Source organism: Paraburkholderia solitsugae (assembly GCF_013177695.1).
Classification (GTDB): domain Bacteria; phylum Pseudomonadota; class Gammaproteobacteria; order Burkholderiales; family Burkholderiaceae; genus Paraburkholderia; species Paraburkholderia solitsugae.
Map to the genome: position 1 here is coordinate 1 of NZ_WOEY01000096.1, position 56,927 is coordinate 56,927.

The 56,927-nt window shown below is 62.0% G+C and carries 51 protein-coding genes and 1 pseudogene (1 of these 52 running past the window's edge); 23 read left to right on the forward strand and 29 right to left on the reverse strand.

The window, feature by feature from the left end; genetic code table 11:
- A partial coding sequence (locus GNZ12_RS24790; RefSeq protein WP_235993871.1) for a helix-turn-helix domain-containing protein occupies positions 1–179 on the reverse strand: 179 nt, incomplete at its 3' end.
- Positions 180–386: 207 nt separating this feature from the next.
- Here GNZ12_RS24790 and GNZ12_RS24795 point away from each other — a divergent pair.
- Positions 387–1,463, forward strand: coding sequence for a Rieske 2Fe-2S domain-containing protein (locus GNZ12_RS24795; protein ID WP_172314633.1), 1,077 nt, complete (start codon positions 387–389; stop codon positions 1,461–1,463).
- A 154-nt stretch (positions 1,464–1,617) separates the two neighbouring features.
- On the opposite strand, the gene GNZ12_RS24800 is transcribed toward GNZ12_RS24795, so the two are convergent.
- The 7 genes from GNZ12_RS24800 to GNZ12_RS24830 all read right to left on the reverse strand — a co-directional run bounded on the left by GNZ12_RS24800 (position 1,618) and on the right by GNZ12_RS24830 (position 10,511).
- Positions 1,618–2,490, reverse strand: coding sequence for a tyrosine-protein phosphatase (locus GNZ12_RS24800; protein WP_235993870.1), 873 nt, complete (start codon positions 2,488–2,490; stop codon positions 1,618–1,620).
- 1,082 nt (positions 2,491–3,572) lie between these two features.
- Positions 3,573–4,604, reverse strand: a complete 1,032-nt coding sequence (gene dmpG, locus GNZ12_RS24805) for a 4-hydroxy-2-oxovalerate aldolase (protein ID WP_172314748.1) — start codon at positions 4,602–4,604, stop codon at positions 3,573–3,575.
- A 10-nt stretch (positions 4,605–4,614) separates the two neighbouring features.
- The gene (locus GNZ12_RS24810; RefSeq protein WP_172314635.1) at positions 4,615–5,514 is read right to left on the reverse strand and encodes an acetaldehyde dehydrogenase (acetylating); all 900 of its coding nucleotides are present in this window, start codon (positions 5,512–5,514) and stop codon (positions 4,615–4,617) included.
- Positions 5,515–5,548: 34 nt separating this feature from the next.
- Complete coding sequence (gene dmpE / locus GNZ12_RS24815; protein ID WP_172314637.1) at positions 5,549–6,331, reverse strand: 2-oxopent-4-enoate hydratase; 783 nt, start codon at positions 6,329–6,331, stop codon at positions 5,549–5,551.
- A gap of 84 nt (positions 6,332–6,415) precedes the next feature.
- Complete coding sequence (locus GNZ12_RS24820; protein WP_172314639.1) at positions 6,416–7,807, reverse strand: DUF1329 domain-containing protein; 1,392 nt, start codon at positions 7,805–7,807, stop codon at positions 6,416–6,418.
- 87 nt (positions 7,808–7,894) lie between these two features.
- Positions 7,895–9,484, reverse strand: a complete 1,590-nt coding sequence (locus GNZ12_RS24825; protein WP_172314641.1) for a DUF1302 domain-containing protein — start codon at positions 9,482–9,484, stop codon at positions 7,895–7,897.
- 130 nt (positions 9,485–9,614) lie between these two features.
- Positions 9,615–10,511: an SDR family oxidoreductase gene (locus tag GNZ12_RS24830; RefSeq protein ID WP_172314643.1), complete on the reverse strand. Its 897-nt coding sequence runs from the start codon at positions 10,509–10,511 to the stop codon at positions 9,615–9,617.
- A gap of 174 nt (positions 10,512–10,685) precedes the next feature.
- Here GNZ12_RS24830 and GNZ12_RS24835 point away from each other — a divergent pair, with 174 nt between their 5' ends.
- The 4 genes from GNZ12_RS24835 (at position 10,686) to GNZ12_RS24850 (ending at position 13,409) form a co-directional block, all read left to right on the forward strand.
- On the forward strand, positions 10,686–11,579 hold the full coding sequence (locus GNZ12_RS24835; protein ID WP_172314645.1) for an alpha/beta fold hydrolase: 894 nt from the start codon (positions 10,686–10,688) through the stop codon (positions 11,577–11,579).
- A 104-nt stretch (positions 11,580–11,683) separates the two neighbouring features.
- Positions 11,684–12,469, forward strand: a complete 786-nt coding sequence (locus GNZ12_RS24840; RefSeq protein WP_172314647.1) for an SDR family NAD(P)-dependent oxidoreductase — start codon at positions 11,684–11,686, stop codon at positions 12,467–12,469.
- Positions 12,470–12,477: 8 nt separating this feature from the next.
- Positions 12,478–12,870 carry a nuclear transport factor 2 family protein gene (locus tag GNZ12_RS24845; RefSeq protein WP_074288247.1) on the forward strand — a complete coding sequence of 131 codons (393 nt, stop codon included), beginning with the start codon at positions 12,478–12,480 and terminating at the stop codon, positions 12,868–12,870.
- A gap of 17 nt (positions 12,871–12,887) precedes the next feature.
- Complete coding sequence (locus GNZ12_RS24850; protein ID WP_172314649.1) at positions 12,888–13,409, forward strand: acyltransferase; 522 nt, start codon at positions 12,888–12,890, stop codon at positions 13,407–13,409.
- A 101-nt stretch (positions 13,410–13,510) separates the two neighbouring features.
- Here the strand turns inward: GNZ12_RS24850 and GNZ12_RS24855 are convergent, their stop codons facing one another.
- A complete protein-coding gene (locus GNZ12_RS24855; protein WP_172314651.1) occupies positions 13,511–14,512 on the reverse strand; it encodes a helix-turn-helix transcriptional regulator in 1,002 nt (333 codons plus the stop codon).
- Positions 14,513–14,696: 184 nt separating this feature from the next.
- On the opposite strand from GNZ12_RS24855, the gene GNZ12_RS24860 reads away from it, so the two are divergent.
- The gene (locus GNZ12_RS24860; RefSeq protein WP_172314653.1) at positions 14,697–15,608 is read left to right on the forward strand and encodes an AraC family transcriptional regulator; all 912 of its coding nucleotides are present in this window, start codon (positions 14,697–14,699) and stop codon (positions 15,606–15,608) included.
- Positions 15,609–16,268: 660 nt separating this feature from the next.
- Positions 16,269–16,694 carry a DUF3830 family protein gene (locus GNZ12_RS24865; RefSeq protein WP_172314655.1) on the forward strand — a complete coding sequence of 142 codons (426 nt, stop codon included), beginning with the start codon at positions 16,269–16,271 and terminating at the stop codon, positions 16,692–16,694.
- A gap of 151 nt (positions 16,695–16,845) precedes the next feature.
- Here the strand turns inward: GNZ12_RS24865 and GNZ12_RS24870 are convergent, their stop codons facing one another.
- The 3 genes and pseudogenes from GNZ12_RS24870 to shiA form a co-directional block, all read right to left on the reverse strand.
- Positions 16,846–16,974, reverse strand: coding sequence for an MFS transporter small subunit (locus GNZ12_RS24870; RefSeq protein WP_172314657.1), 129 nt, complete (start codon positions 16,972–16,974; stop codon positions 16,846–16,848).
- Between the two features lie 10 nt (positions 16,975–16,984).
- Positions 16,985–17,407 (reverse strand): annotated as a pseudogene (locus GNZ12_RS24875) (MFS transporter); the annotation flags it as partial.
- Positions 17,408–17,475: 68 nt separating this feature from the next.
- A complete protein-coding gene (gene shiA, locus GNZ12_RS24880; protein ID WP_172314659.1) occupies positions 17,476–18,804 on the reverse strand; it encodes a shikimate transporter in 1,329 nt (442 codons plus the stop codon).
- Positions 18,805–19,175: 371 nt separating this feature from the next.
- Between shiA and GNZ12_RS24885 the strand changes: the two genes are divergently transcribed.
- The 6 genes from GNZ12_RS24885 to GNZ12_RS24910 all read left to right on the forward strand — a co-directional run bounded on the left by GNZ12_RS24885 (position 19,176) and on the right by GNZ12_RS24910 (position 24,921).
- Positions 19,176–19,400 (forward strand): hypothetical protein, encoded by a 225-nt coding sequence (locus tag GNZ12_RS24885; RefSeq protein ID WP_074288239.1) that lies wholly within the window; start codon positions 19,176–19,178, stop codon positions 19,398–19,400.
- Positions 19,378–20,097, forward strand: coding sequence for a GntR family transcriptional regulator (locus tag GNZ12_RS24890; protein WP_172314660.1), 720 nt, complete (start codon positions 19,378–19,380; stop codon positions 20,095–20,097). The genes GNZ12_RS24885 and GNZ12_RS24890 overlap by 23 nt, the downstream gene beginning before the upstream one ends.
- A gap of 325 nt (positions 20,098–20,422) precedes the next feature.
- Positions 20,423–22,186, forward strand: coding sequence for a thiamine pyrophosphate-binding protein (locus tag GNZ12_RS24895; protein ID WP_172314662.1), 1,764 nt, complete (start codon positions 20,423–20,425; stop codon positions 22,184–22,186).
- Between the two features lie 29 nt (positions 22,187–22,215).
- A complete protein-coding gene (frc, locus tag GNZ12_RS24900) occupies positions 22,216–23,463 on the forward strand; it encodes a formyl-CoA transferase (RefSeq protein WP_172314664.1) in 1,248 nt (415 codons plus the stop codon).
- Positions 23,464–23,494: 31 nt separating this feature from the next.
- Positions 23,495–24,280 carry a fumarylacetoacetate hydrolase family protein gene (locus GNZ12_RS24905; protein WP_172314666.1) on the forward strand — a complete coding sequence of 262 codons (786 nt, stop codon included), beginning with the start codon at positions 23,495–23,497 and terminating at the stop codon, positions 24,278–24,280.
- Positions 24,277–24,921 carry an NAD(P)(+) transhydrogenase (Re/Si-specific) subunit beta gene (locus GNZ12_RS24910; protein WP_172314668.1) on the forward strand — a complete coding sequence of 215 codons (645 nt, stop codon included), beginning with the start codon at positions 24,277–24,279 and terminating at the stop codon, positions 24,919–24,921. Before GNZ12_RS24905 ends, GNZ12_RS24910 begins: the two co-directional genes overlap by 4 nt.
- 116 nt (positions 24,922–25,037) lie before the next feature.
- Here the strand turns inward: GNZ12_RS24910 and GNZ12_RS24915 are convergent, their stop codons facing one another.
- Positions 25,038–25,985, reverse strand: coding sequence for a LysR family transcriptional regulator (locus GNZ12_RS24915; protein WP_172314670.1), 948 nt, complete (start codon positions 25,983–25,985; stop codon positions 25,038–25,040).
- A 373-nt stretch (positions 25,986–26,358) separates the two neighbouring features.
- Here GNZ12_RS24915 and oxlT point away from each other — a divergent pair, with 373 nt between their 5' ends.
- From oxlT to GNZ12_RS24930, 3 genes are read left to right on the forward strand one after another with little or no spacing between them, the layout of a single operon-like run.
- Positions 26,359–27,699 carry an oxalate/formate MFS antiporter gene (gene oxlT, locus GNZ12_RS24920; RefSeq protein ID WP_172314672.1) on the forward strand — a complete coding sequence of 447 codons (1,341 nt, stop codon included), beginning with the start codon at positions 26,359–26,361 and terminating at the stop codon, positions 27,697–27,699.
- 30 nt (positions 27,700–27,729) lie between these two features.
- Positions 27,730–28,683: a LysR family transcriptional regulator gene (locus tag GNZ12_RS24925; protein ID WP_172314674.1), complete on the forward strand. Its 954-nt coding sequence runs from the start codon at positions 27,730–27,732 to the stop codon at positions 28,681–28,683.
- A complete protein-coding gene (locus GNZ12_RS24930; protein ID WP_172314676.1) occupies positions 28,673–30,124 on the forward strand; it encodes an aldehyde dehydrogenase family protein in 1,452 nt (483 codons plus the stop codon). The genes GNZ12_RS24925 and GNZ12_RS24930 overlap by 11 nt, the downstream gene beginning before the upstream one ends.
- Before the next feature lie 82 nt (positions 30,125–30,206).
- Here the strand turns inward: GNZ12_RS24930 and GNZ12_RS24935 are convergent, their stop codons facing one another.
- From GNZ12_RS24935 to GNZ12_RS24950, 4 genes are all read right to left on the reverse strand, one after another.
- Complete coding sequence (locus GNZ12_RS24935; RefSeq protein ID WP_172314678.1) at positions 30,207–31,184, reverse strand: 2-dehydropantoate 2-reductase; 978 nt, start codon at positions 31,182–31,184, stop codon at positions 30,207–30,209.
- Positions 31,185–31,448: 264 nt separating this feature from the next.
- Complete coding sequence (locus GNZ12_RS24940; RefSeq protein WP_172314680.1) at positions 31,449–32,069, reverse strand: LysE family translocator; 621 nt, start codon at positions 32,067–32,069, stop codon at positions 31,449–31,451.
- A 140-nt stretch (positions 32,070–32,209) separates the two neighbouring features.
- On the reverse strand, positions 32,210–32,749 hold the full coding sequence (locus GNZ12_RS24945) for a hypothetical protein (protein ID WP_172314682.1): 540 nt from the start codon (positions 32,747–32,749) through the stop codon (positions 32,210–32,212).
- A gap of 179 nt (positions 32,750–32,928) precedes the next feature.
- Positions 32,929–33,516, reverse strand: a complete 588-nt coding sequence (locus GNZ12_RS24950; protein WP_172314684.1) for an IMPACT family protein — start codon at positions 33,514–33,516, stop codon at positions 32,929–32,931.
- Between the two features lie 163 nt (positions 33,517–33,679).
- On the opposite strand from GNZ12_RS24950, the gene GNZ12_RS24955 reads away from it, so the two are divergent.
- The gene (locus GNZ12_RS24955; protein ID WP_172314686.1) at positions 33,680–34,306 is read left to right on the forward strand and encodes a LysE family translocator; all 627 of its coding nucleotides are present in this window, start codon (positions 33,680–33,682) and stop codon (positions 34,304–34,306) included.
- Positions 34,307–34,390: 84 nt separating this feature from the next.
- Here the strand turns inward: GNZ12_RS24955 and GNZ12_RS24960 are convergent, their stop codons facing one another.
- The gene (locus tag GNZ12_RS24960; protein ID WP_172314688.1) at positions 34,391–34,759 is read right to left on the reverse strand and encodes a hypothetical protein; all 369 of its coding nucleotides are present in this window, start codon (positions 34,757–34,759) and stop codon (positions 34,391–34,393) included.
- 278 nt (positions 34,760–35,037) lie between these two features.
- Positions 35,038–35,658, reverse strand: a complete 621-nt coding sequence (locus GNZ12_RS24965; RefSeq protein ID WP_172314690.1) for a TetR/AcrR family transcriptional regulator — start codon at positions 35,656–35,658, stop codon at positions 35,038–35,040.
- Positions 35,659–35,723: 65 nt separating this feature from the next.
- Here GNZ12_RS24965 and GNZ12_RS24970 point away from each other — a divergent pair, with 65 nt between their 5' ends.
- Complete coding sequence (locus GNZ12_RS24970; RefSeq protein ID WP_172314692.1) at positions 35,724–36,362, forward strand: glutathione binding-like protein; 639 nt, start codon at positions 35,724–35,726, stop codon at positions 36,360–36,362.
- A 21-nt stretch (positions 36,363–36,383) separates the two neighbouring features.
- Here GNZ12_RS24970 and GNZ12_RS24975 read toward each other — a convergent pair whose 3' ends face one another.
- The gene (locus GNZ12_RS24975) at positions 36,384–36,641 is read right to left on the reverse strand and encodes a DUF2866 domain-containing protein (protein ID WP_074288209.1); all 258 of its coding nucleotides are present in this window, start codon (positions 36,639–36,641) and stop codon (positions 36,384–36,386) included.
- Between the two features lie 314 nt (positions 36,642–36,955).
- Between GNZ12_RS24975 and GNZ12_RS24980 the strand changes: the two genes are divergently transcribed.
- The gene (locus GNZ12_RS24980) at positions 36,956–38,071 is read left to right on the forward strand and encodes a GGDEF domain-containing protein (RefSeq protein WP_172314694.1); all 1,116 of its coding nucleotides are present in this window, start codon (positions 36,956–36,958) and stop codon (positions 38,069–38,071) included.
- Between the two features lie 14 nt (positions 38,072–38,085).
- Here GNZ12_RS24980 and GNZ12_RS24985 read toward each other — a convergent pair whose 3' ends face one another.
- The 6 genes from GNZ12_RS24985 to GNZ12_RS25010 form a co-directional block, all read right to left on the reverse strand.
- Positions 38,086–39,846 (reverse strand): peptidoglycan D,D-transpeptidase FtsI family protein, encoded by a 1,761-nt coding sequence (locus tag GNZ12_RS24985; RefSeq protein WP_172314696.1) that lies wholly within the window; start codon positions 39,844–39,846, stop codon positions 38,086–38,088.
- Positions 39,847–39,968: 122 nt separating this feature from the next.
- Positions 39,969–40,592: a trimeric intracellular cation channel family protein gene (locus tag GNZ12_RS24990; protein WP_172314698.1), complete on the reverse strand. Its 624-nt coding sequence runs from the start codon at positions 40,590–40,592 to the stop codon at positions 39,969–39,971.
- A 528-nt stretch (positions 40,593–41,120) separates the two neighbouring features.
- A complete protein-coding gene (locus GNZ12_RS24995; RefSeq protein WP_172314700.1) occupies positions 41,121–42,662 on the reverse strand; it encodes a methyl-accepting chemotaxis protein in 1,542 nt (513 codons plus the stop codon).
- A gap of 1,067 nt (positions 42,663–43,729) precedes the next feature.
- Complete coding sequence (locus GNZ12_RS25000; protein ID WP_172314702.1) at positions 43,730–45,133, reverse strand: methyl-accepting chemotaxis protein; 1,404 nt, start codon at positions 45,131–45,133, stop codon at positions 43,730–43,732.
- 409 nt (positions 45,134–45,542) lie between these two features.
- A complete protein-coding gene (locus GNZ12_RS25005) occupies positions 45,543–46,523 on the reverse strand; it encodes an alpha/beta fold hydrolase (protein ID WP_172314704.1) in 981 nt (326 codons plus the stop codon).
- Positions 46,524–46,733: 210 nt separating this feature from the next.
- On the reverse strand, positions 46,734–48,224 hold the full coding sequence (locus GNZ12_RS25010; protein WP_172314706.1) for a flavin-containing monooxygenase: 1,491 nt from the start codon (positions 48,222–48,224) through the stop codon (positions 46,734–46,736).
- Between the two features lie 143 nt (positions 48,225–48,367).
- Here GNZ12_RS25010 and GNZ12_RS25015 point away from each other — a divergent pair, with 143 nt between their 5' ends.
- Positions 48,368–49,057, forward strand: a complete 690-nt coding sequence (locus tag GNZ12_RS25015) for a TetR family transcriptional regulator (protein WP_172314708.1) — start codon at positions 48,368–48,370, stop codon at positions 49,055–49,057.
- 104 nt (positions 49,058–49,161) lie between these two features.
- On the opposite strand, the gene GNZ12_RS25020 is transcribed toward GNZ12_RS25015, so the two are convergent.
- From GNZ12_RS25020 to GNZ12_RS25030, 3 genes are all read right to left on the reverse strand, one after another.
- The gene (locus GNZ12_RS25020; protein ID WP_172314710.1) at positions 49,162–50,349 is read right to left on the reverse strand and encodes a tetratricopeptide repeat protein; all 1,188 of its coding nucleotides are present in this window, start codon (positions 50,347–50,349) and stop codon (positions 49,162–49,164) included.
- Between the two features lie 100 nt (positions 50,350–50,449).
- Entirely contained in the window at positions 50,450–51,130 is a 681-nt protein-coding gene (locus tag GNZ12_RS25025; protein WP_172314712.1) for a PspA/IM30 family protein, read from the reverse strand.
- Positions 51,131–51,593: 463 nt separating this feature from the next.
- Positions 51,594–52,208, reverse strand: a complete 615-nt coding sequence (locus tag GNZ12_RS25030) for a hypothetical protein (protein ID WP_172314714.1) — start codon at positions 52,206–52,208, stop codon at positions 51,594–51,596.
- Positions 52,209–52,663: 455 nt separating this feature from the next.
- Between GNZ12_RS25030 and GNZ12_RS25035 the strand changes: the two genes are divergently transcribed.
- From GNZ12_RS25035 to tnpC, 3 genes are all read left to right on the forward strand, one after another.
- Positions 52,664–55,165 carry a penicillin-binding protein 1A gene (locus GNZ12_RS25035; protein ID WP_172314716.1) on the forward strand — a complete coding sequence of 834 codons (2,502 nt, stop codon included), beginning with the start codon at positions 52,664–52,666 and terminating at the stop codon, positions 55,163–55,165.
- A gap of 421 nt (positions 55,166–55,586) precedes the next feature.
- Entirely contained in the window at positions 55,587–56,465 is an 879-nt protein-coding gene (locus GNZ12_RS25040; RefSeq protein WP_172314718.1) for a lipid A biosynthesis lauroyl acyltransferase, read from the forward strand.
- Between the two features lie 201 nt (positions 56,466–56,666).
- Positions 56,667–56,927: the beginning of an IS66 family transposase gene (gene tnpC / locus GNZ12_RS25045; protein WP_172314720.1), read on the forward strand. Its footprint extends 1,155 nt past the window's final position; 261 of the gene's 1,416 nt are visible here — the first part of the coding sequence; it begins with the start codon at positions 56,667–56,669; the stop codon falls past the right edge of the window.

The following is a 56,927-nucleotide window of genomic DNA, read 5'->3' on the forward strand; positions in this document are numbered from 1 at the left end:
ACCGTGCCTCGCCAGATACCAAGGTCCGCACCGATCTCTTTGTCCGTCTTGCCCTGCGCTGCGAGCAAAATCATCTTGGCGCGCTCGGCCAGTCGAACCGGAATCGTCCGGCCGGTAGCCCACGTCTCCAACTGTTTGCGCTGTGCTTCGCTCAGCTCAACTTTCGCCGCGATTCTCATGAGTTCTCCCTCCATGTACATGGAGACTCACAAATCGCGATTAAGTTGCATTATTTGTGACGCATCACACTAGTCCGTCGGGACGATGAAAGTGAGGTGCGCCACGTCTATCGTCAGGCGTGAGCGCGAAGGTCTGCGCGCTTCGAAACAACACTGATGACGGCGGCTATTCAGAAGCGCCGTCTTTTCCATTGGAGGAGATAAGAGATGTCCGCACGTCCCTACAGAATTGAAGCGCAGCCGCTGGTGCAGCGATATGCACGCGGCTGGCATTGTCTTGGTCTTGCCAGCGATTACAAGGATGGCAAGCCGCACACGCTGAACATTTTCGGCCAGCGCCTTGCTGCGTTCATGGATTCGCAGGGGCGCGTGAACGTCGTGGACGGCTTTTGCCCGCACATGGGCGGCGATCTGAGCACTGGCCGCGTGGACGGCGACACGCTGGTGTGTCCGTTTCATGGCTGGCAGTGGGACGGCGAGGGCAACTGCCAATCGATTCCATACTGCAAGCGGATTCCGCCGAAGGCTAAAATCGGCACATGGCAGACCTGCGAACAGAACCAGTTGCTGTTCATCTGGCACGACCCCGAGGGCAATCCGCCGCCTGAAGAAGTGACCATTCCCCGTATCGATGCGTGTTTCTCCGACGAATGGTCGGACTGGGTGGTCGACCTGATGAAGATCGACACCAACTGCCGCGAACTGGTCGACAACATCTCGGACATGGCGCACTTTGGGACCGTGCATGGCGCCCCGGTCGATTACTTCGCGAATCTGTTCGAAGGACACAAGGCCACGCAACTGCTGGTGGGCCGCAGTGAGCGCCTTGGCGACGACGAGCTGATCGCGCTGTCCACCTACTTTGGACCGGCGTATCACATCACCGAGATGACGGGGCAGAGCGGTGGCCATCCGATTCATTCGATTCTGTTGAACTGCCATGTGCCGACCGACATGAACAGTTTCGAGTTGCGTTACGGCGTGATGGTGAAGAAGGTGCCGGGCTTGTCGGAAGAGCAGAACATGGAGATTGCGCGTGCGTATTCGAAGCAGGCGCAGGCCGCGTTTTATGAAGACGTGGTGATCTGGGACAGCAAGACGCGCATCGACAATCCGCTTTTGTGCGAGGGCGATGGGCCGCTGTATCAGATGCGTGACTGGTACTCGCAGTTTTACGTCGATACGGCGGACGTGAGGCCGTCGAGTGTTGCGAGAAAGGTGGTGGAGATCAATGTGCGCGAGGGAGGGGAACCGCCGCCGCTGCGGCACGTGTTCGAGGGATAAAGCGGTTGAAAAGGCGGCGCATGCACCGCCTTTGGATTGCTGACCAACCCCATGTTCTTCGGATCGTGGGGTTTTGTTTTTCAGGCGAGGCGAGTCGCGGCGTGAAGCGCGCGTATTGGGTCAATCAAGGCGGGTCAATCAACGCCTTTAGCGCTTACGGGTTCGTCGCCGCAGCGTGTGTCGCCGGTTCCAGATAGTTCTGCTGGATCTTCTCCACGTTCACGTGCAGCACATCGACGAGGTAGTGTTGCATCCCGCCGTACTGCTGATCGATGACTTGCATGGCTGCACCGATGTAATCCGGGTCGACGGCGAGCAGCGGTGCCAGTACATCGGGCGCGACGCCGATCTTCTGCAACTGCGCGGTCGCTTGTGCGTTGCCTGCGGCGTTGTAGCGGTTCGACTCCAGGTAATTGGCAATTACTGTTGCGCGATCGACGCCCAGGGCGGACAGCAGCAGGACGGTCGCGAAGCCTGTGCGATCTTTACCTGCGGTGCAGTGATAGAGGATGGTTTTGTTGTCTTCGGCGAGCTTGAGGAAGCGGGCGAATTGGGCTTGATAGGTGCTTGGGAATTGCTGGTAGAGCGACACCATGAATTGATGCATTTGCGCGGGTGTCGAGCGCTTGAGCATGGGGATGACGGCTTCCGGTGAGAGGTTGCCGGCGAGGATCGGGTCGGCTTGCCAGGGGAATTGGGTGGCGAAGTCCTGTTCGGCGGGTTTCTTTTCGCTTTCTGCGCGGAAGTCGAGGATGACGTCGAGGTGCATCGCCTTGAGTTTGGCGATGTCGGCCGGTGTGGCGAAGGCTGGGTTGCCGCTCCGGAAGAGGCGGCCGGGCTGGATTTGCCGGCCATCTGTGGTGGTTAGGCCCGCTAGGTCGCGGGTGTTTTGGATTTTTTCCATCTGGATGACGGTGTCGGTGTTGGGTTTGGCTTTGCCTGTTGCGGCGGGCTGCGCTGTCGCGGTGATGGTTACTATTGCGAGTAAGGCACCGAGTGCCGCGGTTCTGTATGTTTTCAGGTTCATGATTGTATTTTAGTGTTTTGGGGGTGGGTCTGCTCGGCGGTTTGGGTGGCTGTTTGCCTACGGCGTTGGGCTTTCCTTGATCTGTTTGCCTTCGCGGCGCTCGTTTCTGTGTGCCTACGGCGTTGGCCTCTCCTTGATTTGATATTGGTCTATTAGCGTCGCCCCTGTGCGGGGCAGGCACCTACTTTTCTTTGCCTGCCGCAAAGAAAAGTAGGCAAAAGAAAGCGGCTCAAACCGCTAACACTTAAGCGGGTCCCCTGGCTCGGAGGTGGCAGTGGTGCATCTGGAATCTGAGCTCTCGCGCATTCGGCGTCAGTGACAAAGCCGTCATACTTCCCACCTCACACTGCGTGCTCGCCGGAAGGGTTCATCATGCAAACCCTTGGCTTCGTTCGGGCGTAGTGGGGGTCGTCGGCTTCGCCTCGGCGAAAGCGCCCCGCACTAATGGATAAACACCCACCTCTAATAAAATGTCGATGTGTCGCAGTCGCAGTCGCAGTCGCAGTCGCAGTCGCAGTCGCAGTCGCAGTCGCACTGGCGGTGGCGGTGGCAGTGCAACTGACATCGACACCGACACCGACACCGGCACTGACACCGACACCGGCACTGACATCGACACCGACACCGACACCGGCACTGACATCGACACCGGCACCGGCACCGGCACTCGGCAGGAGATGGCGAGTTACTGTACTGGGCAAAATGCGAGAGCCAAAACGTAGTGGATGGTTTTGTGAAGTACTCTTCGGCGCGCGCAGCGCCGCCGGAAGTATGACTCCTTTGTCACTGGCGCCGAATGTGCGAGGACACAGATTCCAGATGCACCACTACCGTGGCTGCGCGGGGGACCCGCTTATGAGCTGGCGGTTTGAGCCGCTTTCTCTTGCTTACTTCTCTTTGCGGCCGGCAAAGAGAAGTAAGTGCCGCCCCGTACAGGGGCAACGCTAATAAACCGATAAGAAAGCAAGGAAAGGCCAACGCCATAGGCACACAGAAACCAAGCGCCGCGCGGGCAAAAAACCCAAAGCAAGGACCAACGCCGTAGGCATACAGCCAAAAAGCGCCGCGCAGGCAAAAACAACCTAAACTCTTAATCCCCGCTCTCTGGCAAGAGTAATAGCCGTATCCTCAATCATATCCTCCTGCCCGCCGACAAGCCGCTGCCTCCCCATCTCCACGAGAATATCCCGCGCCGGAACCCGATACTTCGCTTCAGCCCGCTTGGCAAACAGCAAAAACGACGAATAAACCCCCGCATACCCAAGCGTCAACGCATCGCGATCAATCCGGATCGGTGCATCCATAATCGGAACGACGAGATCTTCCGCAACGTCCGAAATTTTAAAAACATCCACACCAGTCTGAATCCCCATCCGCTCGCACACCGCGACAAAAACCTCCATCGGCGTATTGCCGGCGCCAGCCCCAAGACCGGCCGCGGCGGCATCGATCCGATTGGCCCCCGCGGCGATAGCCGCAATCGAATTGGCCACCCCCATCGCCAGATTGTGGTGCCCGTGAAAGCCAAGTTCCGTCTCCGGCTTCAACGCCGCACGCACAAGGCCAATGCGTGCCGTCACGTCATCAGGCAACATGTAACCCGCTGAATCCGTAATGTAGATGCAGTTGGCACCGTACGATTCCATCAGCTTCGCTTGGCTTGCGAGCTGCTCAGGCGATGACATATGCGCCATCATCAAAAAGCCAACCGTATCCATCTCCAGCTTGCGGGCAAGACCAATGTGCTGCTCAGACACATCGGCTTCCGTGCAATGCGTCGCAATACGAATCGTATGCACGCCAAGCTCGTGGGCGAGCCGCAAATGGTCGACCGTGCCGATGCCCGGCAGCAATAGCGCCGATACCTTGGCCTGTTTCACTTCCGCAATCACAGCGCTCAGATACGCTTCGTCCGTATGTGCCGGAAAGCCATAATTGACCGATGCGCCGCCCAGACCGTCGCCGTGGGTCACTTCGATCAACGGTACGCCGGCAGCGTCGAGCCCGCGCGCAATCGAGCACATCTGCTCAAGTGAAATCTGGTGACGCTTGGGATGCATGCCGTCACGCAACGTCATGTCGTGCACGGTAATGCGGGTTCCTGCTAAAGACATAGTCGGCTCCTCACGCGGTGGCAGGCGATGCGGCAAGCATCTGTTGGGCAAACAGTTCGGCGGTGCGCGCAGCGGCCGCAGTCATGATGTCGAGATTGCCGGCGTATTTCGGCAAATAGTCGCCGAGGCCTTCAACTTCCATGAATACGGACACGCGGCGGCCGTCGAACACGGGGCCGTTCTTCAACGTGTACCCAGGCACGTATTGGCGTACTTCCTCGATCATGGCGTGCACGGAGGCCGTAATCGCCTCGACGTCCGGATCGGTCTCGGTCAGGCAATGGATCGTGTCGCGCATGATCAGCGGCGGTTCGGCCGGATTGATCACGATGATCGCCTTGCCCACCGCCGCGCCGCCGACCTGTTCGATCGCCTGCGCCGTGGTGCGCGTGAACTCGTCGATGTTCTTGCGCGTGCCGGGGCCGACCGAACGCGACGACACGGTCGCGACGATCTCGCCATACGCCACGCGCTGCACGCGCGACACCGCGTACACCATCGGAATGGTGGCCTGGCCGCCGCACGTGACCATGTTGACGTTCATCGCCTGCTGGTCGATCTGCGCGGCAAGGTTGACCGGCGGCACGCAGAACGGACCGATCGCGGCGGGCGTCAGGTCGATCACGCGCACGCCGCGCGCGGTCAGCTTGTCGGAATGCTCGCGGTGCACGTAGGCGGAAGTGGCGTCGAAGGCGATGCGGATATCGTCGGCGGCCAGATGCGGCAGCAGGCCGTCAATGCCATCAGCCGTCGTCTTCAGGCCCATTTCGCGGGCGCGCGCGAGGCCGTCCGAGTCCGGGTCGACGCCGACCATCCACACGGGTTCGAGCACCGCGCTGCGGCGCAGTTTGTACAGCAGATCGGTGCCGATATTGCCGGGCCCGATCAACGCGCATTTGATCTTGCTCATTGAATGCTTCCTCAAGGAAAAGACGGTCAAACGGTCAGATGAAGCGCACGGAACAACTGCCGATGCCTTCAATCTGCATGTGCAACTGGTCGCCGCGAACAACTGGAATCAATGCCGCCAGCGAACCCGACAGCACGACTTCTCCGGCGAGCAGCGGCACGCCGAGTTCGCCTAGGGTGTTCGCGAGCCATGCGACCGCATCGGCCGGGTGACCCAGCGCGGCTGCGCCGACCCCTTCCGCCGCACGCGTGCCGTTCTTATCGAGCGTCATGCGGCAAGCGGCGAGATCGAGTGAGTGTGGGGCGACGCGTTCATCGCCTAGCACGTAGACGCCGCATGACGCGTTGTCGGCCACTGTGTCGCCGATGCGGATCGCCCAATCGCGGATGCGCGAATCGACGATCTCGAAGCACGCGCCGACCGCTTCGGTGGCGGCAAGTACCACCTCTCGCGTGATGCCGGGTCCGCGCAGATCGTCTTTCAGATAGAACGCAATTTCGCCTTCCGCGCGCGGCGCGATCAGCTTCTCGATCGGGATGTCCTCGCCAGCGACGTAGTGCATGCCGGAAAGCAGCACGCCGAAATCGGGCAGGCGCACGTCGAGCATGTCCTGCACGGCTTGGCTCGTCACGCCGATCTTCTTGCCGACGATGGTTTCACCCGCTTCGATGCGGCGTGCGACGAAGTGCTGCTGAACGCGGTAGGCGTCGGCGAGCGACAACCCGCCGGCGCGCGCCGAGAACGGTGCAATCGGCGCGCGCTCGCGCCATGCGTGGTAAAGCTCGTCGCCGAGGGTGGTGTGAAGTGTCGAAGTCATGGCGACCGCAAATAGAAAGGGAAAAGCGCCGGGGCGGACGCTGAATCCGTCCCCGGCCGTGGTTTCAATCGAGGCGCTGCGAAATCAATTGCCCGCGCCGCGAATCGCATCCGGCGAGAAGTACGCTTCGGTCAGTTGCGAGCCGCGTGTGAGCACCGGCATCGATTCCTGATTCGACAGACGGTCCGCGTAATAGGCGCCGGAGATCAGGTCGTGATAGAACACGGAGGTCGAGTAGAACGATTTGGCGTCGTACGCGTACAGGGTCGGGGCGAGGTTGGTGCGCCACAGTGTGCCGCGTGCGTCGTAGTTGTCGGCGGTGACTGCGTTCCACGTGTCCTCGTCGAGATACAACACCCGTTTCGCGTATTGATGGCGATAGCCGGACTTGAGCGTGGCTTGCAACACCCACACGCGATGCAGTTCGAAGCGCATGTACTGCGTGTTCTCATGGCCCTTGGTCAGAATATCGGTGTATTTGATCGACGGGTCCATCAGCTTGTAGTTGTCGTACGGCACATACACTTCGCGCTTGCCGAGGATCTTCCAGTCGTAACGTTCGCCCGAGCCGTTGAAGAGGCGGTCGTCGTCGACGGTACGAAAGCCGCCAGGACCTTCCGGTTGATCGAAGCCGAACTCAGGCGCCTGACGCACGCGCCGCGTGCCCGGGTTATAGGACCACGTGCGGCGGGTGTCGGAGCCTTCCTGGTCCCACATCTCATAGCCGGTGATGATCGTGCCGCGATCGGATAGCGGCAGCATGGTGGTCTGACGGAAGAAGCTCTTCGCGTCCAGTGGGTTCTTCGGATCGAAGGGAGCGCCGCTGCGCGGCCCGTAGATCGCGTACTGAACCTTACCCCATGCAATATTGCCGTCCGGGTAGACCACGGCCTGGTCGTAGGTCGCGGTTTCGCCTTCGATCGCGGATGCGAAGCGCAGATTCCACATCGCCTCGACCCCGCTCTTCGGCACCGGGAACGGGCTGACCGGCGGGAAATCCTTCAGGCCGTTCTGGTCTTTCGTCATCGTGGTGGTGGGCGCGTACAGACGGATGTCCTTGTACACGGCTTCGCCATAGCTGAAATCGCGGTGGCTCGGATAGACCGGAATCTTGAAGGTATCCGGATACTTCTTGAGCAGAGCTTTCTCGCCGTCGGTGAGACGCGCTTCGTACTGCTGCATGTTCTGCGCCGTGATCACGAAGAGCGGCTTCTCGCTTGCGTACGGATCGGGGAAGCGCTGACCCGGTTTGTAGTCGACGCCCGGCGGCGTGCCGAACCATTTGCCGGTCCATGCGGGGATCGTGCCGTCGGCATTACCCGCGCGCTCGGCGCCCATCGGCGTGAGCGGACCTTCGAGCTTGGCGATATCTTCCGGGCTGGTTTTGGCGAACGATGGCGCGCCTAGTGCGGCGGCGAATGCGGCGCCTGCCGCGAACACGCAGACGCGCACTACGGGATTGAAAATTCGACTCATGACCAAATCCTCTTGCAGTAATAAGACGGCTGATTCAAAGGGTGATGCAGGCTGCAAGGCGCCCGGAACGCAGGGCGCGTTGCGGCATCAGAACGAGTAAGTTGCCGTGGCGAGTACATAATCGCGATCGGCGAGCGGCCGGTTAACCGGGTTCGGGTTGCCGAGGAACTTCGCGTAGACGAGCCCGAGTTTCAGGTTGCTCAGGCGCGTGAAGTTGACACCGACCGTCACGCGGTGGTCGCCCACGCCGGTCAATGAACCCAGTGCACCGGATAGCGCGGATTGGCCGGTGAAGTCGTCGGCATAGGTGAGCGGTACGTCGAGGTCCCAGCCATTGAAGACGTTCTTGTAGCTGAGCGTCCATGCCACCTCGAAGGCGGCGGAGTTGCGCGTGTTGGCGAGCGTCGTCGAGCCCATAATCGGCGTGAGGTTGCCGGCGTGCACATACGAGATTTCACCCACCAGCGTTTGCGATGCGGCAAGGAAGGTCGGTCCGATCGAATAGATCGCCGAGAGATTCGATTGCCATACGTCGCCGCGCGTCGACTGCGTACCCGTGGGTGTGTTCACGAGCACCGCGGCGCCTTGCCGGTACGATGTTTCACCCGCGACGTTCACGCCGTTCAGATCGGTCGAGAAGCTCAGGCCGGTGAGTTTGATGTGGTCGAAGTACTTCTCCTGGTACTGCAGCGACGGGAAATACGTCGTCACGACACTCGGGTTCATGTCGTTGTAGTGCAGGTAGTACGCACCGATTTCGGTGTCGCCGAAGACGCGCCAGCGTGCACCTAGGCCCCACTGATCGTCGCCGTTCGGCCGGATGTCGTTGCCGCGCGGAATCTTGATGCCGCCGGGCCCGATGATGTATTGCGCGCCGGGTCCGACGACATCCGAGTAGCTCCAGTAAGCGCCGGGCGGCACGAGTTGGTTGGGCTCGAACGCAAACTGGTAATAGCCGAGCAGGCTGAAATTCGGTGCGAGTTGCCACTGGGTCGAAATCTGCGGAACGGGCAGCAGGATGTCCTTGACCTCCGCGCCGGCCACATAACTAGCGGTCGCATTGGCGGGTCCCTGAGCGCCCGCGATGTTCGGAAAGAACACGCTTTCGCCCCACGCGACCACTTGGTCCCCGACCTTGACGTTCAGACTCGTGCCGCCGATGTGAATCGTGTCGTACGCGTAGGCTGCGAGCAACTGCGGGGATCCGCCGGCAAAGTAGCTCGCGTCGCTGGTGAACTGGTTGTACGGGCCGCTATGGTTGACGGTGAAGGGCGCGTTGTTGTCGTTCGGGTGCTGGTAGGCCTGATCGTAGAACACGTTGGCCCGCACGAAGACACCCCAGTCGTCGTGCTTGAGGTTCACTTCGCCGAGCAGGCTCACCTGATTCTCGATCAGCTTGTTCTTCGCGAAGTTGCGGTCGCCGTCATCGCCGTTGATGTTTTCGGGCGTCAGCAGATTGCCGCTCGGCGCGCGCGTGCGCATCCCCAGGCCATAGCCGAGCGTGAAGTTGTAATCGAGCGTGGTGTCCGTGCCGAGATTCACTGTGTCGCCCGCGTAAGCCGGTGTGGCGAACGTTGTCATCGTCGCTGCCGACGCCGCTGCCAGCACGGCGAATCTGCATGCCGCGCACACCGCGCGCAGTGCGGGTGCGCGCTCTTGTGTTCCGTTGATCTGCATTCCGTCTCCTCTGTGGTCACTTCTGAAATTTGTTGTGATCAGAGGTTAGGGGGCACGTGCGGCGCGAGAATCGTCAAAACGGACTAGTCGCTTGCCCCAGGGGATGCGAGGTGTGCGCGTGTGACTGCGTCTATGGCGTGGTGGTGAACGCCTTGTGCAGGTCGGTGGCGGCGAGAAAGGCGGGCACTTCGCCGCCGCCTTCGAGAATCAGGTTGCTGCCCGATGCATAGGCGGCGTGCGATGAGGCGAGGAACAGACACGCGGACGCGATATCGCCGGGTCTCGCGAGCCGGCCGGCGGGAATCGTCGCGGTGATGTTGTCGAGCGCGGCCTCGCCGTCTGCCGCGGACGACCCCGTGTGGCCGCGCGTGGCGGCTTCGGTTTCGACCAGACTCGGGCTCACCGCGCACACGCGAACCTTGGGGGCCCATTCCACCGCGAGCGAGCGCACCGCATTCAGCAGGCCGGCTTTCGCTGCGCCATAGGCCGCTGTTCCCGGCGACGCCCGCAAACCGCTCACGCTGCCGATGAACAGCAGGACGCCGCCTTCCGCTTGCTGTTGCATCAGCGCATTCGCACGTTGCGCGATCTGCAGCGGCGCCAGCAGATTCAGGCGGATGATGGCTTCGGTGAAGCGCGGAGAGGCTTGCGCAGCGAGCGCGAACGGCGCACCGCCCGCGTTGCTGACGAGCACATCGAGCCGGCCGGTTTCGCGTTCGATCTGCGCGAGCATGGCGTCGATGGTGTCGATGTCGCGCACGTCCGCGGCGATGAAGCGCGGGGCGTTCTCGGGCAAATCTTCATGCGAACCCTCGTGCGAATCCGTAGGCGAATCCGTAGGCGAATCCACGTTGGCGCCATCATGCAAATCTGCCGGGGCGTTCACAGCCACGCTTGCGGGCGGCGTGCGACCGCATACATACACCGTGGCGCCCGCTTCTCGGAAAGCTTGCGCGATGCCCGCGCCGATCCCTTTGGTGCCGCCCGTGACCAGCACCACCTTGCCGCTGAAATCAAACCCTGTCATTGCCGCTGTCTCCCGCTGTTCATGTGGAGCCGATGGTAGGAGAAATGCGGCGCTGCCTCGTAGTCTGAAAAGACGATGTTCCGCGGTGAATTCGAAGGGATGATGTTTTCGCTGGCGACCCTCACACAATCTGCCGCGTCGAAGAGCGCGGCGCGACAAAGGAGACAAGCGCGCATGAATGCAACGCCCACCGAGTTCCAACACGCCGACGCGCAAGGTAAGTCACGTAGCGCGCCGCCGACCCTGCAGGCGCCCAAAGGGATTTTCACCGAGGTCCCCGGCGGCCTGACGCTGCATCACTTCGAAGCCGGCAGCGGCGCACCCGTTGTGTTCATTCACGGCAGCGGCCCGGGTGCGAGCGGCTTCAGCAACTTCAAGCACAACTACCCGCAGTTCGCGGCAGCCGGTCATCGGGCAATCGTGGTCGATCTGCCGGGCTATGGCGCGTCGTCGAAACCCGCGGACGTGAACTACACGCTCGACTTCTTCGTCGACGCATTGCGCGCGCAGCTCGTTGCGAACGGCATCGGCCGGGCGACCTTGCTCGGCAATTCGCTCGGCGGCGCGATCGCGTTGCAATACGCGCTCGACTATCCCGACGACGTCGACAGCCTGATCATGATGGCGCCGGGCGGTGTCGAGGAGCGCGAGACTTACTTCAAGATGGAGGGCATCCAGAAGATGGTGTCGCTCTTCACGAACCGCCAGATGAATCGTCTGACGATGCGGCAATTGCTCGAACTGCTGGTGTTCGATCGCAGCCTCGTCACGGACGCGCTGGTCGAAGAGCGTCTGAGCGTGTGCGAGCAGCAGCCGCCGGAAGTGCTGTCGACGATGCGCGTGCCCAATCTGACCGACCGCCTCAGTGAACTCAAATGCCCGGTGCTGGGTTTCTGGGGTACGGACGATCGGTTCAATCCGGCCAGCGGCGCCATGCGTTTTCTCGAGCATTGCGCCGACACGCGCTTTGTCCTGATGAATCGCTGCGGCCACTGGGTGATGGTCGAGCATCGGCGATATTTCAATCGCGAATGTCTGGAATTTCTCGCGGAGCGGCATGCCACTTGAGGCATGCTTCGGATGCGGCGCGGCCGGCATGACCGGCGTGTCCGGTGCGACCGGTCCACGGTGAGGCACCGCATAAAACCCAACTACACCAAGACGGAGACGGCATGACATTTCCCCATCAACTGTTCGACATGAGCGGCAAAGTGACCGCCATCACCGGCGGCGCACGCGGCATCGGTGCGCAGACGGCACGCACGCTGGCGGCGGCCGGTTCGGCGATCGCGGTGCTCGACGTGCTGACGGAACCGGGCGGGCAACTGGTCGCCGAGATCAATGAGTCGGGCGGCCGCGCGGCGTTCTGGAAGATGGACGTCACACAGGAAGACAACGTGCAGCGCGTGTTCGACGAAATCGCCACACGTTTTGGACGCCTCGACGCGCTAGTGAACAACGCCGGGATCGAAGGTGCGAATCTGCCGACGCACGAAATGACACTGCAGCAATGGCAGAAAGTCATCGACGTCAATGTGACGGGCGTGTTCCTCTGCACCAAGTACGCCATTCCGCACATGGTGGCGGCGGGCGGCGGCTCGATCGTGAATCTGTCGTCGATGTATGGGCTGGTCGGCGGGCCGGACGTGCCGGCGTACCACGCATCGAAGGGTGCAGTGCGGCTGATGGCGAAGACCGAAGCGATGCTGTATGCCACGCAGAATATCCGCGCGAATTCCGTGCATCCTGGTTTTATCCGCACGCCGTTGCTGGAAGAGGCGTTCGCAAAGCTCGGTGACCCGGAGCAGATTTTCGCGCATATGAAAACGCTGGTGCCGCTCGCGAAAATTGGCGATCCGCAGGATATCGCGTCCGGCATTCTGTATCTGGTGTCGCCGGCCGGCCGCTATGTGACCGGCGCGGAGTTGGTGATCGACGGCGGCTACACCGCACGCTAGGAGAGCAGATGAATACCAGCGAAAACATGAAGGCCCGCCTCGTCGACTATATCGAGGCGTTCAATGCGGCCGACGCTGCACGCGTCGTCGCGCTGTTCGCCGATAACGCGAGCGTCGAAGACCCGGTTGGCACGCCCTTGAAAGAGGGCAAAAGCGAGATCGAAACGTTCTATACGTACGCGACGACGGTTGGCGCGCGGCTCGAACTGATGGCGCCGCCGCGCGGCTCGCACGGCAATAGCGCGTCGATCAGCTTTCGCGTGCATATCACGGGGCAGGACGGCCGGCCCGCGCACATCGACGTGACTGACGTGATGGACTTCGACGCTGCCGGCAAGATTGTGCGCATGCGTGCGTACTGGGGCGCGGACGACTATCACGTGCTCGCAGACGCGAGCTGAACCGGGACGGCGGCGCGATGGCGCTCTACGAGTTCAACGGCAAGCGGCCGCGCGTCGATCCGTCAGCGTACGTGCATCCGAGCGCCGTGCTGATCGGCGACGTGACGGTGGGCGCTTGCTGTTACATCGGGCCGCATGCGAGCCTGCGTGGGGATTTCGGCGCGGTGGTGGTGGAGCGTGGCAGCAACGTGCAGGATAGTTGTGTGCTGCACACCGGCGTGGCGAATACCTGCCGGCTTGGCGTCGACAGTCATGTCGGGCACAGCGCGATCATTCACGGCGCGACCCTGGAGCCGAACACGATGGTCGGCATGCATGCCGTCGTGATGGACGGCGTCGTGCTCGGCGCGGCGAGCATCGTGGCCGCTTGCGCGTTCGTCAAGAAGGATTGGCGGGTGCCCGCGGGCGTGCTGGTGGCCGGGGTGCCGGGGCGCGTGGTGCGCACCCTGAGCGAAGACGAGATCGTGGCGAAATCGTCCGGAACCCGGCTTTACCAGCAACTCGCGGCGGATTGCCTGCGCACCATGCGCAGCGTTTGAGACTGGGCGCCACCTATCGGGCGGCGCGAGTGCGGCACTAAAGTTTAAAGGCTGCGGCCGGTGCGATAAGCGCGCCGGCTGCAGTGCTTTTTCAACCACCCTTACGTCACATACCCCTGTGCCACGTTGATCAGCTGCACGCGATTGCGCACGTTGAACAACTGCCGCAAGCGCCGCAGGTGATAGTCGACGTTATGCGGCGACAGCCCGAGGAAGTAGGCAATTTCCTTGTCGCGCTGCCCCTGCACGACCGCTTTCAGCACCGCGTGCTGCAACTCGCTCAGCGTGACGCGCTGCTGCTGCGCGGGCGCGATGCCGATTACGCTCTTCGCGTGCGTCCAGATGAATTCGTGGATCGTGTGCGCGAACATCAAAGTCTCGGCCACGATTGACTCCGTCATCCAGCGCGGGTTGCCGATCTCCGAGTTGAAGCACAGGCTTGCGCTCAGCTCCGGCTCGGGCAGCGGCATCTGCGTCAGAATCCCGCTTTTGCGGCCGGTGGCCTCCAGCATGTCGATCAGCCCGCCGAGCCTTTCGCTGCGCATCTGCGCACGCGGCAGGTCGGCGCGCATGTCGCCGGTGTTCCAGAGGAACGGCATGCCGGTCGGCGACGCCAGCGCGACGCGCGGATCGAGTTCGAAATAACGCTCGCGGAAATAGCGCGTGAGCCATTGCTGCGACTCGTAACTGGTCAGCACGAACATCGTCTTGTGATGCGCGGTGGTGCGCGTGGCTGAATAGCTGAACGAGTCGAAGCCAAGTTGCTTGATGCGCCGCCGCACAAATTCCATGCGGTCCTGCGCACTGCCAAAGCGCACCAGCGGACTGATGATGGGTGCGGCCCGCCGCGCGGCGGGCGAGGGCGTGCCGATTTCCTCCTCAGTGAAGAGCGTGAGGAAACCTGCGGGCGCGATGCCTGATGCGGTGCGGGCGGATGCCCTGGATGCTTCAGCCGCGTGGGCTGATTCCTCGGGTTGCCGCGTGCCGGCCGGGTAAGCCGGTTGTGCGGTAACCGCAGAGTTGTAAGCCGCCGACACGTGGCTGGCTTCGCCTTGCGGCGAGCCAGTCAGCCAATGCGGCAGCGTATCGCATTCGTGTTCCATGAAACGGTAGCTCCAGCGTTCGAAACGCGTGAAAGACGACAACCTGGATGATTAACTATTTCCAAATATTACGGTAGCCGGTTCCTTGCTATCATTTTTGAGATCTTGCGCTGACCTCTAACCGGCGACGCGGGTGTGACAGGGTTTGCTCATGTACATACGGGACCTCCCAGGAAGAGACGTGATGGCAAAAATTCCAAGGCTGACAACAACGCTTGCCTACGACCGCTATATGGCGGGACAAAAACTGGTGTCGAGCGTGGATCGCCCGTGGCGGCACCTGGTGCTGCGCTCCTATCTCGAACCGGCCGAGCAGGAACTGTTAGAAGCACCTGGCCTGCAGGACGTCACGTTGATGACGCTCGGCAGCGGCGCCGAACACCTCGAGCGCAACGTGAATGGGCACTGGGAGAGCGCCGACCTGCGCATGGGCGACGTCTGGTTCGTGCCGCCCGTGCCGATCTCGTGGCGCTGGCGTTCGATCAGCGATGAGCCGCTGTCGACCGTCCATTTGCACCTGGAGCGCAGCCTGATCGACAGCGTCGCCGACCAGATGGAACTGGGCGGCTCACGCGAGCTGTCGCTTGGCGACGCGATGCAGTTTCACGATCCACTGGTCGCCGCGATGCTTGGCGCACTGCATCGCGCCGCGGGCGACCCCGCCGACTCGCGGCTGTATGTCGACGCGCTGGCCCACGCGCTCGCCGCTCATCTGTTGCAACATTACTCGCGCGGCCGTGACGCCAAGGCCGGCTTGCCGCCGCATCCCGAGCGCCTCGTGCCGCGCCGTATCCGCCGTGTAACCGATTACATTCGCGCTAATCTTGCCGCCGATCTGGCCATCGGCGAACTGGCCGCGCAGGCCGGGTTAAGTAGTTTTCATTTTGCTCGTGTGTTTCGCCGCGAGACCGGTGAAACACCTCATCAGTTCGTTACGCGTTTGCGGCTTGAGGAAGCGGCGAGGCTGCTGCGCGCCACCGATCAGCCGGTGCTGCAAATCGCGATTGCGGTTGGCTTCGAGAATGCCAGTCATTTCTCCGTGCAGTTCAAGCGTGGCTACCGCGTGACGCCGCTTGCCTACCGGCTGCGTGGCTAAGCGTCGGGTTGCGCGGCTGGATCGTGTGAACGGTTCGTCAGCATGCGATGCCTGAGCGGCACGCCGACACTTGACGGCGCGCGGGCATTCGCTGGTTACGACACGCTGTTCTGCCAGGCGGCTATGCGATGCCTGGCCGCGCGTGGCATGGCATAGTAAGGCGGCCGCAGGGGCATCGAGGGCAAGGATCGTTCGCGGTGACGCGTGAAACTTCCACGGTGATGCCGATTTCGTTGCAGGCTTCGCTGTCCGTTGAATTGCCGAAACGGGCATTGCGCACTTTTCGCAGTTTGCTGCGCATTGCATCGCTTGCAAACTACGAAGTTTCGTGGCGTCACAGGCGATGGAGCTGGCACGCGGGGGCCTGGGTGGTGTTCCGGCCGGTTTGCAGCCGACGTGCTCACTATATGATGAAGCAGGGGCCGGCAGCACCCATTGCAACTGTTGGCTTACGAAGGGTCGCGGCGCTCGTGATAGAGGTGCGGTGGCCTGCTTTATGCACGACCGTCGGCGTCACTGGTTCAACTGGCCTGACCAGTTGGGTGGCAACTGTATCTGTCGAAGCCTTGCATCGGCCGACAGAATGTTGCGCCTTCAGCCTGGCCTCAGCCGGCGTCTGACCGACCATTCCATTCAACCCGTCATACTGGATACCTAGCGATGACCCGACTTCGAATCACCTCCTGCGGCCACGTCTTTACCGCCGAAACGCATCCTGACGCGCCGGAAACGGTGGCCGCCTTTCTGAAACTCCTGCCGTACCGGCAGAAGATCATCCACGTGCGCTGGAGCGGCGAGGGCTGCTGGGTTCCGCTTGGCGACTTCAAACTCGAAAACGATGGCGCGGCAGTCGGCTTCGAGAATCACACGAGCCACCCGTCGGTTGGAGACATCCTGTTCTACCCGGGCGGTTACAGCGAAACGGAGATCATCCTCGCGTACGGCTCGTGCTGTTTCGCAAGCAAGATGGGCCAGCTCGCGGGCAATCACTTCCTGACCATCGTCGAAGGCCGCGAAAAGCTGCGCGAACTCGGCACCAAGGTGCTGTGGGAAGGCGCACAAGACGTGCTGTTCGAGAAGATCTGAGGGCGGTGTGGGCAGCAGATTGGCTGCCTCGCTCGACATGGCGTACCAGTGGTAGCCGGGGAATAAGGGTAAGAGCGCGCGCGGTCGCGCGCGCGTCGATAAGCTTTTTTCCCACCCCGCACATTGCATCGTGCGGGGTGCCGTTCAACACTTACCGGAACAGCTTCATCGCTTGCGAGAGCGTATTGATCACGCCCCATGCCAGCGGCAGCGTCACATACAGCCAGAAGACGGCGAGCTTGACCTTGTTGGTCGGATGAACGGCTTGAATGGTCGACATGCGAGTCTCCTTAGGCGCCTTTGGCGAGTTGTGCGTCAGTCATGTGGTGCTTGTCGTCGACACGCTTGACCAGCAGCACAACCATGATGTGGATCGTCATCGTGTAGGCATCCGCCTTTGCAACGCCGTGCGCCACTTCATACGCACGGATGTAATTCACCAGCACGGGACCCGCGACACCGGCTGCAGCCCAGGCGGTCAGCAGACGGCCGTGAATGCCGCCGACGAACGCGGTGCCGAACATGTCCGCGAGATACGCGGGCACCGTTGAGAAGCCGCCACCGTACATCGACAGGATCACGCAGTACGCGAGCACGAACAGGGCGATCTGGCCGGAAGCCACGAAGCCGGGCACGAGGTAGTACAGCACAGCGCCGAGCGCGAAGAAGATGAAGTAGGTGTTCTTGCGGCCGAGCCAGTCCGAAGCCGAAGCCCGAAAAGAAACGGGCCGGCATTGGCACTTTCGCCAAGCCGGCCCGTCGCAACCGTTACCGGCAAGAATCAGGCGACCGTGCGCCCGGTCTTCATCTTCGCGGCCACCAGCACCGAGATCAGGCAGCCGATCGCCAGATAGGCCGCCACCGGATGCCAGGAGCCGCCGGCAAAGCTGACCAGCGCCACCGCGATAAACGGTGTGAAGCCGCCGCCGACCACGCTCGCCACTTGATAGCCGACGCCCGCGCCGCTATAGCGATACTCGGTGCCGAACAGTTCGGTGAACATCGGTTGCTGCACGCTCACGACCATGTCGTGGGCGACGTTGGCGAGCATGACGGCGAAGATCACGATCCACACCGTCGAGCGGGCTTCGAGCGCGAGAAAGAACGGCACCGCGCTGAACGTACCGATCAGCGCACCGATGATATACACGCGCCGGCGGCCGAAGCGGTCCGCAAGCCACGCGAAACAGGGGATCGTCACGCAGCTCACCGCGCCGACCAGCAGGCCGATCGAGAGGAAGAACTCGCGCGGCATGTGCAGATTCGCCGTCGAGTAGTTCAGTGCGAACGCCGTCACGATATACATCGTGAACAATTCGGCAAGCCGCAGCGCGATGATCAGCAGGAAAGCCTTGGGGTGCTTCAGCAATGCCTCAACGATCGGCAGCCGCACGCTGCGTTCACCGTGCTCGCCGACTTTCTCGACGAACTCCTTTGATTCTTCCATGCTCGAGCGAATCCACAGCGCGATCAGCACCAGCACCACACTGAACAGGAAGGGCAGGCGCCAGCCCCAGCTCAGGAATGACGCGTTGTCCATCGAGCGGCTGATGATCGCGATAAGGCCGGTCGAGAGCACCAGCCCCACGCCATAGCCGACCTGCACGCCGCTGCTGTAGAACGCCTTCTTCTTCTCCGGCGCGCTTTCGACCGCCATCAACGCCGCGCCGCCCCATTCGCCGCCGACCGCGAAGCCCTGGATCGCGCGCAACGTGACGAGCAGCACCGGCGCCCACCAGCCGATGCTGGAGAAGGCTGGCAGCAGGCCGATCGCGGCGGTTGAGAGGCCCATCATCATCACCGTGAGGACCAGCATGCGCTTGCGTCCAAGCCGGTCACCGTAGTGGCCGAACACGAAGCCGCCAAGCGGCCGGAACAGAAAGCCAACGCCGAAGGTCGCGAATGCGGCGAGCGTGCCCATCGCCGGGCTGACCTTGGGGAAGAACTCGGCGTTGAAGACGAGCGCGGCGACAATGCCGTACAGCAGGAAGTCGTACCAGTCGACCACGGCGCCGATGAAGCTGCCGAGCGCCGCTTTGCGTGCCCGGCTGCGCGCCGTGCGGTTGTCGGCGATGGCCGTTTTCGGCGCTTTGGGGATGGTGGTACTCATGACGATGTCTCCTTCGAACTTTCGGGGTACTGTCTGGACGCGCGCGGCAGATGCTGGGCAGTGGCCGCTGCGGGCCTATCACAGGATTCCCCGAAGGTTAATGATGTGAAGCGGTTGACACAATCCGCATTCGGGTGAAATTGCGCGATCATCGAACGTTGCTGCGCGAATAGCGCGCGTTTTGCGCGTTTACACCGAGCCTCGTCTGTTTGGACAGGTAGAGGAACCGCTCGCGGGTCGCCCGTGCTACCTTGAGCATGCAAACCTAAAAACAACAACATCGGCTGATATACTACATACGGAATATTGATTGTTGCGGCATTGCAGCATATGATTGAGCTATCTGTTCATTCAATCATTCGGAGTTACAAATGGAATTTGTTCCTCTCGCGCTGCTTGCCGTTGCTGTCGTTGGGTTAGGCTCTGCCGCCACCGTCCTGCTGACCCGCTGGATCCCGCAGCCGGTTGCGCAACTTGCAGCGCAACATGGCAGGTTCGTCGGCCTGGGCGAGCAAGATAGCGGCATGGCTGCGGCGGCGCCGTATCGGGCACATGTTCAACAAGAGGCGATGAATGTCGTCAGAACTTCAAACTGAAGCAGTGGCCACACCCTTGATGTTGTCATTGCAGCCGATCGGCGTGAGCGCGAGCTTGCGCGACCAGGCGTATGCCATGCTCCGCCAGGCCATTGCCGACGCGGATATCTACCAGACTCGCGAAGAAATCCGCCTCGACGAGCGCGTGCTGAGCGAATCACTGGGCGTGAGCCGCACGCCGGTGCGCGAAGCGATGACACTGCTCGAGCAGGAGGGCTTTCTGCGCATGGTGCCGCGGCGCGGCATCTACATCGTGCGCAAGAGCAAGCGTGAGATCGTTGAAATGATCCAGATGTGGGCCGCGCTCGAAAGCATGGCGGCGCGTCTGGCCACGTTGCACGCCACGGACGAGGAAATTGCCCGCCTGCGGCACATGTTCGACAATTTCCGCGACGCCACGCCGGCCGAGCACATCGCCGAGTATTCCGACGCCAACATCGCGTTTCATCAGGCGATCGTCGAGTTGTCGAAGTCGCAGATCATTCTCGACACGATCAAGAACATCTTCATCCACGTGCGGGCGATTCGCCGCATGACCATTTCGCAGAGCGACCGCGCGTCGCGTTCGATCGTCGACCACCTGCGCATTATCGAGGCGCTGGAGCAGCGCGACACTGAACTGGCTGAGCGCCTGACTCGCCAGCATTCGCTCGATCTGGCGGCGTTCGTCGAAGCGAATTGCGATTTTCTGGATTGATGGTTGCGTAGGCGCCTGATTGGCGCCACGAATGCAAAAAGGCCTGCGGTGATGTCATCACCGCAGGCCTTTTTGCTTTTCCGACCGGCATGCGTCTGGCGAGGCTGGCAAGCAAATGGCTCAACGCTGCACCACCAGAATCGTCTCCCCAATGCCGTGTCCAGCCGGCGTCTTCGACTCATATCCGTGAGTGTTCACCGTCTCGTCGCTCGAAAGCTGTCGTTTTTGCAGTACGGGATAAGCTCTGCTTGACGGCACACAAAATATGGTATGTGATATATCAAAAGAGCGGCCGTTGCAACGACCGATTGACTTGGAGACGACCATGTCCGCAGTTGTTCCATCCCTAAATCCCGCCACAGGCAGCACGACGGCCGAAGACACGCTCAAGCAGAAGACCCGCAATGCCGGTGTCGTCTCGGGTGGCCATCTGGTTGCCAAAGCGCTGAAAAACGAAGGGGTCGACACGATCTTCACGCTGTGCGGTGGCCACATCATCGATATCTACGACGGTTGTGTCGACGAAGGGATTCGCATCATCGACGTGCGCCACGAGCAGGTCGCCGCGCACGCAGCGGACGGTTACGCGCGGCAGACCGGCAAGCTCGGCTGCGTGGTGACGACGGCGGGCCCGGGGTGCATGAACGCGGTGACGGGCACCGCGACGGCATTCCGCTCGGAAAGTCCGGTCCTGCATATCGGCGGGCAGGGCGCCCTGACGCAGCACAAGATGGGCTCGCTGCAAGATCTGCCGCATGTCGACATCATGGCGCCGATCACCAAATTCGCGGCCAGCGTGCCGAGCACTGAGCGGGTCGCCGACATGATCTCGATGGCGGCGCGCGAATGCTTCAACGGCGCGCCCGGTCCGGCGTACCTCGAAATTCCGCGTGACGTGCTCGACCGCGAAGTGGAGTTGACGCGCGCGGTGGTGCCGCAGCCGGGCCATTATCGGGCGTCGACCCGATCGATCGGCGATCCGCGCGATATCGAGAAACTCGCCGACATCCTCGTCAATGCCGAGCGGCCCGCGATTCTGTACGGCCAGCAGGTATGGACCGCGCGCGGGCATGAAGAAGCGATTGCGCTGCTGCGCGGCCTCGACATTCCCGGCTACTTCAACGGTGCAAGCCGTGGACTATTGCCGCCGGGCGATCCGCACCACTTCGACCGCACCCGCTCACAGGCTTTTGCGAATGCCGATGTGCTGATCGTTGTCGGCACGCCGTTCGATTTCCGCATGGGTTACGGCAAGCGCATTAGCCGCGAGTTGACGCTGGTGCAGATCGACATGGACTATCGCACGGTCGGCAAGAACCGCGATATCGATCTTGGTCTGGTCGGCGATCCGGGCGCGATTCTGGCTGCCGTGTTGCAGGCGGCGAGCGGCCGTCTCAAAGACGACAAGCGCCAGGCGCGACGCAAATGGATGACGCAGTTGCAGGACGCCGAAGCCGTCGCGACTGAAAAGCTGATGCCGCTTTTCAAGTCCAACAGCACGCCGATCCATCCCTATCGCGTCGCTTACGAACTCAACGAATTCCTCTCAGACGACACCGTGTACATCGGCGATGGCGGCGACGTCGTCACGATTTCCGCGCAAGCGGTGCGTCCTCGCCGCCCGGGGCAATGGATGGACCCGGGCGCACTCGGCTCGCTCGGCGTCGGCACCGGCTTCGCACTCGCCGCCAAGCTCGCGCATCCGCACAAAGAAGTGCTGTGCTACTACGGCGACGGCTCGTTCGGCATGACGGCGTTCGACATGGAAACGGCCAACCGTTTCGGCGCGCCGTATCTCGCGGTGATCGGCAACAACTCGGCGATGAACCAGATCCGCTACGGCCAGCTCGCGAAGTACGGTGAAGCGCGCGGCAATGTCGGCAATCTGTTGAGCGACGTGCCGTTCAGCAAGTTCGCGGAAATGCTCGGCGGCTATGGCGAAGAAGTGCGCGACCCGGCGCAGATAGCCGGCGCATTGCAGCGCGCTCGCGAAGCGATTCATCGTACGGGCCGCTCGGCGATCGTGAATATCTGGGTCGACCCGCGCGAGTACGCGCCGGGGACCAAGAATCAGACCATGTACAAGTAATACGCGCTGATCTTCAGGAGACTTGAAAAATGAGCAAAGCACTCGAAGGTGTACGCATTCTCGATTTCACGCATGTGCAATCGGGCCCGACCTGCACGCAGTTGCTCGCGTGGTTCGGCGCCGACGTGATCAAGGTGGAGCGGGCCGGAGCTGGCGATATCACGCGTGAGCAACTACGCGATATTCCCGACGTGGACAGCTTGTACTTCACGATGCTCAATCACAACAAACGCTCGGTCACGATCGATACCAAGAACCCGGAAGGCAAGCAGGTTCTCGAGACGTTGATCCAGAAATGCGACGTGCTGGTGGAGAATTTCGCACCGGGTGCGCTGGACCGGATGGGCTTCACCTGGGAGCGGATTCAGGAATTGAATCCGCGCATGATCGTGGCTTCGGTGAAGGGCTTTGGCCCCGGCCCTTACGAGGACTGCAAGGTCTATGAGAACGTCGCGCAATGCGCGGGCGGCGCGGCCTCGACCACCGGTTTCGACGATGGGCCACCCGTGGTGACCGGCGCGCAGATCGGCGACAGCGGCACGGGCTTGCATCTGGCGCTGGGCATTGTCACGGCGCTGTATCAGCGCACGCAAACGGGGCGCGGGCAGAAGGTGCTTGCGGCCATGCAGGACGGCGTGCTGAACCTGTGCCGCGTGAAACTGCGCGACCAGCAGCGGCTCGAACGCACCGGCACGATGAAAGAGTATCCGCAATATCCGAACGGGGAGTTCGGTGAGGCGGTGCCGCGCGCGGGCAACGCGTCGGGCGGCGGTCAGCCGGGCTGGATTCTGAAGTGCAAGGGCTGGGAGACGGATCCGAATGCGTATATCTACTTCATCACGCAGGCGCCGGTGTGGGCGAAGATCTGCAACGTAATCGGCAAGGAAGAGTGGGCCACCGATCCAAACTACGCGACACCTGCCGCGCGCTTGCCGCATCTGAAGGACATCTTTGCCGAGATCGAGCGCTGGACCATGACCAAGACCAAGTTCGAGGCCATGCAGATTCTCAACAAATACGACATTCCGTGCGGACCGATTCTGTCGATGAAGGAAATCGCCGAAGAGCCGTCGCTGCGCAAAACCGGCACGATTGTCGAAGTAGATCATCCGACCCGCGGCAAGTATTTGACGGTCGGCAATCCTATCAAACTGTCCGACAGCCCAACCGAAGTCAAGCGCTCACCGCTGCTGGGTGAACACACCGACGAGGTGATGGCCGAACTCGGCTACTCGCCCGCGCAGATCAGCGCATTGCGGACCGCCGGCGCAATCTGAGCGTTCAACGTGACAGGTCAAGGAGTGACGTATGGATGCATGGATGCGTTTCATGTCGAGCGACGGTGAAGTCGTTTTCGGCCGGGTGGAAGGCGGTTATCTGCACGAGTACAAAAGTCTCGATCAACCGGTGCCGACCGGCGCGGTGTTGTCGACACGTGCCCTCACGCCGCTCGCGCCTTGCGCACCCGGCAAGATCGTCGCGTTGTGGAATAACTTTCACGCGCTCGCGGCGAAGCTCGACAAACCTGTGCCGGCGCATCCGCTTTTTCTGCTGAAGCCTGCGGAATCGGTGATCGGTTCGGGTGAAGCGATCCGCCGGCCGCCCAGTTACGCGGGGAAGATCGTCTACGAAGGCGAGCTCGGCATTGTGATCGGGCGGCGCTGTCGCGATGCGAGTGCTGAACAGGCTGCGGAATCGATCTTTGGCTACACGCTTGTCAACGACGTGACCGCCGCTGATCTGCTGAACGAGAATCCCCACTTCCCGCAATGGTGCCGCGCGAAGGGCTTCGACACGTTCTGCTGCATCGGACCTTCGATCGTCTCCGGTTTCGACTGGCGCGCAGCGCGTCTCGTGACGACAGTCGACGGTGTGGAGCGGCAGAACTATCCGCTCGCGGATATGGTGTTTTCGCCGGCCGAGCAGGTGCGTCTGATTTCACAGGACATCACGCTCGAACCAGGTGACGTGATCGCCTGCGGCACCTCGGTCGGCGTTGGATCGATCAAGGACGGCGCGACGGTAACGATCACGATCGACGGGATCGGCACGCTAAGCAACACGTTGGCCGCTGCGTGCGAGGTAGCGCTATGACGCGACGGCCGCGGCTCGTTGCGCTGCTGGGCGGCGCCATGGGGCTCGCTGGCATGGCGGGCGGGTTTGCGCGCTATCTGTCGGCGGCGGCGCAGGCGGATGTCGAGCGCATTGAACTCTATGCGGCGGTCTTCTTTGGTGCGCTGGTCTTCGCCACATCCGCAATCGCATTCTGCAAACTGCGCGGCACGTTGGACCTGAGCGCGGCAGCGCGTCCGGGCCATGGCATTGTCAATGTGTCGGCGCTGCTGCTGTGTGGATGGCTGGGTTACGGTTTCGTCACTGAACATGCGCAGCCGTTCGGACTCGCTGCGCTGCTTGCGACGAGCGCGCTTGCCGTTGCGCTAGGCATGCATCTGACGATCAATCGCGCGTACTCGAACGAACGCGACTCACACACGCATGCGTTTGCCGGACATTGCCAGGGATTTGCGCTCGAGCGGCACGGACTATTGGCGCGTATCGAATGGCACGGTGACGAAGAGCAGGCATGGGTGCTGCGTGAGATCGCACCAGGCTTGGTGCGCGCGGCAGCATACCGGCACCGCCGCGGCTGGCGTGGCAGTGGGAACATGGGCGCACAAAAACGCGGGTCGGTCCGCCAACGGGCCACTCACTGCGCAATGTGCCGTCAAAGATGAATAGACCGACGCGTCGAGCGGCAAGCAGCGCGAATGGCGGGATCGCCCCGCCGAAGCCTTTATTCGCCGGTTGCCGTGAAATCGCTGTAGTTAAAGTTTTATTGGCTTTCCATCGCCTACTGCTTATACACGCTCAATTCCTTCACGCGTGTGATCTTCTCGATGAGATTCGCGCCTTCCTCCATCAGGAAGCGTTTGAAGGCGACCGCAACCGGCGGCAGGCGCTTGTTTTTCCGATGCACGACGTACCAGTTGAGCATGACTGGAAAGGTCTCGACGTCGAGCACGACCAGATGACCGAGCTGCAACTCGAGACTGATCGTATGCGCGGACAGGAATGCGATGCCCATGCCGGCGATCACGGCTTGCTTGATCGTCTCGGTGCTCTTGATCTCCATCGCGATCTTAAGATTGGAAAGACGGCCGGCGAAGCCTTCCTCCATCGAATTCCATGTGTCCGAGCCGCGCTCGCGCACGATGAAGGCCTCGCTCGCCAACTGGCTCATCTTGATGTTGCGCTTGTGCGCGAGCGGATGCGTGGGCGCCGCCACGATCACATAAGGGTGCGGCGCGAACGGCTCGTTGGTCGCGTCGGTTTCGTGCGGCGGGCGCACCATCACCGCGAGATCGGTCTGGTTGGTCGCGAGTTGATGCAACAGTTCCTCGCGATTGTGCACGGCGAGATTGAGCACGACGCCCGAGTAGCGCTGTGTGAATTCAGCCAGCAGGCGCGGAAAGAAGTAGTCGCCGGCGCTGATCACCGCGACGTTCAGCTTGCCGCCGGAGACGCCCTTGAGCTGACTCATCGCTTCATCGACTTCGTGGAACTGCTGAATGATCGCGCGGCTGTAGTGAAGCATCTCGGTGCCGGCCGGCGTCAGATAGATTTTTTTGCCGAGCTGTTCGAACAGCGGCAGCCCGGCGTGTTCCTCGAGTTGCCGGACCTGGGTGGAGACGGCGGGCTGCGTCAGATGCAATTCTTCCGCGGCACGGGAGAAGCTCAGGTGGCGCGCCACCGTTTCAAAGACCTTGAGTTGCCGCAGAGTCGCATTGCGCATCGTCATGACCGATGTATAAACAAACGTGAATCAACATAGTAACAAACTTTAATTATTAGTAATTCAGCAATGACCCTAGCATGGGCCTGTATAAGAAGCGGAATTGTCGGCGCTGCGCTCGGGTTAACGCTTGGATTCGAGGCGCGGCGGGGGATGCAGCGAAAAGTTCAGGCACTGCCGATGCTTAATTGATCGGAATAAAGAACTGACCCGAAAAGCGGTAATTCAGGCACGGCGGTTTTTTAAAAAATGCGAATTAAAGACGCAAATATTAAATATTCCCGAGTGGCAAGGCTATTCGGGTCACAACCCAAAGGTGAGACGCATACGGTGCGGCGCGACTGCCGGTTGCACCCGATAAAAAGCGGAGACAACGCGCATGGACGATATCATTCAGCAAGCCACGGCACGCGTATTCTGGGCGAACCGTTGGTGGCAGCTCGTCATCGGCATGATGTGCATGGCATTGGTGGCCAATCTGCAATATGCATGGACGTTGTTCGTCACACCGATGAATGCGCGGCATCACTGGGGTGAAGCATCCATTCAACTCGCCTTCGCTATCTTTATCCTCACTGAAACGTGGCTCGTGCCGGTGGAGGGCTGGCTGGTCGACAAGTTCGGACCACGTCCGGTAGTCGCCGGCGGCGCGGTATGCGCCGGCCTCGCGTGGGTCATCAATTCGTATGCGACGACCTTGCCGATGCTGTATGTATCAGCAGTCATTGCCGGGATAGGTGCGGGCGGGGTGTACGGTACGTGCGTCGGCAATGCCTTGAAGTGGTTTCCGGACCGCCGCGGCCTGGCGGCCGGTCTGACTGCAGCAGGTTTTGGCGCCGGCGCGGCGGTCACGGTGATTCCGATCGCCAGCATGATCACGCGCTCGGGTTACGAGCACACCTTCCTGTTCTTCGGCATCCTGCAGGGTGTTTGCATACTCGCGCTCGCGTTGCTGTTGAAGAAGCCGAATTTGCGCCAGCAAGCTGCACCGAAGAAGAAGTTTGCCGTCACCAAAGTCGACTACACTCCGGGCCAGATGATCAGGACACCGGTGTTCTGGGTGATCTACGTATCGTTTGTCGCAGTGGCGGCGGGCGGCTTGATGGCGACCGCGCAAATCGGCCCGATCGCGAAAGACTGGGGGCTCACGCGCATTCCGATGACGATCTTCGGCATGACCTTGCCGCTGCTCACCGCCACGCTTTCCATCGACAACGTCTGCAACGGCTTAACCCGCCCGCTGTGCGGTTTCATCTCCGACAAACTCGGCCGTGAAAATACGATGTTCGTGATCTTCATCGGTGAAGGCCTCGCGCTGCTCGGCCTCATGCAGTACGGCTCCAATCCGTATGCGTTCATGACGTTCGCCGCGTTGATCTTCCTGTTCTGGGGCGAAATCTTCTCGATCTTTCCGGCGATTTGCGCCGACACCTTCGGCAGCAAATATGCGGCGGCCAATGCGGGCACCTTGTACACCGCGAAGGGCACGGCCTCACTGCTCGTACCGATTGCTTCGGTGCTGTCGGCCACGGGCGGATGGAGTCTCGTCTTTATCGTCTCCGCCGTGGTTACTATCGCCGCGGGCATTTCCGCGAAGTTCGTCCTCGCGCCAATGCGCTCGCGCTGGATCGAAGCGCACAACCAGCCGCAGGGCGTGCTGGCCGTGGCCGGCAGCAAGACCTCGCGGCTTGGCCGTTGGCCTGAGCAGTCAGGGGAATAGGGTGAGCTGCCCAAGCCCGGCAGTGACGTCATGAATGTCTCGCTACAGCAACTCAAGGTGTTTGTCGCCGTCGCGCGTGAACGGAGCTTTACGCGCGCGGCGCGCCAGTTCGATCTAACGCAGTCGGCGGTGAGCCGTTGTGTGCGCGAACTGGAAGACGCTGTCGAATTGAAACTATTCGACCGCACCACGCGCCAGGTCGAATTGACTCATGCGGGCGCGAGTCTGGAGCGCAGAATCGGCCGCCTGCTCGATGAAATCGAATTGACGCTGCGCGAGGAGCGTGCCGCTTTCGACGGACACACCGGCGTGGTTGTGCTGGCGAGCAATCCCGTGTTGTCGTCGAGCTGGGTGGCTCAAGGACTTGCTCGTTGTGCGTCGGCGTTTCCCGAGCTGATCGTGTCCGTCAAGGATCAACCGCAAAGCAGTGTGCTCGCGAGTGTCGAACAGGGGGAAGTGGACTTCGGCGTGGTCTCGGTGGCGGAGCCCCTGGTCGCCGATCAGTTGCACGCGCAAGTGGTTTTCACGACGCCACTCCATGTGGTGATGCCGCCGGCGCATCCGCTGGCGCGGCAAGCCGGCGTCGCATGGCGCGCGTTGCAGGAATGCGCGCTCGTCACGCTGAATGCCGATGCGGGCGTGCGCGCCGCGCTCGAACTCGCCTTCAGTGCGTATGGCCTGAAGCGACGGCCGGTGCAGGAACTCGGACACGTCGCGGCGGTGTCGCGCATGGTTGAGCTGGGTATCGGCATCGGCGTTTTACCTGTCGATGGACATTGGCCCACGCCCGGCGCGTCACTGGTGAGCCGGCCGCTGGTCCCCGAGATGACTCTGACGACGCTGCTCGTGCATCGCCGCAACCGCTCCCTCAGACCCAACGCCGCGGCGGCATGGGCGCAGTTCGCCGCGCTGGCCGATCCGCTGCCGGTCAGCCCACCCAGCCCATGCAACATCCCACGCAAGGAGCCTCATGATGGAAACTGAAACCGACCTCAGGCACCATGATCTGCTGATCGACGGCAAGCGCTTACCGCCTGGCACCGGCGAATATTCCGTCGACATCAACCCGGCGACCGAAGAGCCGATTGCGCTGGTTGCGCAAGGTAGCGCCGCCGATGTCGATATCGCGGTACACGCGGCGCGCGCCGCGTTGAAAGCTTGGAATTCGATTCGGGCAGCCGAGCGAGGCCGCATCCTGATGCGTCTCGCCGGCCTGATGCGCGCAAATCTGGAGGAGCTCGCCGCGCTCGAAAGCCTCGACGCCGGCAAACCGATCTCCGCGGTGATGCGCCAGGATATTCCGGCCGCGATCGATACGCTCGAATACTACGCAGGCTGGTGCGACAAGATCAACGGGCAGGTGATGCCGGTGCGTCCCGATGCATTGACCTACACGTTGCGTGAGCCGGTCGGCGTGGTTGCCGCGATCGTGCCGTGGAATTTCCCGCTGATGATCGGGATGTGGAAGATCGCACCGGCGCTGGCGTGTGGTTGCACGCTGATCGTCAAGCCGGCGGAGATCACGCCGCTCACCGCATTGCGCGTCGGCGAACTCGCGCTCGAAGCGGGTGTGCCGCCGGGAGTCCTGAACATCGTCACCGGCAAGGGGCGGGTGGTTGGCGATGCGCTCGTGACGCATCCCGGCATCGACAAAGTGACGTTCACGGGCTCGCCTTCCGTGGGGCGCGGCATTCTGCAGGGCGCCGCCGGCAACTTCAAGCGCGTCACGCTGGAGCTCGGCGGCAAATCGGCGAACCTGATCTTCCCGGATGCGAATCTCGACAATGCGGTGCGAGCCGCGGCGTCGGGCATTTTCTTCAACACCGGCCAGGTCTGTTCGGCAGGCTCGCGGATTCTGGCTCATCGCGATGTGTACGACGAAGTGGTCGAGCGTCTCGCAGCGCGTGCGAAGTCGATCAAGGTCGGCGATCCGGCGGCGCGCGAAACGGCGATGGGGCCGCTGATCTCCGCGGCGCAGATGAAGACCGTGCTCGGCTATGTCGAGCGTGGGCGATCCGAAGAGGCATCACTCGTGACCGGCGGTGCGCGGGTCGGCGAGCGCGGATTCTTCGTCGAGCCGACGGTGTTCGCCAACGTCGAGCATGAAATGCGCATTTCGCAGGAGGAGATCTTTGGACCGGTGGCGAGCGTGATCCGCTTTGACGACGAAGCCGATGCGATACGTATCGCCAATGGCACGTTGTATAGCCTCGCGGCCGGCGTGTGGAGCGCGGATATCGGCCGGGTGCACCGGGTTGCGCGTGACCTGAAAGCGGGAACGGTGTGGATCAATACCTACGGTTATACCGATGTGCGCTTGCCATGGGGTGGCTCCGGCGATTCCGGCTTTGGCCGCGAGCACGGCGACGTGGCGATTGAAAACTTCACCGAGCCGAAAGCGGTGTGGCTGGCGATCGATCAATAGCGGTGTAAAAAGAGGATCGAACGCGTGACGTTCGATCCTTTCCTGAAGCGCCTGAGAGGTAGGTCGCGGCGCGCGTTGGCGCTCAATCGCCCTGCAATGCCATCCGCTCGCGCAGTTTGACGAGAGCAAGCACGACGTCGATGGTCGGCGTGGGCTCGGCAACGAGACGGCCCATTTCCTGCACGACCGTTAATAGCGGATCGATCTCCATCGGACGGCGGTTTTCCAGATCGACCAGCGTCGAGGTCTTATGTGCGCCGACCGCACCCGCACCGTCGATGCGTTTTTCCACGTCGACGCGAAAATGCACGCCGAACTGATCCGCAATGCGCTTGGCTTCCAGCATCATCGTGCGCGATACCGCACGCGTGCCGGGGTCGCTGGTGAGGACATCGAGCGTAGCGTGGGTCAATGCGCTGATCGGATTGAAGCATAGGTTGCCCCACAGCTTGAGCCAGATTTCATCGCGGATGTTGTCGCGGATCGGCGCGTCGAATCCTGCTGCCTGCATGATTTCGTGCAATTGTTGAATGCGCGGCGTGCGTTCGCCGCTCGGCTCGCCGATCGGGAATTTCTTGCCGTACACGTGCTTGATGACGCCCGGTTCGACGATCTCCGCGGCGGGATAGAGCACGCAGCCGATCGCGCGTTCGGGACCGAGCCGGGTCCATTGGCTGCCGTCCGGGTCGATGCTGGCGAGGCGCGTGCCGGCGAATTTTCCGCTGTGCCGGTAAAAGTACCAATAAGGGATGCCGTTGACGCCGGTGACGATGGCCGTGTGCTTGCCGAGGAGCGGCTGCATGGTATCGACCACGCCAGGCAGCGAATGCGCCTTCAGCGTGACGATCACGAAGTCCTGCACACCGAGTTCGCGCGGGTCGGACGTGCAGCGCACCGGCGCGCTGAACGTTTCGCCATCCATGATCAGGCGCGCGCCGTGTTCGCGCATCGCCGCAAGATGCGGGCCTCGCGCAACGAAGCTCACATTCGCGCCGGCACGCGCCAGTTGCACGCCCATCAAACCGCCAATCGCTCCTGCTCCGAAGATACAGACCTTCATGATGCCGCCCCTGTGACGATGAGAAATCGTTTGCCCAATGCCGCATCTCGTCTTGCCGCGGCGGCGGGTCACTCTTCGAGCATAGGGGTGCAGGACGATTGCAGATAGTTAAAGTTTCTGCGGCCGTGCATTAGCTATCGTTTATAGATGCGCCAATGGGCGGCTATCATGAAGGTTTCGACGGAGCGAAAGGATGCCTTGCAGTCAAGGCGTTACCGGATAGATAGTTCGGTAAGCTTAATATCGTGTTTCGGAACTGGCGTGTTAGGTCCGCCGCACCAGCAAAAAGCTCGCGCCGATCACCGCCAGAAACGCCCCGCAGCAGCGATTGAACCACCGGCGAACCTTGGCGCGAACCAGCCACTTGCCAAGGTGCATGCCAGCCCAGGAATAAAGCGCGATCGCCACCCATTCGAGCACCAGAAAGCTCGCGCCGAGCACCGCGAACTGCGGCAGCATCGGTTTGGCGATATCGACGAACTGCGGTAAAAATGCGGTGAAAACCAGAATCGCCTTGGGATTGCCTGCCGCCACGAGACACTCCTGCCGCGCAATTCGCCAGAGCGACGCATCGTCCTGCTGGGTCGTATCGATGGCCGGCGCGTCGCTGCGCCACAACTGGATGGCAAGCCAGATCAGATACGCGGCGCCGGCCAGTTTGATCGCAAGAAAGAACCACTCGGATGCGTGCAACACGACGGCGAGGCCGGTCGCCGCCAACACCAGCATCAACGCGAACGCAACCAGCCGGCCAGTGCCACCGACGAACGCCGTCATGAAGCCGTGACGCGCGGCGACGTTGATCGATAGAAGATTGTTCGGGCCGGGCGCGAGGTTGATCGCGAAGCAGGCGGGCAGGAAGAACAGCCAGGCGGTGATAGACATGACGGCTCGCACGGAGAGGGGGACGGAATTGCAGAATCGGGCGCGCGGAACAGCAGACGCCAGTGACGCCCTGATTCTGCGCTTTCCCGATATTTCCCAATTGTAGCGAATCGGCAGACCGTGCCGGTTCAGCCGCCCGCTCAGTTCACCGATTCGACGAAGCCCGGGTCGCTGATCAACGCATCGACGCTCAGCTTGACCGTGTCTTCAATGGCGATGGTATTGCTGGTGAATTTAGGCGACTTCTGCCGGACCGTCTTGGTGGTTGAGAACACAACCTTCTGGGTCGCGGCATCGGTCACGACGTAGCGCATTTTCAGTGTCCAGAATGCCGGCGACCGCGAGTCGTCTACCGTGAACGTCTCAATGCTGCCGCTCAGAACCTTCCTGCCTTCGGTGAGATGAAAGCCGGCGATCCGCAAGCTGCTTGCGATGCTATTGCGCACGGTCTCATTGATATCGGTTTTTAGCACGATGCCGGTCATTGCCGTGTTTTCGATCCGGTTCGGCGAAACCTGGCCGGTGCGGGCCGGCATGTAGGCGAAATCGCTGGCGGGGGCGACGCTGAGCCAGCCGGTTGGATGCGCGGCCGCGCGCGGTGGGGAGTTCAGGCCGAACCACGACCAGGAGCAGGCCGATAGCATCAACGGCAGTGCGACGACGCCGCAACCCTTGATCACAGTGGATCTCAGGGCCGGACGCTGGGGACCGAGCGATGGCCGCAGAGACTGACTCTGTTGCGGCGACTCGGGCGCTGTGCTGGAAAAAGCGGCGTTCGAGGTCAGAGGAGTTGCCTTTCAGGTTGAATCATCCCGGTACAGAACAGCATGGTAACAGCGAGCCGATCCCGTGCATCTTCTTAGCTGGAAAACCCGGCCTTCCCCTGGGTCATATCCACCAGGGCTAGCCGGGCATCATCTACCGCATTGACGGGCAATCGGACAGTCATCTTCACCAGCATCCCGTAGGCACTGTCTACGAGTCCGTAACCTTCAGCCTCGATCCATCTGCGCACTTTCGCTTCATCGGCGTAGCTCACTTCGACGCTCAGCGTGACCTGAGCAATCCGCTCCACGCGCGGCGCGTCCAATAGCGCTGTAGCAATCGCGTCGGTATACGCGCGCACCAACCCGCCTGCGCCCAGTTTCACACCGCCGTAATACCGTACGACAGCGGCCAGCACGCCGTCCAGATCATGATGCCGCAGCACTTCGAGAATCGGCCGGCCCGCTGTTCCGGACGGCTCGCCGTCGTCGGACATGCCTGACTGGCCGCCTGCGAGCAACGCCCAGCACACATGCGTCGCGCCGGGATGCGCGTCGCGCAGACGGCGCAACTCGGCCATCGCGGCGTCGCGGTCGGCGACCGGTATCGCGTGCGCGATGAAACGGCTCTTGCGAATCTCGAGTTCCGCAGAGAGCGGTGCGGGCAAGGTATAGGTGGGCAAGGCAAAGACTTCAGTGGACGAAAAATGCGGACCTCATGGGAGTCTCATGCGGCCCTGTGCCCGCCATGGTAACGGATCGTCGATGGGTCATCGGCGAATGTCTATAATCGTTGGCTGAACACGTGACTGTCCGCTGAACAGGGCGCACGACCAAGGAGACGACATGCTTGATCTTTCCACGCTAGGAACATTCGTTGCCGTTGTACTAGGGCTCTTTCTGATTCCCGGGCCGGCCGTGCTACTGGTGTTGACTCGCACGGTGCATGGTGGGCGCAAGGCCGGCATACTCACCGGTCTCGGTATTGCGGTTGGCGATTTCATCCACGCGTTAGGCGCCGCGGTCGGTCTGTCGGCTCTGCTGATGACCTCAGCGCTAGCCTTCAATGCCGTGAAGTTCCTCGGTGCCGCCTATCTGGTCTATCTGGGCATCCGTGCCTTGCGCGAAAAGCAGGCGAGCGCGCATTTGCCGGCAGTCGCACCGGTATCCGCTTCCAAGGCTTTCTTTCAGGCGATCCCCGCCGAAGTGTTGAACCCCAAGACCGCGTTGTTTTTCCTCGCGTTCCTGCCGCAGTTCGTTCGCCCTGAGCATGGTTCTTCGTTCCTGCAGTTCACGATGCTCGGACTCATCTTCGTCGGCATGAGCGCGCTTTATACAACGTCGATCGTGCTGACCATTCGTCCGCTGGGCAAGCTCGTCAAGCGCCTGACATGGCTCGGCCGCTGGCAAAACAAGATCATCGGCGTGCTGTTCATTTCGCTCGGCCTGCGCGTCGCCACGCAAACGCGCTGACGAATCTGCACGCCTCTGCACGCCGTTTCATTCCGCCGCGCAGAAACATGCTGCCGTGCTTGCGCTAGATTGCGCTAGATTGCGCTAGATATTCCGGCGCTGGCGTCTCAGGCGCCCTTCGCGTGCGTATTCCATCTGGCCCTGGGTGCGCACGGCAAGCCTTTCCTGTTCGGCGCGGCTCATCTGCCGCGTATCGTCGATATCGCCAACGCGCAGCACTTCCTGCGCGATCCGTATGCGTAGTGTCATTAAGGGTTCGCCGCGATCGACCAGCGTGCGGTCGCTTGCGCGCGCCTGCTGGACGCCGCTGTCGATCAGGTTGCGCAGTTCAAGCAGCGTGAGCCGCTGGCGTTGGATTTCGAGGATGAGCCGCTGGATGGCCTGTTCGTCGCGCGTGCGCCACCAGGCGCGCAGTTCGGCGAGCGTGGGCGGTTCGAAGGGAGGAAGGCGCATTGTTCAGACGAGAAATACTGTATATATGTACAGTATATCCCGTCTTTCTACGGAAACACGGAGCGCGCGTTGACCGGCTCGCAACCCCTGCAAGAGGGGGCGTTACAACGCTCAGGTGAGCGCGAGCATGATGGAGGTGGAGACCACGATGATGAAAAGACATGTCGCGGTAATCAGGTCGTACGGATAGCTCATGTCGAAACCATAGCGCCTCGGGCGGATGAGCCCATCATAGGCACAACCGCTCCCCGTGACTGTCAAGCATTGCAAAGCCGAGGTTATCCGCATATCAACGCTACGCCCGCAACCGCCGTTGCCCGCAGCGACGCGCGTGAATCGCCCGCGCGGGCGCGCAACGCGAGGCTGTGCAAAATCGCCGAGGCGATCTTCGCGAGGAGTGCCGGTTGTGCGTCGGCTGCCAGTTCGCCGGTGGCCTGCGCCAGCTTGAGGCGTTTCTCGAAGGCCTTGTCGTAGGTACGCAGTCCTTCGGCAAGCGCTGTGCGGACCTCGGCGTCATCCACCGCTTCGACCGCGGCGGTGCCGATCATGAAGCAGCCGCGCGGATCGCCGTCGGCGGGCAAGTACCACGTGAGTGCGCCTTCATAAACGCGCAGCAGTGCCTGCGGCAATGGCAGGTCTTCGCTGAGCGCATGAACCATCGCGAGCCGGCCAGCTTCGATATAACGTTCGAGCGTGGTCAGATACAACGCGTGTTTGTCGCCGAATGCGCCGTACAGGCTCGGGCGGTTCATGCCGGTCGCGGCGCTCAATTGATCCAGCGAGGTGCCTGCATAGCCGCTGCGCCAGAACACGTCTCTTGCATCGGCGAGGGCCTGGTCGGAATCATAGGCGCGCGGGCGGCCGCGAGGGCGGACTTCTTTTTTTGTACTGGTCGGCATAAAAATATGGCTGAAATGATTTAAATGCAATATAGTACAAAAACACCAACGACAGGGGATTCCCCATGGATCTGTACTTCTCGCCGCTCGCTTGTTCACTGGCCACCCGAATCGCGTTGTACGAGGCGGGGGCACAGGCTGGGTACATTCAGGTCGACACGAAGTCGAAAAAGTTGTCGGACGGCTCGGACTTCTATCCGATCAGTCCGCTCGGGCAGGTACCGGTGCTGCGTACGGACGAAGGCTGGCTGTTGACCGAAAACACGGCGATCCTGCCGTATGTGGCCGATCATTTTCCGGCCGCACGGCTTGCGCCCGCCGCGGGTACGGCGCAGCGCGCGCGGCTGCAGCAATGGCTGGGTTTTATCAGCACGGAGTTGCACAAGGGGGTGTTCGTGCCACTACTCGATGCGCGCGCACCGGAAGACGTGAAGCGCTATGCACGCGACAAGGCCGCGTTGCGGCTGGGCGTTCTGCAAGATCATCTGGCGCAAAACGAGTATTTGCTCGACGCGTTCAGCGTGGGCGACGCCTATCTGGTCACCGTGTTGAACTGGGCGCAGTATGGCGGCATCGATCTGTCGGAATGGCCGGCGGTTGCTGCTTACTACAAGCGGTTGATGCAGCGGCCGAGTGTTGCAAAAGCCGCTGCGGAAGAAATCGCGCTGTTTCAGGAAGAAGTGGCGAAGCGCGCAAAAAGCTGAGGGCGGGTTGCGGTTGCGCGATTAGTCGTCGCTCTGCTGGCAGAAGCGGCGCCCCGGAATGTGCGACACGACCGCCTGGGCAATTTCGAGTGGTGTGCTTTCCGCGGGCACCACGCGGCGGCTCGATTCCGGGGTGTGCTTCATGGTCCATTCGACGAGTCTGTACGAGCGTCCCCATGGGGGTTGCAAGGGGTCTGAGACCTTGCACGAGTGGATCTGGCGCACCCATTCGTTGCCGGGCATCGCGCGCAAATGCTCGAATACCGTGTCTTCCACCATCGTTTGACTCCTTCTTTCGCAGGCATGCTGTCCATCTATCGGCGCGTCGGCGACACCCCTGGAGAAAAAAAGCGCCGCCGATGTTCTGGCGGCTCAACAGGGGATGTTGTGCGCCATAGTTACAGGTAAGAATTAAGCCAAACTTAAGATCGCGCTCAAAATTCCCGCGCGTGATCCCTCTGCGTGATCGCACCGTTAAAGCGCTGTTTTGCGTGCGCGCTGATCCAACCCTCAAGACCTCGCGGAATTGGCCGTTATTAAAGCGGTTGGGGCCGCCGACCCCGCTTCGCCTCCGGGCCCGCATCCTTGATAACGTGACGAATCTCGCTCAAACGCCGCTTTCCGACCGCCTTCGCTCGCTCGTCGATACCGTGCAGCACAACGAGCGCACGCTGCGCCGCTTTCAGAACGTCGAGTTGAAGTTGATCGGCGCGCAGGATTTCGCGTCGTTTCTCGACACGCTGTTCAGCCATCTGCCGCAAGCGTTCTCGCTGGCGAGCGTGATGTTGTGGCTCGACGACCGCGCGCCGATGCTGCTCGAACTCCTTGAGCCGGACGCTCTGGATGCACTCGGCCAGCCCAATCTGAGAACCTCACGCGAAGGGGGGCTCGCCGCCCTTGGTCTATGCGACGAGGGGCGGCCGTGGTTGGGCAAGCTGAGCGGGCTGGATGAAACAGCGCGCCGCGCATTCTTCGGCGACGCCGACGTGCCGGCGAGCGCGATCTTGCTGCCGCTTGCCGCAGGCGACACCGTCAGCGGCTTTCTATGCCTCTGCAGCGACGACCCCGCCCGTTTCGCTCAAGGCATGGCTACGGATATTCTGGAGCGCTTTGCGAGCATCGTCACGGCGAGTCTCGACAATGTCGCGCATCGCGAGCGGCTCAAGCAACTCGGTATGACCGATTCGCTGACCGGCCTCGCCAATCGCCGCTACTTCGATGAACGGCTGCGCGAGGAGATCATGCGTGCCGTCCGGTATGGCGTGCCGGTCGCGTGTCTTTTCATCGATATCGACAGCTTCAAGCGTATCAACGACACCTACGGACATCAGACTGGCGACCGCGCTCTGGCGGCGGTAGCGGCCTGTGTGCGGCAGCAGGTGCGTCTGGGCGATAGCGTGGCGCGTTACGGCGGGGAAGAGTTTGCCGCGCTGTTGCAAGGCGATCGGACCGATGCGCTGACGGTCGCCGAGCGCGTGCGGCTGGCTGTTGAAAGGCTGGATTTGCAGGACGACCACGGCGAACGCATCGCATTGACCGTGTCGATCGGCGTGGCCGCGCGCACGATTACCGGCACGCCGGCCGATGCGGCCGCGCAAGGCCACGCGATGATGGAAGAAGCCGATCGGGCGATGTACCAGGCCAAGCGTAATGGCCGCAATCGCATCGAGGCGCTGGCGAAAGCGGGCAGCGATAACGCGCCGCGCTAAGGCGGCTCGGCAGATCAGGCATCCGGCGGCACCCCCAGTAACTGCAGCGCACCGCCCGTCACGCCGCTGAACACCGGCCCGGCCACGGTGCCACCATAGAATGCCTTGCCGGCCGGGTCGTCGATCATGACGGCGACGATCAGCCGTGGGTCGCTCATCGGCGCCATGCCGACGAACAGTGCCCGGTAACGGTTTTTCGCGTAAGTCGCGCCGACCTGTTTGCGCGCCGTGCCGGTTTTGCCACCGATCGGGTAGCCTTCCACCGCCGCAGCGCGCCCCGTGCCGCCAGGGCCGGCAGCCATTTCTAGCATCGAGCGGATCGCGCGCGCGGTGGCGGGCGTGGTGACCGCATGGCCCTTATCCTCGGACTGCGCCGCGGCGGTCGCACTCGCGTTCCCGTCCGCGCTTCTATTCGAGTCGCCGTCTTTCCGCAGCAAACTCACGTGATGCATCGTGCCGTTGCCGGCATAGGCGGTGTAGACCTGCGCGATCTGCAGCAACGACGTGGACAGACCGTAGCCATACGCCATGGTCGCCTGTTCGATCGGACGCCAGCGTTTGTACGGGTGCACCTTGCCCGACGCGACACCCGGAAAGGTCAGATCGGGTCTCAACCCGAGCCCGTATTCCTGATACTTGTTCCAGATTTTTTCAGCGGGCAGATTCAAGGCGAGCTTGGCGAGCGCGATATTGCTCGACTTCTGCACCGCTTCGGCGACGGTCATCGCACCGTGATTCGACGTGTCGTGAATCACCGCCGGGCCGATCTTGTACCAGCCCGGCGCGGTATCGATGATGCTTTGCGGCCGCACCTTGCCTTCGTCGATCGACAGTGCGACGACAACCGGTTTGATCGTCGAGCCCGGCTCGAAGGTGTCGACTACCGCGCGATTACGCAGTTGCCGCCCGGTGAGTCGGGCGCGGTCGTTCGGATCGAAGCTCGGATAGTTGGCAAGCGCGAGAATTTCGCCGTTGCGCGCATCGAGCACGACGACGCTGCCGGCTTCGGCGTGATGTTTGGCGATGGCGTCCTTCAGTTGTGCATAAGCGAGTTGCTGAATGCGCCGGTCGATCGTCAGGTGGATGGTGTCGCCGTTCTGCGCGGGCACGAGCGGCCGGGTCTCGGACACCACCCGGCCCAGCCGGTCGCGGATCACTTCGCGCTGGCCCGGTACGCCGAGCAGTTGCTCGTTGGCGGCGAGTTCGACGCCTTCCTGACCGTTGTCCTCGATATCGGTGAAGCCGACCACGTGCGCCGCCGATTCGCCTTCAGGGTAAAAACGCTTCGAATCCGCGATCTGCGTGATGCCGGCGAGGCCCAGTTTGTTGAGGCGATCGGCGGTGTCGGCATTGACCTGGCGCTTGAGCAGCACGAAGGTCTTGTCGCCGTTCAGACGCCTGCGCAGTTCCGCCAGCGGCAGGTCGAGCAGCTTCGAAAGCGGCGCAAACGAGGCTTCGTCGAGCAGCTTGGGCGAGGCCCAGATCTCGTAGGTCGCGAGGCTGACGGCGAGCATCGAGCCATTGCGGTCGACGATGCGCCCGCGCGTCGCATCGAGTTCGAGGGTGCGCTGATAGCGTTTTTGCCCCTGATCGACGTAGAAGTCCTGGTTGACCACCTGCACCCAGAACGCGCGTGCCGCCAGCGACGCGAACGCGCTGAACACCAGCAGGATGACAAGTTTCGAGCGCCACATCGGCAGGCGCGCGGCCAGCAGCTGGTTCTTCGCGACGGGCGCGTACGGATCGTGCGACTGCGATTTCTTCTTTTGGATCATGAGTGCGGATAACGAACAGCAGTGCGTCACGAGCTGAAACCGGCGAAGCCGGCAGCTTGTTGCGCGTGACTGTCGAGCGTGCTCCTCGAATGAAAGCCGTACGCGCGTGGCGTGCAGCTTGATTAGCTTGCGCCGCCCGAATCGGCGACGGTGAATACCTTGAGTTGCCAGCGGAACCGCACGGCCAGCATGCGCACCGCGAAGCCGCAGGCCAGCACCACGACGGAGGCCGGCCCCGGCGCCACGTCGCAGGCTTGTAGTGCCACGTACAGCGCGCCCGCGCCAAGCGCGATGCTGGCGTACAACTCTTCGCGCAACACGAGCGGCATCTGATTGCACAGCAGGTCGCGCAGCATGCCGCCGCACACGCCGGTGATCGCGCCAGCCAGCACGACGATCGCGGGGCTCACCTCCAGCGTCGCGGCAACATCGCAACCGATGACCGTGAACGCGATCAGGCCGATCGCGTCGACCGTGACGAACAGCCACTGCCAGTTACGCAGCCACTTGGCGCTGGCCGCGGCAATCGACGCTGCCCCGATTGTAATCAGAACGTAATACGGATGCGAGATCCATGCAAGGGGATAGTGGCCGAGCAACACATCGCGCACCGTGCCGCCGCCGAGCGCCGTGACGGTGCCGACGAGGCACAGGCCGAAGCGGTCCATGCCGCGGCGCATGCCCATCAATGCGCCGGACATGGCTTCAGCGACGATCGCTACGAGGTAGAGGAGGTGAAGCAACATGACGGCGAGCCTTGGTGGGGCGGCGCTCGCGAGAGGAAAGGCTCCGCATTGGAGCTTGCCGCGGGGGCGCGCGTTTGAAAGCGGCCATTATCGGAAGCGGCGCGGCCTGATGAAAATGCCTTAAGCCGAATTCGGCGATGCCAAATTCGGCTTAACCTGGTTGCGGGATCGGGCGTGGTAAGCGTTCGCTGAAGGACGGGGGCCTTCGCGGACGCAGACGCGGACGCGGACGCAGAGGCAGAGGCAGAGGCAGAGGCAGAGGCAGAGGCAGAGGCAGAGGCAGAGGCAGAGGCAGAGGCAGAGGCAGAGGCAGAGGCGGCTGTAACCGCAAGACATAGCCGCGAGCGCAAACACAGGCGGCCACAAAAAAGCCGCGTCGACTTGAAAATCCGCGCGGCTGGTTCGTTCGATTAATGCGTCTACTCCGACGCGGCGTGTTAAAGAGGCGCTCCCTGCCTGTCGAGCGCCTTCTTTTTCTCTGCCGCTCTTCTCATGGCGTCCCGCTGCCTGAAAAGAGCGGGGGCGGCCTCAGGCCGGCAAAGCGAAGCTCGAGATTGCCTCGCGCAACACGCCCACCTGATCCTTGAGCGAGTGGGCTGCGGCGGCGGCTTCTTCGACGAGCGCGGCATTTTGCTGCGTGACCTGATCCATTTCGCCGACTGCGCGATTGACCTGTTCGATGCCCGCGCTCTGTTCGCGCGACGCGTTGCTGATCTCCTCGAGGATTGCGTTCACTCGGCGCACCGACTGCACGATCTCGCCCATGGTCGAACCGGCGTTGGCGACCAGCGACGCGCCCGCTTCGACGGTATGGGTCGACGTTTCGATCAACGCCTTGATTTCCTTCGCGGCCGTGGCCGAGCGTTGCGCGAGGCTGCGCACTTCCGCGGCGACCACCGCGAAACCGCGACCCTGTTCGCCCGCGCGGGCTGCTTCGACGGCTGCGTTGAGCGCGAGGATGTTGGTCTGGAACGCGATGCCGTCGATCACGCCGATGATGTCGCCGATCTGCCGCGAGCTGCTGGTGATTTCGCCCATGGTGCGAACCACGTCGTCGACGACGCGGCTGCCGCGCGTGGCCACATCCGCAGCCTGACCGGCAAGTTGCGCCGCTTGCAGCGCGCTGTCCGCGTTCTGCTTCACGTTGACCGTCATCTGATCCATGCTCGACGCCGTTTCGACGAGCGCCGCGGCCTGTTCCTCCGTGCGCTGTGACAGATCCGTGTTGCCGGCGGCGATTTCGGTCGCGCCGATATTGATGTTTTCGGTGCCGAGACGCACGCGCGAGACCGTATCGACGAGACCGGCCTGCATGGTGTGGAGGGCGTGCAGCAGACTGCCGGTGTCGTTCCCTTGCACCGGCACGCGCGTGGCGAGGTTGCCGCGCGCCATCAGTTGGGCTGCTTCCACCGCGACTTCGAGATCGCCGCCGAGCGTGCGGCGGATGCTGCGCAACACCAGCAGCATGACGACGGTGGCGATCGCGCCGAGCGTCACGGTGATGATGAGCCAGCGCAGCAGACTGGCGTAGAACGCGCTTTGCACGTCGTCCATGTACATGCCGGTGACGAGGTACCAGTCCCATGGCGCGAAGTGACCTGCGTAGCTGGTTTTGGCCACGGGTTCGTTGCTGCCTGGCTTGGCCCACAGATAGTCGACGAAGCCGCCGCCTTCGCGGCTGCCTGCTTTGACGATGTCGACGAATAGGTGGTTGCCGGCCGCGTCGGTGAATTGCGCGAAGTTCTTGCCGACCATTTCCGGCTTGAACGGGTGCATTAGCATGACTGGCTGCGAGTCGTTGACGGAGATGTAGCCGTCTTTGCCATAGCGCATGGCGGCGAGCGTATCGAGCGCCTGTTTTTTGGCTTCGTCTTCGGTGATCGTGTGCTGCTGTGCGAGGGTGTAGTAGCGGTTGACGATGTGATTGGCCTGGTCGATCAGCGAGGTTAGTTGATCGCGGCGGTCCTGGATCATCGACGCACGGTTTTGCCATGCGCCGAAGCCGCCGATCAGGATCAGGCCGATCCAGAGGACCGCGATCATTGAGGCTAGTTTTTTGTTCAGAGTCATAGCAAGGGGGGCTTTCGCTTTCGCTTTCGCTTTCGCGAGGTGGTCGGTCAGGGTGGGTGCTCGTTCACTCTTTCGCTTGCAGCGATTGGCTTGTCGCTTACTGTGTTTACGGCTTCTCGTTCTTGGCTCCGCAGGGGAGGGGAAACCCGTTGTTTTGTTTGTCTGACTAAAGGAAGGTGGTGCTTGTTTGGTGGTATGCCTACGGTGTTGGGGTTTGCCTGGGTTTTTTGCCTGCGCGGCGCTATTTGGTTGTGCCCTTACGGTGTTGGCCTTTCCTTGAATTTTTATTGGTTTATTAGCGTTGCCCCTGTGCGGGGCAGGCACCTACTTTTCTTTGCATGCCGCAAAGAAAAGTAGGCAAAAGAAAGCGGCTCCAACCGCTAATTCTTAAGCGGGTCCCCTAGCTCGGAGGGGGCAGTGGTGCATCTGGAATCTGTGCCCTCGCACATTCGGCCTTGGTGACAAAGCAGTCATACCTCCGGCGGCGCCGCGCGCGCCGAAGGGCATTTCATAAAACCGTCCGTTGTGTTCCGGCTCCCGCGTTTGTCACGGAACCGCGGCCGGCGGCCACGTCAACACTGCCACTGCCACTGCCACTGCCACTGCGACTCACTGACATTTCATTTGAGGTATGAGTTTGCCCATGCGAGCAGAGGCGTTTCGCCGAGGCGAAGCCGATGGCTCCCGCCGCGCGTAATCGAAGCCCCACGGTTTCCCTGGCAGGCCCATCCGCGACGCACGCAGTGCGGAGTGGGAGCTGATGATTCCTTTGTCACTGACGCTGAAGGTGCGAGGGCACGGATTCCAGATGCACCACTACCGCAACTGCGCGAGGGACCCGCTTAAAAATTAGCGGTGTGAGCCGCTTTCTTTGCTTATCTTTCTTTGCGGCGGCAAAGAAAGTAAGTGCTGCCCCGCACAGGGGCAACGCTAATAGACCAATAAGAAATCAAGGAAAGGCCAACGCCGCAGGCAAACAGACACTAAGGGCCGCCCAGGCAACCAGATCCAGAAAAGCCCAACACCGCACGCACACAGACAAAGCGCCGCGCAGGCAAAAAAACCCATCAAACCCTATACCCAACCCGAACCCCACCCCAATGCCGCCCGGCAACAAACACAGGCGCCGACGCGTCCTTCATCAAAACAAACTGCCCGCCACCCATATCGCGCCGATACGTCTGCAGCAAAAATTTCTTAACATGCGAAGCAGCCGCAATCCCCGTCCGGTCATCGAACATCCTCCGATTCCGGCAATTCGCCATATTCCAGACCACATCCTCGCGCTGCGGCAAAGAAAACTTCAGATTGTGAGTAGGCAGATACCCGCGCACATCGACCGCGGCACAAAACGCCACGCGTGGATCAAGCCCGAGTAAGGGCTCCTGAATAGCGGGCAAAACCCGATCAGTAAAAGCAGTAAACCGGGTAACGAACTGAGCCGGATTGCTCCCTGCAACAGGCGCGTAACGTTGATCGAACAGATCCTCAATCGACACTTCGCCCCGAGCAACCGCCGCTTCGAATACCTTGCTCACCGTAGCCGCGGCCTGCTGCACAGCATCAATAAACCGCGTATCCGCAGTCTCGACCCCCGTGGCGGTCGTCAACTCGATCAGCGTCTCGGACACGCCGAGCAAATTCCCCAGCCGATCCTTCGCCTGGACAAAGTTCTCGCTCGAATCTTCGACGTCGCTCGCCATCTCCAGCACCTGCGCCTCGAGCCCTTTGCATTGCGTTTCGATCTCACCGGTCAACGCAGCGATCTGCCCAGCCTCGTCGTTGAGCTGCGTAATCGCATCCCCCGTCGCATGCACGACGTCGCCGATCTTGCGGGTGCCTTCGCGTACCCGGTGAGCGCGCGCTGTGTTCACCGAACCCTCGTTGATCAATTGCTCGGTCTGTTGCGTGAGTTGCGCCAGCGTCGTCTCGATCTGGCCCGTGGCCTGTGCGGTCTTCGCCGACAGGTTCTTCACCTCGGCCGCCACCACCGCGAAACTTCTACCGGAGTCGCCGGCACGCGCGGCTTCGATCGCGGCGTTCAGCGCCAGCAAATGCGTCTGGCGGGCGATCAGCGAAATTTCCTCGGAGACGCGGCTGACATGCGTCAACGCGCTGCGCAACGCGCCGATCTGGCTCTCGATCACCGTCACGCCTTCCACCAGCCCGTGGATGTCGGCCAGCGACGCTTCCAACGTTTGCTGGGATGCCTGCACGCTGGTCGCGGCGTCGGCCGATACACTGCGCATCGCGCGCGCGGCAGTGGCAATGCGATGATTGCCGGCGAGTGTCTGCGCGGCGGACTCGCGCAGCGCGCGGCATACCTGCGCCTGGTGCTGCACGCGTGCGGCAACTTCTTCGACGTGACCCGATACGTCGCAGATTTCAATGCCCAATTTGCCAGCTTGCGCGGCGATATCGCCGACGATCGTTTGCGAACGGCCGCTGCGGCGAAAGCTGAAACGCGTCATGCTCGTCTCCTTGATGGCGCGATTGGCGCAGTCAATTGGCGCGGTCACCCAGTGCGGATGCCGCGCCTTCTCAGTGCGTTTACGGCACACTTTCAATCGACTTGATACGGGGTATCCCGCAGTCGTTATGATGTGCACTCGCCGTGCAAGCCCGCAGCCATTCTTTTTCCGACCCGCCAACCATGATCGATTCCTTCGCACGCGTTTCAGGCTGGCAACAGCTCTATCACCTGTGGGAGCTGATCGTGATGATCTGCAAGTTTCTCTGGAGCCTGTTGCGCTTGCTCGGGGGCGGTTGAAGGGGATGGTCACGCGACGGCCGTGCGTCGACCGCGCGGCCGGGCTAACGTGAAACGTTCGCCCGGCCGGCGCGACAGCCGGTCATGAACAATGCAGAGAGGGCGCTTCCTTACGTCGGGGAACGTTTCGACGCGCCTGCAGCCGCGGCGTTCGTGCCGAGAAACGCGCGCAGATCGGTCATCACGCGCTCGGGCGCTTCTTCCATCGGGATGTGACCGAGTCCCGGGTACATCACCGATTTCGCCCCTGGAATACGGCTTGCAAATTCGGCCGCGTGCGCAGGCGGAATCCAGCGATCCTTCGCGCCCCACAGCACCAGAGACGGCACGTTCAGCGTCTTCAGCACGTCGGTATCGACGTCCTTGAAGTCGAGCGTCGGCACCATCTTGCCGATCGCCGTGCGCGTGCCTTCGCCGTGGAAGAATTCAACGTAACGCCGCAGCGTCACCGCATCGAGCTTGCGCGGATCGCCATACACGTTGCGCACCGCGCTCTTGATAATGACTTCGGGCAGCCACCACGGCGAACTGACGCGCACCAGCGCGCTGTTGAAGAGGCCGATGTAAATCGGCAGCTTCATCGGAAAACCGGCGGAGTCGATCAATACAAGCCGCTCGACGGCTTCGCGATGGCGCACCGCGTAGTCCCACGAAATCAGGCCGCCGAGCGAGTTGCCGATCAGCGTCGCGCGCGAGATGTCGAGCGCCTGCATGAATGTGTCGATGAAACGCCGGTAGGTTGGCAGGTTCACTGTTTCGATTTCGCCGGTGCTCGAGCGCAGCGGCCCGGTTACGCCGAAGGGCGGCAGATCGAGGCGGATCACGCGATGCTCGCGCTTGAGTTCGTCGGCAACGCGATTCCACGTATGCAACGAAGACGCGAAACCGTGAATCATCACGATCGTGTCGCCGCTGCCTTCATCGACGTAATGCACGTCGGCACCCATGATCTTGACGAACTTCGAACCGCTCTGTGTGTAGCGCCGCTGCAGTTCGGCGCGCGGCACGCTGGTGATGCCGAGACGCGCGGCGAACGAGCGGGGCGGCAGTGGCGCTGTTGATGCGGACGTCGCGGATTGGATGCTTGCCATGGTTGTTGTCTCCCTTTAGTTCGAATTAGTTCGCGTCAGCGTCAACGTCAGCCTGTGCCTTAGGCTCAGCCTTAGCCTTAGCCTTAGCCTTAGCCTTAGCCTTAGCCTCAGCCTTAGCCTTAGCCTTAGCCTTAGCGGCAGCGACAGCATGAGCATCTGAGTCCGCCTCCGTCCCCGCATCGCGAGCAGCCACTCAGCCGCCGCATGCTTCTAAGGCACGAAGCGATAATCGTGCGGCCGCACACGCCGCGTGCGTTTGCGAAAGCTGAATGTGAAGCCCGGCCACAGCGCTGTGACTTTGCCGCTCTTCGTCTGATACCAGCTATGGCAGCCACTGGCCCACACGGAGTGCTGCATCTCTTTCTGCAGACGCTCATTGAAATCGCGCTGGACGTCGGGCCGCAGGTTCATCGTGCGCGCCTTGCGCCGTTGCAAGACGCGCAGGCAATCGGCGATGTATTGCACCTGCGACTCGATCATGTAGATCATCGAGTTGTGACCGAGCCCGGTGTTCGGGCCGACAATCATGAAGAAGTTCGGGAAGTTGGCGACGCTGACGCCGAGGTAGGCCTCCGGCCCATCGCGCAGCCACATCGCGCCGAGATCGGCGCCGTCGAGGCCGGTCACGTCGAATGGCGCGCCCACGTCGTTCACCTGGAAGCCCGTGCCGCAGATGATTGCATCGGCTTGGTGATGCGCGCCGTCGTCAGTGACGATACCGTCGGCGACGATTTCGCGGATGCCGGTCGTTACCACGTCGACGTTCGGTTGACCAAGTGCCGGATAGTAATCGCTCGACAGCAGCACGCGCTTGCAACCGAGCCGGTAGTTCGGCGTCAGCTTGGCGCGAAGCGCCGGGTCCTTGACGCGCCGTTCCAGGTAGCTCATGCCGAACTTCATCGGGAACTTCATCAGCTTCGGATTGACGACGAACGCAATCGCACGCGATTCGAGTTGCCAGTAGATCGCATTGCGCACGAAGCGCTGCGTAAACGGCAGATGGCGGAACAGCCAACGCATGCGTGGGCCGACCGGTTTGTTTGGCTTGGGCATGATCCATGGCGCAGTGCGCTGAAACAGTTCGAGTTGTGCGACGCGCGGCTGGATCTGCGGCACGAACTGGATCGCGCTGGCGCCGGTGCCGATCACCGCGACGCGCTTTCCTTCGAGCGGATAGTCATGGTCCCAGCGCGCCGAATGAAACAGCTTGCCTTCGAAGCGGTCGAGGCCGGCGATCTGCGGCATGGCCGGCCGCGATAGTGGACCGCTCGCGGCGATCACCACATCGGCCTCGATGCGTTCGCGTGTGCCGTTCGAATCGATCTCGACTTGCCAGGTCTGCCGCGCTTCGTCAAAACGCGCCGAGGCGACGCGCGCATTGCAACGCACGTAACGATCGACGCCGTACTTGCGCGCGCAACGCTTCAGATAAGCGAAGATCTCCGCCTGGCCGCTGAACGCACGCGACCACGCCGGATTCGGCTCGAACGAAAACGAATACAGATGCGACGGTACATCACAAGCCGCGCCGGGATAGATGTTGTCGCGCCACGTGCCGCCAATATCGCCGGCCGCCTCGTAGACCGTGAACGACGTGATGCCCATCTGCTGAAGGCGGATCGCCATGCCGATGCCCGCAAACCCGCTGCCGACAATGGCAATGCGTGGCGCGGCGGGTTGGGCAGATGAGGCTGGTGTCACGGCGGGTCTCCGGGGTAGGCAAATTCGGGTGTCTACATATGTCTACACCGCATAACGCGCAGGGTAGACAACTGTACACTTCGCGTCAAGATCGTTTAGAGTACGACTATTAAACGCGCGAGCCGCGCTCTGACTGAAAGCTCATGAACCCCGTACCCGAAGCGGCGGCCGCCGCCGACCATGGCGCCTTTGCCGGGCAGGACCTCCCGCCCGGCAAGCGCAAACTGATCGAAGCCGCGTTGCGTCTGACTGCGGGCGGCCGCAGCTTTGCAAGCCTGGGTCTGCGCGAACTGGCGCGCGAGGCGGGGTTGAATCCCAACACGTTCTACCGCCATTTCGGCACGCTCGACGACCTGGCGCGCGAGGCGGTCGAATCGGTCAGCCGCCGCTTGCGGCCGATGCTGCGGCGCGAGCGCTGGCTGGCCGCGCACGACGAGCCGCAGAGCGTGCCGCGTCGCGCGTGTGTGGCGTTCTTTGCTTTCGCGCTGGAGAATCGCGAGGCGTTTTTGAGCGCGCTGGCCGAGTATCACGGCACTTCGCGAGCGCTGCGTGACGCGGTGCGGGCGAACCTCCACGAGGTGTCGGCGGAAATGGCGGACGACGTCGTGCAACTGGAAGTGATGCCGACACTCGCCCGCGCGACTGTCGACGAAGTCTGCACGCAGATCGTCCTGCAGCTGTTTCATCTATCAGCGGAGTACATCGACGGGGATGCCGCGCGCCGGGAAGCGCTGGTCGCATATGCGGAACGTTTCATCGTCCGGCTGTTCGCGGGTTCGGTGCTGCTGGCCCAACATGAGCCGGCGAGGGCACCCGCCGCAGTGAGGGCGTAAAGGGACGTGAGTATAAAAAAACAGGCTCCGTGCAGGAGCCTGTTTTCATTGCAGTTTGAGGGATCAGCGTTTGATTGACTGCATCTCAAGCCGCGCTGGGGTTCTCAGGTATCGCTCCAGCCGCCGGAATCGTCGTTGCTGCCCATGTCGACGCCGCCGCCGCTGTTGTCGCTCCAGTCATTCGAGCCCTGGCCGAAGTCGAGGCCGCCGCCATTGCCGCCATTGCCGCCGTCACCGCCGCGGCGACGCGTTTCGTCATCGACAATCACGTCGCGCTCCACGACGCGATCACGCCCGGAATTCAGTGCCTCGCCAAGCAGCACACCAGTCAGCAAACCACCCATGCCGCCGCCGAAACCGCCACCACCTTGTTGCACGATGACCTGCGGCTGCTGCTGATACGGTCCCTGCTGCGGATACGGCTGCGGCGGGTTGCCGAAACGCTCGGCTTCCTGCGCATACGGCGACTGCTGCGTGGCAGCGGCCGGCGCGGCATACGGATCGGGCCGCCCATCGGCGCGGGCGCGCAGGCTGCCGAGACGCTGCTCGAGTTCGTCGAGCTGATACGGCGGCACCGGATTCTTGCCGTTCGACAGCGTTTCGACGAGACCGCGCAACTGGTCTTCGGTTGACTCGACTTCCTTCTCCAGCGCCTCATGACCTTGTGCGGTGGAGAGCTTCACGTCGAGCTTCAACGAGCGCACGGCGTTGAGCATCTCGGTCGCGCGCTTGAGCTGCACGCGACGATCGTCGTCGGCGCGCGAATCGTCTTGCGAGCGGGCGCGGCGCAAGGTCCAGCGCAACACCAGCGCGATCACGCCGATCAGGAGAATGATGCCGACCCACATGCCGATGCCAGGGCCATGCCGTTGCGGCGCTTGCGGCACCATCGCCGACTGCTGCACCGCTGGCGAATTCTGCTGCACGAACGGGTTGGCCGCGCGGCTCGTGGTGTTGCCACCGGCACGTTCCGCGTCCTTGCGGATCCGCGCTTCGGTTTGCGCGAAGCGGGTCGGGTCGGTAAAGCGGATTTGCGGGTCGAGTGTCTTGGCCTGTTGTACCTGAGCGAGGGCGTCGGCATAACGGCCTTCGCGATCGAGCACCTGGCTGTACAGGTAGCGCGCACGTGCATTGTTCGGATGCGCCTGCAGCACTTCGCTCAACCCGGCGTCGGCCTGCTGCCAGTTGCCTTGCGACATGGCGGATTCGATCTGCTGGACCGTCGGTACGGCGAACGCCGCAGCCGACACGAACATCAGCGAGGCGAACGCGCTTGCGAGAAATTTTTTCATTTACGGACCGGGTGCGATGCACCCGTCTCCTTCAGTCGATACCTGTGACCGGTATACCGGCTGCGCTTGCGACGGCAGCCGGTATTTACTGCTAATGCAATTACTGAGCCGGCGTGTTGATCTGCTTCTTCAACGCTTCGAGACGATCTTCGACGGACGGGCCGCGGTTCAGCTCCGCGAGCTTGTCGTCGAGCGCCTTACCGCTCTTCACGTCGGCCGTATTCAGGCGCGCGTCCGAACGGGCATTGGACAACGCAACCTTGTCTTCCAGCTTCTGGAAATCTTCGGACAGATTCTTGCCGCCGATACCGCCCAACGCAGTCGCTGCAACATCTTTGGCCTGAGCGATTTGCTGCTTGGCTTGCAGAATGTTCGAACGTGCGTTCAGGTCATTACGACGGCCACGCATGTCGTCAATCTGGCTCTTCAACTGGTCAACCGACGGCTCCAGCGTGGTCAATTCTCTCGCCAGCGCATCGCGCTCGGCTTCGGCCGTGGCTTGCGCGCCGAGGGCTTCGCGCGCGAGCGCTTCGTCGCCCGATTGCAGCGCGCGCTTCGCGCCGTCTTCGTACTTCTTCGCCTTGTCGGCGGCAACATCGCGCTTGCTTTGCTGCGTGGCGACTTGCGCCTGAATCTCGATCAGCGAATTCTCAGCTTTAGCGATGCTCTCGTCGAGTTCGCGCACGATCTGGCGTGAATCGCGCGACGGGTCCTGCACGGAATCGGCCGCGTCGTTCAGGAGACCTTTAAGCGTGCGCGAAATGCTGTCAAAAAGCGACATGAAAACCTCCAAAGAATGAAATCGGCGCTGAATAATTCCCACGTGCTTTAACTGCTTTCAAATGCTACTTTACGCCGCTGCGCGCGAAGCTGCGCAACGTTCGGACCGGAGTTCGGGGCACACGCGCTAATTGCAATAGCGGCGCCGTAAATTTACGTTTTTGAAACCAGATTCAAACAGCCTTAGCGGTTAAAACGCGCGGCCGGTCATTCAGCCGTTCGCGGATATTACACCACGCGTTCTCTTAAAACCGACTTAAAGGGCGCGATGACACAATCGCCAACTTTGCGCGCGGCGGGCATCCGTGCGACGGGCATCCGGCGGCGGGCATCTGGACGGTGAGTGTCCGCGCGGCGGGTGTCGGAAATATGAATAGATGTGGCGTGTCGGCGGCGTGCCGGTGCTTCAGCAGCAGCGCGTCGATTCACGTTGGGCAGGGCAGCTAGCCCCTGCCACTTTCGATTCAGGCGAAGCGGCCGCCTTCCGCGCTCGGATCGCTTTGGGGATCGTCTGCGTCACGCGCGGCGTCAAGGCGCGGGCGCTTGAGCACTTTGCGCAACTGCGCTTCCACGGCGCCTGGTTCCAGCGCCGAGTCTGCAATCGACGCCGCCTTGGCCGCGGCGACGCGCGCCACGGCTTCGGCTGCCGCGGCGGCTTCTATTTCCTCGGGGGTCGCGGTGAGGGCGGCCAATACACCGGCCGGCAGCAACGGTGCCGGGCTTGCGCCCGCGGGTGTGCCCAACAATTCCTCCGCTTGCGATGCGGCCGCGCCTTGCGCCGGCGCAGCGGATTCGTTGTCACCGTGGGTTTGCAAGGCCGGCGGGAGCGCTGCCCGGGCGTGGCGCGTGCCGCGCGCGACCCGCTGCAGCGCCGCGTCGAGCGCGTCCGGCGCGCGCGGCGCATGCAGCCGGTCTACGATGCTGGCCGCTTTTACCTGCTCGCTGGTCGCACCAAAGCTCAACACCGCGCGCCGCATCAGTTCGCTGACACTAATGCCCAGGTTCTCGGCGGTGGAGGCGATCGCGCGTTTCTGCGCGGTCGTGACGAATACGACGATGCGTTCGCTGGGCTTGTTCATGGTCGGCTCGCACACTTGATTGTTGGCATTGGCGGGTCAAGGCGTGTATTTGGCGTACGCCGTCGCGCGCGTCGGTGAGGACTCGCGCGCCGAGTCCATCATATGACGAGTTGCACCGCTGCGGAACGGGCGCGACATGAAAATCCCGTGACATCAATGAGTTGTAGGCTTTCCGGGCGGCTTGTCCACAGGCCTTTCAACATTTTCTGTTGATAACTCTGGCAGGCGGGGCCGGGCGCCTGCGCGATTGCCGCGATCTACCGTCGTGACGCGATGGGAAGGGAATTCTTACAAAAAAACTATCTTGGACGGCGCTTGATTTCTTTAAAATGCGCTGTTACGTTGCGCCGGACGCCTGTCCCAGGAGTGCCGTGCGGCCGCCCGGGGGCTAGGGCCGCGCGGTGTTTTGCGCCTCATGCAGCAAGGCGTTCAGTTACGCGCCCACTATTCCAGTCATGCCAATCATCAAACGACCGCATTCTCCAAATTCTCCGGCAGGTGACGACCGGGACAGCTACCACCGCACGCCAGGACGCAACGCTGCTTCGCGCGACGCTGAGGCCGGCCGCCGTTCGATCGGTGCGAGCATCGCCATCTGGTTTGTCGGCCTGCTGGCGACGATCGCCGTGGTGGGTGCGCTGATCGTCGGTTACGCGCTCGTAGTAATGGGGCCGCAACTGCCGTCGCTCGATGCGCTGACCGACTATCGTCCAAAAGTGCCGTTGCGGGTGTACACCGCGGATCACGTGCTGATCGGCGAGTTCGGCGAAGAGCGGCGTAGCATCGTGCGCTTCCAGGACATTCCCGACCAGATGAAGAAGGCGGTGCTCGCGATCGAAGACTATCGCTTCTACGAGCACGGCGGCGTCGACTTCGTCGGCATTTTGCGCGCGGGTATTTCCGACCTGATGCACGGCGGCGCCTCGCAGGGCGCGAGCACGATCACGATGCAGGTGGCGCGCAACTTCTTCCTGTCGAGCGAGAAGACCTATACGCGCAAGATTTACGAAATGATGCTGGCGTACAAAATCGAGCGCGCGATGACCAAGGATCAGATCCTTGAGGTCTACATGAACCAGATTTATCTGGGCGAGCGCTCGTACGGTTTTGCCGCGGCCGCGCGCGTGTATTTCGGCAAGGATCTGAAAGACATCACGCTGGCTGAAGCCGCGATGCTGGCCGGCTTGCCGAAGGCGCCGTCGGCGTATAACCCGGTGGTCAATCCGAAGCGTGCGAAGATCCGTCAGGAATACATTCTGAAGCGCATGCTCGAGCTGAAATATATCAGCCAGGACCAGTACGATCAGGCCGTCAAGGAAGAGATTCACACCAAGAATCCGGGCAACGAATACAGCGTGCATGCCGAGTACATCGCCGAAATGGTTCGCCAGATGATGTACGCGCAATACAAGGACGAAACCTATACGCGCGGCCTGAACGTCACCACCACGATCGATTCCGCCGATCAGGACGCGGCCTATCAGGCGGTGCGCAAGGGCGTGATGGACTACGAGCGGCGCCATGGCTACCGCGGACCGGAAGGTTTCGTGGAACTGCCCGCACCGGGTGACGACCGCGATCAGGCTATTGATGACGCACTCACCGATCACCCCGACAATGGCGAAATCATCGCCGCCGTGGTGACGGACGCGAATCCGAAGCAGGTGAAGGCGCAACTGGTCGACGGCACCGAAGTGACGATCAGCGGCGACGGCCTGCGCTTTGCGGCCGGCGGGCTCTCCGCGCGCGCGACGGCGGCCACGAAGATCAAGCCGGGCTCGATCGTGCGCCTCGTCGCCGATGACAAGGGCAACTGGTCGATCACGCAGCTTCCGCAAGTGGAAGGTGCGCTGGTCTCGCTGACGCCGCAGGACGGTGCGATTCGCGCGCTGGTGGGGGGCTTCGACTTCAACAAGAACAAGTTCAACCACGTCACGCAGGCGTGGCGTCAGCCGGGTTCGAGCTTCAAGCCGTTCATCTATTCGGCGGCGCTCGACAGGGGCCTCGGACCGGCAACGATCATCAACGACGCGCCGCTGTACTTCCCGCCGAGCACGCCGGGCGGTGACGCGTGGGAGCCGAAGGACGACGACCAGCCGGACGGTCCGATGCCGATGCGTGTCGCGCTGGAGAAGTCGAAGAACCTCGTGTCGATCCGCATCCTGTCGTTCATCGGCACCAAGTACGCGCAAGATTTTGTCACGCAGCGTTTTGGTTTCGACGCCGACAAGACCCCGCCGTATCTGCCGATGGCGCTCGGCGCGGGCCTCGTCACGCCGCTGCAATCAGCGGGCGCCTACTCGGTGTTCGCGAACGGCGGCTACCGTATCAATCCGTATCTGATCAACGAGGTGACCGACGCACGCGGCGAGCCGCTCTCGAAAGCGCAGCCGCTGACCGCTGGCCGCGATGCGCCGCGCACGCTCGAACCGCGTAATGCGTACATCATGAACAGCCTGTTGCATTCGGTGGCTACGGCCGGCACGGGCGCGGGCACCAACGTGCTGCGTCGTTCGGATCTGCAGGGCAAGACGGGTACGACCAACGATGCGAAGGACGGCTGGTTCGCCGGCTATCAGCAATCGCTGGTGGCCGTGGCGTGGATGGGTTATGACCAGCCGAAGAGCCTCGGCAGCCGCGAGTTCGGCGCTCAGCTCGCGTTGCCGATCTGGGTCGAGTACATGCAGCGCGCGCTGCGCGGCGTGCCGGAAAGCGAGCCGGCGCAGCCGGACGGCGTGACCGCGGTCGACGGCGAACTGTTCTATACGGACATGACGCCGGGCAATGGTTTCGTGGCCAGCATCGGGCTGGATTCGGCAAATCCGACGGCCGGTGTGAGCGACGCAGTCGGCGGCGTGGGGCCGGCGGGTATGACGCCACCGGCAGTGCCGCCGCCGAGCGTCTCGTCGAATGAAAAGAAGCAGATCATGGATCTGTTCGAGACGAACAAGCCTTGATGCCCCCGATCTCCTAATCCCCAAGGGGACTTCCTTCGAGGATTGCCTAGGGCGTAACGAGTGTGTGCGGCTTGCCTCGGCCGCGCACGCAAGTTTTTGAGCGGGCAGGGAATCGCTGCCTCGCGCGGATTTCCTGGCGCTGTTCGGGTAGACCCCGGCAGCAGATTTTGTGCCCGTCCTCCGCAGTGTGTTTTAATCACGCGTGCGGTGCTTTTATATTGGGTCCAATACGGGCGCTTAATTCCTAAAAGATTTCGGCCTCCAACACCTCTGTGTCTCGCCGCGAGCGGGGCGTCCATCTTCGAAAGTCGCGCCGCGCGAGACCCGTTTGACGCGCGCGCATGCCACTTCGCCCGTGGGCAACTGTCAGGTTGCCGCGGCCGGTGTGTTTGTTACCCAGTATCCACCGAGCCGCTGCCTCTTGAAAAGTCGAATACTCATCTGTCTGATGACAGGTCTGCTGCGCATGTTTGCGTTCCTGCCCTATGGCGTGGTCGCGCGCATCGGCACCGGCATCGGTGCGTTGCTGTACCGGATTCCTAGCACGCGCCGGCGCGTCGTGCATACCAATCTGAAACTGTGTTTCCCCGACATGAGCGACGAGACGCGCGAACGTCTCGCGCGCGCGCATTTCTGCCATGTGATCCGCAGCTATGTTGAGCGCGGGCCGCAGTGGTTCGGCAATGCGCAGTCGTTGGCGCGCCTTGTCGAAGTGGAGAGCGCGATCGATCTGACCGACATGGAGGGCAAGCCGACGATTTTCGTCGGCTTCCATTTTGTCGGTATCGAGGCGGGCTGCATGATGTATTCGACGCGGCACCCGGTTGCGTCGCTGTACACGCCGATGTCGAATCTTTTGCTCGACGCGATGGCCAAGCGGCAGCGCGGACGCTTCGGCACGGAAATGATTCCGCGTAGCGATAGCGTGCGGAGGGCTTTGCGCGTGTTACGTGAGGGCAAGCCGGTGATGCTGGCTGCCGATATGGATTTTGGGTTGCGGGATTCGGTGTTTGTGCCGTTTTTTGGCGTGCCGGCTTGCACGCTGACTTCTGTTTCGCGGATGGCTCGCGCGGGGAATGCGCGAGTTGTGCCGTTTGTGACTGAGGTGTTGCCGGATTATCGCGGTTATAAGCTGACCATCTTTGATGCGTTAAGTGATTTTCCTTCGGATGATGTTGCGGTTGATGCTTTGCGGATTACTGAGTTTCTTGAGACGCAAGTGCGACGGATTCCTGATCAATATTATTGGGTGCATAAGAGGTTTAAGAACCGGCCGGTTGGGGAGGCGGGGGTTTATTGAGGTTGGGGTTGCGCGTAGCGGCTGGTTGGGGTTTTTGCTTTTGCGGCGCTTGGTCGCCTGTATGCCTTCGGCGTTGGCCTTTCCTTGATTTCTTATTGGTCTATTAGCGTTGCCCCTGTGCGGGGCGGCACTTACTTTCTTTGCCGCCGCGTAACTATTCAGCAGTTGTAAACCGGAGCCAGGCACTGCATAGTGCTGGACATGACGAAGATGCCTGACATCGAAGACCTGACGCACGAGCAAAAAGACGCGCTCATCATCGATCTGGTGAGGCGTCTGAACGAGCTGGAAGCGAAGCTCGAGAAGGACAGTCACAACTCGAGCAAGCCGCCGTCATCAGATGGTTTGAAGCGCAAGCCCAAGTCGCTACGCGGCGCGAGCGGTGCACGTCCCGGGGCTCAGCCGGGTCATCCGGGCAAGACGCTCAAGCGCGTCGCGCAGGCCGATCACGTTGAGATTCAT

Coding starts and splice junctions, on each gene's coding strand:
- GNZ12_RS24795 (WP_172314633.1), top strand. CDS start 387: ATGTCCGCACGTCCCTACAGAATTGAAGCGCAGCCGCTGGTGCAGCGA.
- GNZ12_RS24800 (WP_235993870.1), bottom strand. CDS start 2,490: ATGAACCTGAAAACATACAGAACCGCGGCACTCGGTGCCTTACTCGCA.
- dmpG (WP_172314748.1), bottom strand. CDS start 4,604: ATGTCTTTAGCAGGAACCCGCATTACCGTGCACGACATGACGTTGCGT.
- GNZ12_RS24810 (WP_172314635.1), bottom strand. CDS start 5,514: ATGAGCAAGATCAAATGCGCGTTGATCGGGCCCGGCAATATCGGCACC.
- dmpE (WP_172314637.1), bottom strand. CDS start 6,331: ATGACTTCGACACTTCACACCACCCTCGGCGACGAGCTTTACCACGCA.
- GNZ12_RS24820 (WP_172314639.1), bottom strand. CDS start 7,807: ATGAGTCGAATTTTCAATCCCGTAGTGCGCGTCTGCGTGTTCGCGGCA.
- GNZ12_RS24825 (WP_172314641.1), bottom strand. CDS start 9,484: ATGCAGATCAACGGAACACAAGAGCGCGCACCCGCACTGCGCGCGGTG.
- GNZ12_RS24830 (WP_172314643.1), bottom strand. CDS start 10,511: ATGACAGGGTTTGATTTCAGCGGCAAGGTGGTGCTGGTCACGGGCGGC.
- GNZ12_RS24835 (WP_172314645.1), top strand. CDS start 10,686: ATGAATGCAACGCCCACCGAGTTCCAACACGCCGACGCGCAAGGTAAG.
- GNZ12_RS24840 (WP_172314647.1), top strand. CDS start 11,684: ATGACATTTCCCCATCAACTGTTCGACATGAGCGGCAAAGTGACCGCC.
- GNZ12_RS24845 (WP_074288247.1), top strand. CDS start 12,478: ATGAATACCAGCGAAAACATGAAGGCCCGCCTCGTCGACTATATCGAG.
- GNZ12_RS24850 (WP_172314649.1), top strand. CDS start 12,888: ATGGCGCTCTACGAGTTCAACGGCAAGCGGCCGCGCGTCGATCCGTCA.
- GNZ12_RS24855 (WP_172314651.1), bottom strand. CDS start 14,512: ATGGAACACGAATGCGATACGCTGCCGCATTGGCTGACTGGCTCGCCG.
- GNZ12_RS24860 (WP_172314653.1), top strand. CDS start 14,697: ATGGCAAAAATTCCAAGGCTGACAACAACGCTTGCCTACGACCGCTAT.
- GNZ12_RS24865 (WP_172314655.1), top strand. CDS start 16,269: ATGACCCGACTTCGAATCACCTCCTGCGGCCACGTCTTTACCGCCGAA.
- GNZ12_RS24870 (WP_172314657.1), bottom strand. CDS start 16,974: ATGTCGACCATTCAAGCCGTTCATCCGACCAACAAGGTCAAGCTCGCC.
- shiA (WP_172314659.1), bottom strand. CDS start 18,804: ATGAGTACCACCATCCCCAAAGCGCCGAAAACGGCCATCGCCGACAAC.
- GNZ12_RS24885 (WP_074288239.1), top strand. CDS start 19,176: ATGGAATTTGTTCCTCTCGCGCTGCTTGCCGTTGCTGTCGTTGGGTTA.
- GNZ12_RS24890 (WP_172314660.1), top strand. CDS start 19,378: ATGTCGTCAGAACTTCAAACTGAAGCAGTGGCCACACCCTTGATGTTG.
- GNZ12_RS24895 (WP_172314662.1), top strand. CDS start 20,423: ATGTCCGCAGTTGTTCCATCCCTAAATCCCGCCACAGGCAGCACGACG.
- frc (WP_172314664.1), top strand. CDS start 22,216: ATGAGCAAAGCACTCGAAGGTGTACGCATTCTCGATTTCACGCATGTG.
- GNZ12_RS24905 (WP_172314666.1), top strand. CDS start 23,495: ATGGATGCATGGATGCGTTTCATGTCGAGCGACGGTGAAGTCGTTTTC.
- GNZ12_RS24910 (WP_172314668.1), top strand. CDS start 24,277: ATGACGCGACGGCCGCGGCTCGTTGCGCTGCTGGGCGGCGCCATGGGG.
- GNZ12_RS24915 (WP_172314670.1), bottom strand. CDS start 25,985: ATGACGATGCGCAATGCGACTCTGCGGCAACTCAAGGTCTTTGAAACG.
- oxlT (WP_172314672.1), top strand. CDS start 26,359: ATGGACGATATCATTCAGCAAGCCACGGCACGCGTATTCTGGGCGAAC.
- GNZ12_RS24925 (WP_172314674.1), top strand. CDS start 27,730: ATGAATGTCTCGCTACAGCAACTCAAGGTGTTTGTCGCCGTCGCGCGT.
- GNZ12_RS24930 (WP_172314676.1), top strand. CDS start 28,673: ATGGAAACTGAAACCGACCTCAGGCACCATGATCTGCTGATCGACGGC.
- GNZ12_RS24935 (WP_172314678.1), bottom strand. CDS start 31,184: ATGAAGGTCTGTATCTTCGGAGCAGGAGCGATTGGCGGTTTGATGGGC.
- GNZ12_RS24940 (WP_172314680.1), bottom strand. CDS start 32,069: ATGTCTATCACCGCCTGGCTGTTCTTCCTGCCCGCCTGCTTCGCGATC.
- GNZ12_RS24955 (WP_172314686.1), top strand. CDS start 33,680: ATGCTTGATCTTTCCACGCTAGGAACATTCGTTGCCGTTGTACTAGGG.
- GNZ12_RS24960 (WP_172314688.1), bottom strand. CDS start 34,759: ATGCGCCTTCCTCCCTTCGAACCGCCCACGCTCGCCGAACTGCGCGCC.
- GNZ12_RS24965 (WP_172314690.1), bottom strand. CDS start 35,658: ATGCCGACCAGTACAAAAAAAGAAGTCCGCCCTCGCGGCCGCCCGCGC.
- GNZ12_RS24970 (WP_172314692.1), top strand. CDS start 35,724: ATGGATCTGTACTTCTCGCCGCTCGCTTGTTCACTGGCCACCCGAATC.
- GNZ12_RS24975 (WP_074288209.1), bottom strand. CDS start 36,641: ATGGTGGAAGACACGGTATTCGAGCATTTGCGCGCGATGCCCGGCAAC.
- GNZ12_RS24985 (WP_172314696.1), bottom strand. CDS start 39,846: ATGATCCAAAAGAAGAAATCGCAGTCGCACGATCCGTACGCGCCCGTC.
- GNZ12_RS24990 (WP_172314698.1), bottom strand. CDS start 40,592: ATGTTGCTTCACCTCCTCTACCTCGTAGCGATCGTCGCTGAAGCCATG.
- GNZ12_RS24995 (WP_172314700.1), bottom strand. CDS start 42,662: ATGACTCTGAACAAAAAACTAGCCTCAATGATCGCGGTCCTCTGGATC.
- GNZ12_RS25000 (WP_172314702.1), bottom strand. CDS start 45,133: ATGACGCGTTTCAGCTTTCGCCGCAGCGGCCGTTCGCAAACGATCGTC.
- GNZ12_RS25005 (WP_172314704.1), bottom strand. CDS start 46,523: ATGGCAAGCATCCAATCCGCGACGTCCGCATCAACAGCGCCACTGCCG.
- GNZ12_RS25015 (WP_172314708.1), top strand. CDS start 48,368: ATGAACCCCGTACCCGAAGCGGCGGCCGCCGCCGACCATGGCGCCTTT.
- GNZ12_RS25020 (WP_172314710.1), bottom strand. CDS start 50,349: ATGAAAAAATTTCTCGCAAGCGCGTTCGCCTCGCTGATGTTCGTGTCG.
- GNZ12_RS25025 (WP_172314712.1), bottom strand. CDS start 51,130: ATGTCGCTTTTTGACAGCATTTCGCGCACGCTTAAAGGTCTCCTGAAC.
- GNZ12_RS25030 (WP_172314714.1), bottom strand. CDS start 52,208: ATGAACAAGCCCAGCGAACGCATCGTCGTATTCGTCACGACCGCGCAG.
- GNZ12_RS25035 (WP_172314716.1), top strand. CDS start 52,664: ATGCCAATCATCAAACGACCGCATTCTCCAAATTCTCCGGCAGGTGAC.